General features: G+C 61.1%; 46 protein-coding genes and 1 tRNA gene (1 of these 47 cut by a window edge). 30 read left to right on the top strand and 17 right to left on the bottom strand.

Going from position 1 to position 57,438, the window contains the following annotated elements:
• From HMPREF1022_RS01335 to HMPREF1022_RS01315, 6 genes are all read left to right on the top strand, one after another.
• Positions 1–10 carry the 3' portion of an FmdB family zinc ribbon protein gene (locus HMPREF1022_RS01335; protein WP_009301556.1) on the top strand. 227 nt of this gene lie to the left of the window's left edge, so 10 of the gene's 237 nt are visible here — the last part of the coding sequence; its start codon lies beyond the left edge, outside the window; the stop codon is at positions 8–10.
• 218 nt (positions 11–228) lie between these two features.
• Complete coding sequence (gene hemC / locus HMPREF1022_RS01330; RefSeq protein ID WP_009301555.1) at positions 229–1,161, top strand: hydroxymethylbilane synthase; 933 nt, start codon at positions 229–231, stop codon at positions 1,159–1,161.
• Positions 1,162–1,174: 13 nt separating this feature from the next.
• On the top strand, positions 1,175–3,616 hold the full coding sequence (locus HMPREF1022_RS01325; RefSeq protein ID WP_009301554.1) for a Lon protease family protein: 2,442 nt from the start codon (positions 1,175–1,177) through the stop codon (positions 3,614–3,616).
• Positions 3,617–3,715: 99 nt separating this feature from the next.
• Positions 3,716–4,291, top strand: a complete 576-nt coding sequence (locus HMPREF1022_RS01320; protein ID WP_035060207.1) for a TetR/AcrR family transcriptional regulator — start codon at positions 3,716–3,718, stop codon at positions 4,289–4,291.
• Positions 4,292–4,520: 229 nt separating this feature from the next.
• On the top strand, positions 4,521–4,643 hold the full coding sequence (locus tag HMPREF1022_RS19045; protein ID WP_009301553.1) for a hypothetical protein: 123 nt from the start codon (positions 4,521–4,523) through the stop codon (positions 4,641–4,643).
• Between the two features lie 2 nt (positions 4,644–4,645).
• Positions 4,646–6,091 (top strand): sodium:solute symporter family protein, encoded by a 1,446-nt coding sequence (locus HMPREF1022_RS01315; RefSeq protein WP_009301552.1) that lies wholly within the window; start codon positions 4,646–4,648, stop codon positions 6,089–6,091.
• 173 nt (positions 6,092–6,264) lie between these two features.
• Here the strand turns inward: HMPREF1022_RS01315 and HMPREF1022_RS01310 are convergent, their stop codons facing one another.
• The 3 genes from HMPREF1022_RS01310 to HMPREF1022_RS01300 all read right to left on the bottom strand — a co-directional run bounded on the left by HMPREF1022_RS01310 (position 6,265) and on the right by HMPREF1022_RS01300 (position 10,092).
• The gene (locus HMPREF1022_RS01310) at positions 6,265–8,361 is read right to left on the bottom strand and encodes a TRAP transporter permease (protein WP_009301551.1); all 2,097 of its coding nucleotides are present in this window, start codon (positions 8,359–8,361) and stop codon (positions 6,265–6,267) included.
• A gap of 55 nt (positions 8,362–8,416) precedes the next feature.
• Entirely contained in the window at positions 8,417–8,968 is a 552-nt protein-coding gene (locus HMPREF1022_RS01305) for a DUF1850 domain-containing protein (RefSeq protein WP_009301550.1), read from the bottom strand.
• A gap of 173 nt (positions 8,969–9,141) precedes the next feature.
• Positions 9,142–10,092 carry a TAXI family TRAP transporter solute-binding subunit gene (locus HMPREF1022_RS01300; RefSeq protein ID WP_009301549.1) on the bottom strand — a complete coding sequence of 317 codons (951 nt, stop codon included), beginning with the start codon at positions 10,090–10,092 and terminating at the stop codon, positions 9,142–9,144.
• 271 nt (positions 10,093–10,363) lie between these two features.
• Between HMPREF1022_RS01300 and HMPREF1022_RS01295 the strand changes: the two genes are divergently transcribed.
• The 14 genes from HMPREF1022_RS01295 to HMPREF1022_RS01230 all read left to right on the top strand — a co-directional run bounded on the left by HMPREF1022_RS01295 (position 10,364) and on the right by HMPREF1022_RS01230 (position 30,589).
• The gene (locus HMPREF1022_RS01295) at positions 10,364–11,185 is read left to right on the top strand and encodes a YMGG-like glycine zipper-containing protein (protein ID WP_009301548.1); all 822 of its coding nucleotides are present in this window, start codon (positions 10,364–10,366) and stop codon (positions 11,183–11,185) included.
• Between the two features lie 85 nt (positions 11,186–11,270).
• On the top strand, positions 11,271–12,416 hold the full coding sequence (locus HMPREF1022_RS01290) for a S1C family serine protease (RefSeq protein ID WP_009301547.1): 1,146 nt from the start codon (positions 11,271–11,273) through the stop codon (positions 12,414–12,416).
• On the top strand, positions 12,413–13,735 hold the full coding sequence (locus tag HMPREF1022_RS01285) for an SrfA family protein (protein WP_009301546.1): 1,323 nt from the start codon (positions 12,413–12,415) through the stop codon (positions 13,733–13,735). The genes HMPREF1022_RS01290 and HMPREF1022_RS01285 overlap by 4 nt, the downstream gene beginning before the upstream one ends.
• A gap of 2 nt (positions 13,736–13,737) precedes the next feature.
• A complete protein-coding gene (locus HMPREF1022_RS01280; protein ID WP_008683852.1) occupies positions 13,738–16,845 on the top strand; it encodes a virulence factor SrfB in 3,108 nt (1,035 codons plus the stop codon).
• Positions 16,846–16,857: 12 nt separating this feature from the next.
• On the top strand, positions 16,858–19,485 hold the full coding sequence (locus HMPREF1022_RS01275; protein WP_009301545.1) for a virulence factor SrfC family protein: 2,628 nt from the start codon (positions 16,858–16,860) through the stop codon (positions 19,483–19,485).
• A 3-nt stretch (positions 19,486–19,488) separates the two neighbouring features.
• Positions 19,489–20,493: a sel1 repeat family protein gene (locus HMPREF1022_RS01270; protein ID WP_009301544.1), complete on the top strand. Its 1,005-nt coding sequence runs from the start codon at positions 19,489–19,491 to the stop codon at positions 20,491–20,493.
• A gap of 32 nt (positions 20,494–20,525) precedes the next feature.
• Positions 20,526–22,508, top strand: coding sequence for a vWA domain-containing protein (locus tag HMPREF1022_RS01265; RefSeq protein ID WP_009301543.1), 1,983 nt, complete (start codon positions 20,526–20,528; stop codon positions 22,506–22,508).
• Positions 22,509–22,522: 14 nt separating this feature from the next.
• Positions 22,523–23,296 (top strand): ABC transporter ATP-binding protein, encoded by a 774-nt coding sequence (locus HMPREF1022_RS01260; RefSeq protein ID WP_009301542.1) that lies wholly within the window; start codon positions 22,523–22,525, stop codon positions 23,294–23,296.
• Between the two features lie 4 nt (positions 23,297–23,300).
• Positions 23,301–24,590: an FtsX-like permease family protein gene (locus tag HMPREF1022_RS01255; protein WP_009301541.1), complete on the top strand. Its 1,290-nt coding sequence runs from the start codon at positions 23,301–23,303 to the stop codon at positions 24,588–24,590.
• Positions 24,583–26,271 carry a formylglycine-generating enzyme family protein gene (locus HMPREF1022_RS01250; protein ID WP_009301540.1) on the top strand — a complete coding sequence of 563 codons (1,689 nt, stop codon included), beginning with the start codon at positions 24,583–24,585 and terminating at the stop codon, positions 26,269–26,271. Before HMPREF1022_RS01255 ends, HMPREF1022_RS01250 begins: the two co-directional genes overlap by 8 nt.
• Positions 26,272–26,286: 15 nt before the next feature.
• Positions 26,287–27,189: an NAD(P)-dependent oxidoreductase gene (locus HMPREF1022_RS01245; protein ID WP_009301539.1), complete on the top strand. Its 903-nt coding sequence runs from the start codon at positions 26,287–26,289 to the stop codon at positions 27,187–27,189.
• 125 nt (positions 27,190–27,314) lie between these two features.
• A complete protein-coding gene (locus HMPREF1022_RS01240) occupies positions 27,315–29,375 on the top strand; it encodes an alpha amylase C-terminal domain-containing protein (protein WP_009301538.1) in 2,061 nt (686 codons plus the stop codon).
• Positions 29,376–29,430: 55 nt separating this feature from the next.
• A tRNA-Pro gene (locus HMPREF1022_RS01235) sits at positions 29,431–29,507 on the top strand.
• 614 nt (positions 29,508–30,121) lie between these two features.
• Entirely contained in the window at positions 30,122–30,589 is a 468-nt protein-coding gene (locus HMPREF1022_RS01230; RefSeq protein ID WP_008683829.1) for a hypothetical protein, read from the top strand.
• Positions 30,590–30,856: 267 nt separating this feature from the next.
• Here the strand turns inward: HMPREF1022_RS01230 and HMPREF1022_RS01225 are convergent, their stop codons facing one another.
• From HMPREF1022_RS01225 to HMPREF1022_RS01210, 4 genes are all read right to left on the bottom strand, one after another.
• Positions 30,857–31,030: a helix-turn-helix domain-containing protein gene (locus tag HMPREF1022_RS01225; protein WP_232221520.1), complete on the bottom strand. Its 174-nt coding sequence runs from the start codon at positions 31,028–31,030 to the stop codon at positions 30,857–30,859.
• A 78-nt stretch (positions 31,031–31,108) separates the two neighbouring features.
• Positions 31,109–31,360, bottom strand: coding sequence for a helix-turn-helix domain-containing protein (locus tag HMPREF1022_RS01220; protein ID WP_008683823.1), 252 nt, complete (start codon positions 31,358–31,360; stop codon positions 31,109–31,111).
• A gap of 54 nt (positions 31,361–31,414) precedes the next feature.
• Positions 31,415–31,669, bottom strand: a complete 255-nt coding sequence (locus tag HMPREF1022_RS01215; protein WP_009301537.1) for a helix-turn-helix domain-containing protein — start codon at positions 31,667–31,669, stop codon at positions 31,415–31,417.
• Positions 31,670–31,965: 296 nt separating this feature from the next.
• Positions 31,966–32,292, bottom strand: a complete 327-nt coding sequence (locus HMPREF1022_RS01210) for a helix-turn-helix domain-containing protein (protein ID WP_008683820.1) — start codon at positions 32,290–32,292, stop codon at positions 31,966–31,968.
• A gap of 249 nt (positions 32,293–32,541) precedes the next feature.
• Here HMPREF1022_RS01210 and HMPREF1022_RS01205 point away from each other — a divergent pair, with 249 nt between their 5' ends.
• Complete coding sequence (locus tag HMPREF1022_RS01205; RefSeq protein ID WP_008683819.1) at positions 32,542–32,934, top strand: helix-turn-helix domain-containing protein; 393 nt, start codon at positions 32,542–32,544, stop codon at positions 32,932–32,934.
• Positions 32,935–33,069: 135 nt separating this feature from the next.
• Here HMPREF1022_RS01205 and HMPREF1022_RS01200 read toward each other — a convergent pair whose 3' ends face one another.
• From HMPREF1022_RS01200 to HMPREF1022_RS01185, 4 genes are all read right to left on the bottom strand, one after another.
• On the bottom strand, positions 33,070–33,387 hold the full coding sequence (locus HMPREF1022_RS01200) for a c-type cytochrome (protein WP_008683818.1): 318 nt from the start codon (positions 33,385–33,387) through the stop codon (positions 33,070–33,072).
• Between the two features lie 43 nt (positions 33,388–33,430).
• Entirely contained in the window at positions 33,431–34,882 is a 1,452-nt protein-coding gene (locus HMPREF1022_RS01195; RefSeq protein ID WP_008683817.1) for an amino acid permease, read from the bottom strand.
• A 223-nt stretch (positions 34,883–35,105) separates the two neighbouring features.
• Positions 35,106–35,693, bottom strand: a complete 588-nt coding sequence (locus HMPREF1022_RS01190; RefSeq protein ID WP_008683816.1) for a pyruvoyl-dependent arginine decarboxylase — start codon at positions 35,691–35,693, stop codon at positions 35,106–35,108.
• A gap of 432 nt (positions 35,694–36,125) precedes the next feature.
• Positions 36,126–36,863 carry a M23 family metallopeptidase gene (locus HMPREF1022_RS01185; RefSeq protein WP_009301536.1) on the bottom strand — a complete coding sequence of 246 codons (738 nt, stop codon included), beginning with the start codon at positions 36,861–36,863 and terminating at the stop codon, positions 36,126–36,128.
• 229 nt (positions 36,864–37,092) lie between these two features.
• Between HMPREF1022_RS01185 and HMPREF1022_RS01180 the strand changes: the two genes are divergently transcribed.
• Together HMPREF1022_RS01180 and HMPREF1022_RS01175 are read left to right on the top strand one after the other, a co-directional pair.
• On the top strand, positions 37,093–39,183 hold the full coding sequence (locus tag HMPREF1022_RS01180) for a methyl-accepting chemotaxis protein (RefSeq protein ID WP_008683814.1): 2,091 nt from the start codon (positions 37,093–37,095) through the stop codon (positions 39,181–39,183).
• 294 nt (positions 39,184–39,477) lie between these two features.
• The gene (locus HMPREF1022_RS01175) at positions 39,478–40,344 is read left to right on the top strand and encodes a pirin family protein (RefSeq protein WP_009301535.1); all 867 of its coding nucleotides are present in this window, start codon (positions 39,478–39,480) and stop codon (positions 40,342–40,344) included.
• Between the two features lie 294 nt (positions 40,345–40,638).
• On the opposite strand, the gene HMPREF1022_RS01170 is transcribed toward HMPREF1022_RS01175, so the two are convergent.
• Genes HMPREF1022_RS01170 through HMPREF1022_RS01160 form a run of 3 tightly spaced genes read right to left on the bottom strand, consistent with a single transcriptional unit; the run spans position 40,639 to position 42,949 of the window.
• Positions 40,639–41,262, bottom strand: a complete 624-nt coding sequence (locus HMPREF1022_RS01170; protein ID WP_008683810.1) for a molybdenum cofactor guanylyltransferase — start codon at positions 41,260–41,262, stop codon at positions 40,639–40,641.
• A complete protein-coding gene (locus tag HMPREF1022_RS01165) occupies positions 41,259–42,062 on the bottom strand; it encodes a formate dehydrogenase accessory sulfurtransferase FdhD (RefSeq protein WP_009301534.1) in 804 nt (267 codons plus the stop codon). Before HMPREF1022_RS01165 ends, HMPREF1022_RS01170 begins: the two co-directional genes overlap by 4 nt.
• A complete protein-coding gene (locus HMPREF1022_RS01160) occupies positions 42,062–42,949 on the bottom strand; it encodes a formate dehydrogenase accessory protein FdhE (RefSeq protein ID WP_008683807.1) in 888 nt (295 codons plus the stop codon). The genes HMPREF1022_RS01165 and HMPREF1022_RS01160 overlap by 1 nt, the downstream gene beginning before the upstream one ends.
• 447 nt (positions 42,950–43,396) lie before the next feature.
• Between HMPREF1022_RS01160 and fdnG the strand changes: the two genes are divergently transcribed.
• Both fdnG and HMPREF1022_RS01145 read left to right on the top strand, forming a co-directional pair.
• On the top strand, positions 43,397–46,429 hold the full coding sequence (gene fdnG, locus HMPREF1022_RS01150) for a formate dehydrogenase-N subunit alpha (RefSeq protein WP_083823204.1): 3,033 nt from the start codon (positions 43,397–43,399) through the stop codon (positions 46,427–46,429).
• Positions 46,430–46,431: 2 nt separating this feature from the next.
• Complete coding sequence (locus HMPREF1022_RS01145) at positions 46,432–47,172, top strand: 4Fe-4S dicluster domain-containing protein (RefSeq protein WP_008683802.1); 741 nt, start codon at positions 46,432–46,434, stop codon at positions 47,170–47,172.
• Between the two features lie 213 nt (positions 47,173–47,385).
• Here HMPREF1022_RS01145 and HMPREF1022_RS01140 read toward each other — a convergent pair whose 3' ends face one another.
• Positions 47,386–49,506 carry a methyl-accepting chemotaxis protein gene (locus HMPREF1022_RS01140; RefSeq protein ID WP_009301531.1) on the bottom strand — a complete coding sequence of 707 codons (2,121 nt, stop codon included), beginning with the start codon at positions 49,504–49,506 and terminating at the stop codon, positions 47,386–47,388.
• Between the two features lie 426 nt (positions 49,507–49,932).
• Complete coding sequence (locus HMPREF1022_RS01135; protein WP_009301530.1) at positions 49,933–50,769, bottom strand: aldo/keto reductase; 837 nt, start codon at positions 50,767–50,769, stop codon at positions 49,933–49,935.
• A gap of 251 nt (positions 50,770–51,020) precedes the next feature.
• Between HMPREF1022_RS01135 and HMPREF1022_RS01130 the strand changes: the two genes are divergently transcribed.
• From HMPREF1022_RS01130 to HMPREF1022_RS01115, 4 genes are read left to right on the top strand one after another with little or no spacing between them, the layout of a single operon-like run.
• A complete protein-coding gene (locus HMPREF1022_RS01130; RefSeq protein WP_009301529.1) occupies positions 51,021–52,013 on the top strand; it encodes a metal ABC transporter substrate-binding protein in 993 nt (330 codons plus the stop codon).
• Positions 51,988–52,944 (top strand): metal ABC transporter ATP-binding protein, encoded by a 957-nt coding sequence (locus HMPREF1022_RS01125; RefSeq protein WP_232221519.1) that lies wholly within the window; start codon positions 51,988–51,990, stop codon positions 52,942–52,944. Before HMPREF1022_RS01130 ends, HMPREF1022_RS01125 begins: the two co-directional genes overlap by 26 nt.
• A complete protein-coding gene (locus tag HMPREF1022_RS01120; protein WP_008683796.1) occupies positions 52,937–53,800 on the top strand; it encodes a metal ABC transporter permease in 864 nt (287 codons plus the stop codon). Before HMPREF1022_RS01125 ends, HMPREF1022_RS01120 begins: the two co-directional genes overlap by 8 nt.
• Positions 53,801–53,814: 14 nt before the next feature.
• Complete coding sequence (locus HMPREF1022_RS01115) at positions 53,815–54,816, top strand: DUF1848 domain-containing protein (protein WP_008683795.1); 1,002 nt, start codon at positions 53,815–53,817, stop codon at positions 54,814–54,816.
• Here the strand turns inward: HMPREF1022_RS01115 and HMPREF1022_RS01110 are convergent.
• Entirely contained in the window at positions 54,750–56,171 is a 1,422-nt protein-coding gene (locus HMPREF1022_RS01110; protein ID WP_009301527.1) for an MATE family efflux transporter, read from the bottom strand. The two genes, HMPREF1022_RS01115 and HMPREF1022_RS01110, sit on opposite strands and share 67 nt — an antisense overlap.
• Before the next feature lie 161 nt (positions 56,172–56,332).
• On the opposite strand from HMPREF1022_RS01110, the gene HMPREF1022_RS01105 reads away from it, so the two are divergent.
• Entirely contained in the window at positions 56,333–57,430 is a 1,098-nt protein-coding gene (locus HMPREF1022_RS01105) for an ISAs1 family transposase (RefSeq protein WP_035060191.1), read from the top strand.
• Positions 57,431–57,438 lie beyond the last annotated feature (8 nt).

The following is a 57,438-nucleotide window of genomic DNA, read 5'->3' as shown; positions in this document are numbered from 1 at the left end:
CGGGCATTAAACCACGCGCACCGCGCCGGACAAAACTGACACGGGCATCGCCCTTCACTAGTGTCTAATTTTTCAAGTTAGACACACAAAATCCGAAGGATTTTGCGGCGGCGTAGCCGTGAGTCAGCGAAAAACCACGCTTTTTCGCTGACGATCCTGCAAAAATTGAGAGCACAAATATGTTCGAAATTTTTGTAATCAGACACTAGGAACAAAGAACAGGAAGCTATGCGCAAGCATCTCGTCATCGCCACCCGCGGCAGCCGTCTGGCTCTCTGGCAGGCCGAACATGTCAAAAGCCGCCTGGAAGCCCAGGATCCGGGGCTCACGGTTTCGCTCAACGTCATCAAAACAAAAGGCGACATCATTCTGGACGTGCCCCTCTCCAAAGTGGGCGGCAAGGGGCTGTTCGTGAAAGAAATTGAGGAAGCCCTGCTGGACGGGCGGGCGGATCTTGCCGTGCACAGCATCAAGGATGTGCCCATGGTCCTTCCGGAAGGCCTGATTCTGGGCTGCGTGCCGCAGCGCGAGGCCTGCACCGACTGCTTCCTTTCCGTCCACTATGCCGACCCGGACGCCCTGCCGCAAAAGGCCCATGTGGGCACCAGCAGTCTGCGGCGGCAGGCACAGCTCTTGTCCATACGGCCGGATCTGCGTATTTCCAGCCTGCGCGGCAATGTGGACACGCGCTTGCGCAAACTGCAGAATGGGGAATACGACGCCATCATCCTGGCCTCCGCCGGACTCAATCGTCTGGGGCTCAGTGCGCCGTACATGGCCCCTTTGGACCCCGAACGCTTTCTGCCCGCCGTGGGCCAGGGCGCGCTGGGCATTGAATGCCGCGAAGACAATTATGATCTGCTCGTCCTGCTGGCGAGCCTGGAAGATCGCGCCACCCGCGTCTGCGTGGATGCCGAACGCGGCTTTCTGGCCGGACTGGAAGGCGGCTGCCAGGTGCCCATCGCCGGGCATGCCCGCCTTGTGGACGAGGAAACCGTCAGCCTCAAGGGACTGGTGGCCGAAGTGGACGGCAGCCTGATCCTGCGCGGCGAAAAAAACGGCAATGCCGCGGACGCCCGCGCCCTGGGCCTGGAACTGGCCGGGGAACTCCTGAACAAGGGCGGCCGCGCCATTTTGGAAAAACTTTACCAACAACAGTAAGAACTATATATTTATGCCAAGCATTACACCTCTGCCCACCACCCGGCTGCACGCCACGTTTGATCCGGCCCGCATTCCTTGGGAGGACAGCCGGGCCATTCCGCTGCCGCGCAACGGCAACAGCCGCAAGAATCCCTTCCAGCCACGGGCCATGCAGGCTCTGGACCTGGCCCTGCAAATCCGCACAGCCGGTTACAACATATATCTTTCCGGCGAAGCGGACCTCGGCCGCAGCTATATGCTGCTTTCCTATCTGCGTCCCCAGGCGCGCAAGGCTCCTACGCCGCCGGATCTGGTCTATGTGCAGAACTTCGCGGACCCGGACCGCCCCAGCCTGCTGGCCCTGCCCGCCGGACAGGGTAAAAAGTTCAAGCAATCCCTGAAAGAAACACTGGAAAACGTCGACAAAGAGCTGGCCCGGCGTTTTGAGGCCACAACCTACGTCAAGCAGCGGGCCAAGCTGGTGGACCAGTTCCAGAACGTGCGCATCGGTCTGCTGCACAAGATGAACTCGGTGGCCGTGCATAAGGGTTTCAATCTGGACATGGACGAAAACGGCGGCCTGACCCTCTACCCTCTGGTAGAAGGCAAGCGCCTGAGCGAAGAGGAGTTCGAGCGCCTGGACAATACGGTGCGCCTCAACCTCAAGCGTCGGGGCGACAGTCTGGTGCAGGCCATGGCCGGTTTCATGCGCCAACTGAACAAGGCCGAGGAATCCTTTCACGACGATGAACGCGACCTGGAACGCCAGGCCATGGCCCAGGTGCTGGACGCCCTGCTCACTCCGGCGCAACAGCGCATCCTGAAGGCCTGCCCCGTGCCGGGGCTGGCGGACTATTTCGCGGCCCTGCGCGAAGATATCCTCAAAAACACCGAATCCTTTCTGCCGCGCGACGGCATGCCGGGGCAGCCCGGCGGCGAAGGGCACGCCCTGCCGCCCATGGAAAACATTTTCTACCGCTACGAAGTCAACCTGCTGGTGGACAACAGCGGGCAGAACGGCGCGCCCATTGTAGTGGAGGACCACCCCACGGCGATCAATCTGCTGGGCTGTGTGGAACGCGAGTCGGAAATGGGCGCGCTGGTCACGGATTTCACCCTGATCAAGGCGGGCAGCCTGCACAAGGCCAACGGCGGCTTCCTGGTCCTGCACATTGAGGACCTTCTCCAGCATCCCAACGCCTGGGAAGGCCTGTTGCGCGCGCTGCGCTCCAATCAGGCGCGCATTGAGGACACCGGCGACACGCCGGATACGGCCATCCGCACCAAGGGCATCACGCCTGAACCCTTGGCGCTCGATCTCAAGGTGGTGCTGATCGGCGGCGAAGAACTTTACGAAACCCTGCTGGTCAATGACGACCGCTTCGCCAAACTCTTCCGCATCAAGGCCCACATGGCCGACGTGACTGAGCGCAACGCCGAGAACATCCGTATTTACCTGAGCCATATCGCCAGGATCATCGAGGAAAACAAGCTGCGGCCCTTTGACCGCACTGCTCTGGCCTGGCTGGTGGATCTGGGCTCGCATCTCTGCGAGGACCAGCGCCGCCTTTCGCTCAAATTCCCTCTGCTGCGCGAGCTGATGATCGAAGCGGCGGCCTTGGCCGAGATGCGCCGGTTGCCTCTGGTCAGTGCCGCCATTCTGGAAGAAGCCTATGCCGCGCGCACCTATCGCGCCAATCTGGTGGAAGAAATCTTCATGGAGGAATACGACCGCGAGATGATCAAGGTGCGTACCTCCGGCTCGGCCGTAGGGCAGGTCAACGGGCTTTCGGTCACTTGGCACGGCGACTTTGAATTCGGCCTGCCGCACCGCATTTCCTGCACTGTGGGCGTGGGGCACGAAGGCATCATCGACCTGGAGCGCGAGGCGGAGCTGGGCGGCCCCATCCATACCAAGGCCATGATGATTCTGAAAAGCTATCTCACAGACCTTTTCGCCCGCAAAAAACCGCTGGTGCTTTCCGGCTCGCTCTATTTTGAACAGAGTTACGCCGGCATTGAAGGCGATTCGGCCTCGGGAGCGGAACTGGTGGCCCTGCTTTCTGCCCTGGCCGACGTGCCGGTGCGCCTGGATCTGGCCTTTACCGGCGCGGTGAGCCATTCCGGCCAGATCATGGCCGTGGGCGGAGTAACCCGCAAAATCGAGGGCTTTTACAAGGTTTGCGCCCGGCACGGGCTTACTGGCTCGCAGGGCGTCATCATCCCCCGCGACAATGTGGACCATTTGATGCTTGCGCCGGACGTGCTGACGGCGGTGGAGAAAAAACAGTTTGCCATTTATCCGGTACGCCGCATTGAAGAAGCGCTGACCTTGCTCACCGGCCTGCCCGCCGGACGGCGACGCAAAAGCGGCGGTTTTACGTCGGGCAGTCTGTATGATCTGGCGGACAGACGTCTGGAACGCCTGGGGGGATATGCGCAAAATGCCTTCCGCAGGCCCCGCAAAAGTTGAAAATCGGTTCTTTTATTGACTTTGCCGTTCCCAGGCGGTAATGGTTTTCGGCCCTGACAATACTTCAGCCCGGCCTTGTACCAGCGCCACGAAATGAATATGAACAAAAGCAAAAAAGAAGCATTGCTCCAGGCGGCCAAGGAGCTTTTCGGCGAATGCGGTTATGTGGAAACCACATTCAAGAAAATCTCCGACCGGGCCGGCGTGGCTCTGGGCCTTCTGACCCATCATTACGGAAATAAAGAAAAACTGTTTCTGGCCTCCGGGCTGGATGTGCTGGAGCACTTCCTGACCAAACTGCGCGAGGCCACCGCAGACGCGGATTCCGGCTTTGACGCCGTGATGCACTTCTGTAAAGCCTACCTTGATTTCTCCATTGACAAAAATTCCAACTGGCTGGTTCTGGTGCGCTGTTCGCCCTACAGCGACATGAAGACCAAGACCGACCGCGACCTGATGGACTCCATGTTCTCACAGGTCCATCAGTTGCTGGAAACACTCATCGCGCGCGGCGTCAATGACGGCAGCCTGGCCAGGGTGGACAGCAAGGCCACGGCCCAGGTGATCATTTCGCTGATGGTCGGGGCCAACCGTACCCAAGTGCTGACCCCTTACGCCCTGCCCACCCTGTACAGCGATGTGCTGGACTTTGTGGCCCGTTCCATCAAGGCCTGATCTTTTCCGGCATATTCCACTCCGGGGGCATTGACAGCCCGCCCGGTGGAGGATAAGGGTTGAGGCATGAACGCAGCCATGACGTTTCGATTTTTTCGATATTACGTCGCCAGAGTCAGCCACTGACCCCGGTTCGGTTGCGTCGCCGTTTTTTTCAGACAGCATGCAAAGATGGTATATACCGCCGACCAATGGGGTCGGCGGTTTTTTTATGCCTGAAGGAGGCTCCATGGATACTCTCTCCACGCTTTTGCTGGCCGATACCGCCGTGTGCATAGCCATTCTCTCTCTGGCCGGGTCGTTGCTGCTGGCCCTGGTCGGCCTGGGCCGCCAGGTCCGCCGCCGGAGCTGACCATGCTGCTCGATGCCCTGATATGGATCGCCTACATCGCTGTTTTTGTCTGGCTGGCCCGCAAAGGCCAAGGGCATGACGCCCTGACTTCGGGTCGCGTGGGCTTCGGCATTCAGGCCTTTGCCTACGTGGCGACCTACATTTCTGCAGTGGCTCTGGTGGGCTTCGGCGGTCTGGCCTATGCCTACGGCCTGCAAATGCTCCTGGTGGCCGCAGGCAACGTCTGGCTGGGCACCTGGATCGTATACCGTTTTCTGGCTTGGCCCACCCGGGTCTGCCAGCGCAACCTCCAGGCCCGCACTCCCACCCAGCTCCTGGCAAAAGGGCACAAAAGCCCGTTTCTGGGCAAAGCGCTGGCTCTGCTCTTCGCGGTCTTTCTGGGCGTCTATGCTTCGGCGGTCATCAAGGGCGCGGCCCTGTTGCTGGCCCAGATTCTGCCGCTGCCGCTCTGGTCCCTGATCTGGCTGGTGGCCCTGCTGGTGGGCTTCGCCGTCTTTGTGGGCGGGCTGCGCGGCGTGCTCTACACCGAAGCCATGCAAGGCCTTGTTATGCTGCTGGGCATCTGCATGCTGGTCTGGGCCGTGTTCAGTAAAGTAGGCGGCCCCATCCAGGGCATTGCCGATCTGGCCCAGCTGGCTCCCACGGCCCAGGCCAATGAAGGATTCCTGGCCCTGTCCAGCGGCGAACAAGGCTGGTTCATCATTTCCCTGGTGGTGGTGACCTCCATTGCCGTCTGGGCCCAGCCGCAGATGATCCAGCGCCATTTCGCCCTGAATTCGGCGAAGCAGGTCAATAAAATCACGCCGCTGGCCATGCTGGTGCTTACCGTGCTGGTGGGCGGAGCCTACTTCGTGGCCTCGCTTTCCCGCCTGATCCTGCCGGAAGTGGCCTCACCGGATGACGTAATGCCCACTCTGGTCAAAATGCTGCTGCCCAATGTGGGCCTGCAGATTTTTGTGCTGGCTATTGTCTCGGCCTCGCTTTCCACGGCCACGGCCATCTTTCATATCGCCGTCTCGGCCATTGCCGAGGATCTGCCGGGGCGCAAGGCCTCGCGCTCCATGTGGCTGCTGGGCATCGCCTTCTGCGTGCTGCTGTCCGGGGGCTGCGCCCAGATCAAGGGCCAGCTCATCGCCCTGCTCTGCACCACCAGCTGGAGCATCGTGGGCGCCACTGTTCTGGTGGCCTACGTGGCCCTGGTGCGCTTCGGCAAGCGCAGCTCCCTGGCTGCCTGGATAAGCTGCGTGGCGGGCTTCACCAGCTGCATGCTCTGGTATCTGCTGGCGCATAAAAGTTTCGCGCTGACCCCCCTGCTCTGGGAACAGGCCGCGCTGATTCCGCCTTTCTTTGTGGGTTTCGCCTTCTCCCTGGCCGGCTGGCTACTGGGATGGGCCGTGGACAGAGAAGGCCGCAAGGCCTCCTCTTTCTGGCCCGCGGCAAGCGCCTGAGCACGCACGCCGATAAAACCCGACCTCTCGTTTTGATCAAACAAAGGGCGCGGCATCATCAGTGATGCCGCGCCCTTTGTTTGATCCGTGCCTCGCGATCAGCGAGCAGTTTTGTGCCTACTATCTCAGAACCCGTCCGTCGCCTCGATCAGCCACTCGACGCAAAGCCGGACTTACGCCGCGACCGCTTCCGGATGCCGGGGCCCTTCCTTGAATACCTTCTGCAAGACATAGACCGCCGCCATCAAGCTAAGGCCGATGATATCCGTAACCAGTCCCGGGGTGATCAGCGTAATGGCCGCGGCCACCAGCACCAAGCGTTCCCAGAGATAAAGGTTGCGCAGCCAGTAGCCCACACTCGCGAAGGAAAGTGAGGCAATGCCCACAGCCGCGGTGCAGACGATGAAAACAATCTCCGTATTGCTGGCGCCGATCATCAGCAGGCCCGGATTGTAGCAGAAGATATAGGGAATCAAAAAACCCGCCAGAGCCAGCTTAACGGCCATAAAGCCCGTGGCGTTGGGTTCCGACCGGGCAATGCCCGCTGCCGCATACGCGGCCAAGGCCACCGGCGGAGTCAGGTCGGCCAGGATGCCGAAGTACATGATGAAGAGATGCGCGGCCAGCATGGGCACGCCGAAAGTCTGGATGGCCGGGGCCGCAATGGTGGCCAGCACGATGTACTTGGCAGTGGTGGGCAGGCCCATGCCCAGCACAATGGAGGCCAGCATGGTGAAGAAGAGCGTCAGGGCAAAGCTGCCGGCGGAAAGGGTCAGAATGGCGTTAGCCAGCTTGAGCCCCACGCCGGTGAGCGTCACCACGCCGATGACAAAGCCCGTGCAGGCGCAGGCCGCGGCCACGCCCAAGGCCAGACGACCGCCGTTCTCCATGGCTTGCAGGATGTCCTTTCCGGCCTGGCGGTTACACTGCGCAAGGGCGTGCCCGACCTTCATGCCGCTGGAACCGGCTCCGGCCCAGGCCTTCCAGTTATTGGCCACCAGGGAAATGATCACGGTCGCCAAAATGCAGTAATAAGCCGATTTGAGCGGCGTATAGCCCTGAATAAGCAGATAGATGAGCACGAAAATGGGAATGAGCAGATAGCCGCCCTGGCGCAGTACGAACCATGCGCGCGGCAGGCGTTCCTTGGGAATGCCCTTGAGGCCCAGGCGCTTGGCTTCCATATGGACCATGAAGCCCACGGCCAGATAATACAACAGGGCCGGGATCAGCGCGGCCTTGGCAATTTCCACATAGCCCACGCCCAGAAACTGGGCCATGATGAAGGCAGCCGCGCCCATGATCGGGGGCATGATCTGGCCGCCCGTGGAGGAAGCCGCTTCCACCGCACCGGCAAAAGCTCCCCGGTAGCCCACGCTTTTCATCAGAGGGATGGTGAAGGTGCCCGTGGACACGGTATTCGCCACGGAAGAACCGGAAATGGTGCCGAAAAAGCCGCTCGCCAGCACGGCCACCTTGGCCGGGCCGCCCACAAAGCGTCCGGCGGCTGCCAGGGCCAGGTCAATGAAAAACTTGCCCAGGCCCGTACTGTGCAGAAACGCGCCGAACAGAATAAACAGAAAGACAAAGGAAGCTGAAACGCCCAGCGGCATGCCGAACAGGCCTTCCGTGGTCAGATACATATGGGCCACGATACGCTTCATTGAGAAGCCGGGATGGCCCATCATGCCGGGAATCAGGTTGCCGAACTTGGCGTAGAGCAGAAAGCAGACGGCAACCAGGGTGATGGGCAGCCCCACGATGCGCCGCGTGGCTTCCAACACCAGCAGAATGGAGGCACAGCCGAAAATGAAGTCCATCTCGGTGGGCGGCCCGGCATCCAGCACGATCACGTCGTAATTCCAGACGATATAGCCGCAGACCGCCGCTCCGGCAGCGGCCAGCAACACGTCGTACCAGGCGAGCTTATGCTTGCTGCCTGTGGCCCGCGCCGGATACAGCAGATAGATCAGCACCAGCACAAAGCCCAGGTGCACGGCGCGCTGGATTTGCGGCGGGTACGCGCCGGTGGCCGCTGTAAAAAGATGGAATCCGGAAAGGGCGATACAGAGCACGCGGATAAAAACTTCCAGGCCGCCCCTGAACGTACGATAGGCTGATTCCTTATCATACTTGGCTACGATTTCGGAAACGTCGACGGTGTCCTGAACCTTTTCCACCGTCGCGGAATCCAGCTTTTCGGCCTCTTCCAAGGCAAAACCGCCGGACCCCTCCTGTTCGATAACCTTCATCCGCTCTTTATGGCTCATCCTTACCTGCCTCAAAACTAAACGTTGTCATGCGCCGGGGCGGCGACCGTTCCGCTTACCGGATTGCAGCCCCCGCGCGGACGCGCGGAACCAGCGTAAAGGTAACGGCACTGCCCGGCGGCGCCAGTTCCGCCAAGGGAATCTCGCGCGTCATGCCGCGCGCGGATTTTCCTTCAGCCGCGCCCTCCCGCGGCAACAGCAGCGTATGCCGCGCAATGCGCCCCACGCGCACATCAAAAGAAGGCAGCGCCTTGTGATAACCGCTGATTACAATGTGCCCGTCGCCGGTGGACATGGTCTGCCCCGGCCCCGGAGTGTGCGGCAGGCCCGCCCCGAAATCCTGATAAACCGTTTTTTCCAGAAAAATTGTCTGATGACTGACGCGGAACCAGTCTTCCACCGGGCTTTTGGCCACGGAATGGATGTAACGAATGCCGAAGCTCAGTCCTTCCCGCGCCGGACAGGAAAAGAGCACAACACCGTCAGCATTCTTCAGCACCAGGTCGCCGTCCGTTCCGTCCGGGGAAGCCGCCCGCGCTGCCCCTGCCCAGAGCAGTGTGCAGAGACACAGCAAAGCTGTCGGCATGTACAAAAAAAATTTCGGCATGTCCATTCCGCCCGCAGGCCGCGTCGGGCGGAAGCCCTGCCCCCGCCCGGCCGTCATCGTCTACGGCATTTTTCGTTTGAGCGGGTGTCCACTCGCACAGCCGTCAACGCAATTCCACTTTGAAATAGCTCTGAAACGAAACAGGGCGAGGGAAAGCCCCTCGCCCCAAGGTTTTACTTCAACGCGCCTTTTTCCTTGAGGTACTTGGCCGCGCCGGGGTGGAAGGGAATGGTCACGCCGTCAGCCGCATGCTGCAGAGAGATTTCCGCGCCCTTGTTGTGGGCCTTGGCAACGTCGCCCAGATTTTCAAACAGGGTCTTGGTCAGGGCGTAGGCCACGTCGTCGGGCATATTCTTGTTGGCCACCAGAATGGCCTGCACCGAAAGCGTGGGCACGGCATTTTCCTGGCCTTTGTAGGTCTTGGCCGGGATGGCGTCCTTTACCAGATAGGGGAACTTGGCCACGATTTCATCGGCCTTGGCCCCGTCCAGCGGCACGAAAACCACTTCCTGGGCCGTGGTGATGTCCTGGATGGCCGGATTCGGGGTGCCGATGGTAAAGACGAAGCCGTCCAGCTGGCGGTCCTTGAACTGGTCGGCGGTTTCGCCGTAGGGCAAAAAGATGGGCTCCACGTTCTTGTAGTCCAGGCCGTAGAAGCCGAAGATCTGGCGGCAGTTCACTTCATTGCCGCTGCCGCGCGCGCCCACGGAAACCTTCTTGCCCTTGAAGTCTTCCAGCTTGGTCACGCCGCTGTCCTTACTGGCGACCACGTGCAGGTATTCAGGATAGAGACGGGCAATGGCGCGCACGTCCTCGAGCTTGGTACGGAAAGGGGCCTTGCCGTTGAAGGCGGAGTCAGCCACGTCGTTCTGCACGATGGCGAAATCCACGTCGCCGGCCTCCACCAGGCGCATATTTTCGCCCGAGGCGCCCGTGGCCTGCGCGGTGATGGCCAGAGCCCCGTTGCTTTTGGAGGTGAGCACCTGACCGATGGCACCGCCCAGGGGGAAGTAGACCCCGGAGGTGCCGCCGGTGGCCAGGGTCAGGCGTTTGGCATCGGCAAAAGCCGTGGCGGCGGCCAGAATCAAAGCGCCGGCCAGAACAAGGCTGAAAACTTTTTTCATCTGGGGATACTCCTTGAACAGGGTTGACCCGTCAGACAGGCGGGCCGCGTCCAATGCGACCGCCGTGCGCCACGGGTGGAAAAACGATGGGAACTATGTATGCATACACCAGTGAGGTGCCAAAAGCAAATCAAGAGCGCTCCGACGCGCCTGAACCAGGCTCTGGGTCGGTTGGCGCGACAGAGGATTGCCGCTTGCCGTTTACCATTGCTTTGCAGTAAAATGCAAAAATACGTGGGTATTTCATAACCGCATCCGAGGAGGCCGTCCCATGCAACACCGCGTTTTTCTTCCGGGCTTGGCTCTGCTTCTGGCGGGCAGCCTGCTGCTCACCGGCTGCGCCAGCCAGTACGGCGCGCAAAAAACCAAGGTCAACTATTATCCGCAGTGCTACCAGCCCGTGGCCCAGTTGCGGCAGGATGAGAACAGCACTGGCACCAGCACCGCCGTCGGCGCGGCCGGGGGCGCTTTGCTGGGCGCGCTGATCGGCGGCCTGGCTACCGGCAAAGTGGAAGGCGCGGTGGCCGGTGCGGCCGTGGGCGGCGTGTCCGGCGCGGTGGCCGGCAACATTTACGGCAAATCCCAGGCCCGGGACCGGGACGCAGCCTATCTTCAGGCCTATTCGCGCCAGCTGGGTTCCGAAGCGGCCAGCATGAACCGCGCCACGGCGGCGGCCAAGGTGGCGGCCAAGTGTTATGACGAACAGTTTCAGCTGGCGGCCAATCAGCTCAAGGCCGGACAGATCACCCGGCTGGACTTTCAGGACCGCTACAATGAGATCCGCAGCGGCCTGGAGGAGACGTCCTTCATCCTGAACAGCACGGCCACGACCATGGCCCAGAAGGACAGCGAATATCAGCGGGCTCTGGCCGAACAATACACCGCCGCCGAACCGGCCTCAGCCAAGCGCGCCAGCACGGCCAAAAGCGGCAAGCGCGCGACCGCGCGACCGGCTCCGGCCCCGAGCCAGAGCAACGTCACGGCCCAGGCCGAACAGTGGAAGACCTCCCGCGAAGAGCTGGAAAGCACGCGACAGGATGTGGACTCGCGCCTGAACGCCTATCAGCAGACAGTGGACAATCTCTTGATCTGACCCGCGCCCGCCCCGCACGGCGTTTCTGTTGCGGGGCGGGACGCGTTTTGCCCTGCCGGGCAGCTTGTGAAAGCGGAGCTTGCGCATGACAGACGGCGAAAATAAGACTTCCGGCTCCCCCGCCGGTACGCCCCCCCCTCCGGTGGAAAACGTCGCGCCCCGGACGCCCCCCGTGGCGATTCCCTGGTATCGGCGGCCCTGGTTCTGGGGTCTGCTGCTTTTTCTGTGCCTCCTGCTGCTGGCGACCTGGCTGCTCCGGAAGGAATGGCAGGCCGCGGAAGCCCGACGTGCAGCCCTGGAAAAACAAACAGCGGAAGCCCGGCACAACAACGAGGCGCGCGAGGCTTTTTTGCGGCAACTGCGCTTGCTGCTTGAAAAAGACCCCTGCGATATTCAGCGCGAGCTGAACAGGCTCAGCCCGCCGCCGGGCGTGGTCTGGCCGCCGCTGTCTACTCCCTCCCCTTCTCCGGCCGCCAGGCCTGAAGCTCCTGTGGCAACGCCCGCGTCGCCTCCGGCTGTCCAGCCGCAGGCCTCGACGCCCGCCCCGCCGACCAGCGTGGCTGAACTTCTGGAGCAGGGCACGGTACTGGTGCTGGCCCAGAGAAAGGAAGGGCTCTCCATGGGCTCCGGCTTTTTTGTGGCTCCCGGCTACATTGTAACCAATGCCCATGTGGTGGGCGACGCCACCCAGGCCATTGTCACCAACAAAGCCACCAGGGGCCTGCTGACCGCCAAGGTTCTGCGCACCACCCAGTCCGGCGGGCGCGATTTCGCCGTGCTCCAGGTGCAGGGCGCGCCCTCGATCACGCCGCTCAAGCTGGCCGCCGACATCAAGCGCACCGAACGGGTCAGCGCCTGGGGCTTCCCCGGCGCGGTCACCGTGGATGATCCCAAGTTCGCGGCCCTCTTGCAGGGCAATGCCGCCGCCGCGCCGGAAGTCGTTTATACCGACGGCTCGGTGAGCGTGATCCTGCAACGCGATCCGCCGCTCATCGTGCACACGGCCACGGTTTCCCAAGGCAACAGCGGCGGCCCGCTGGTCAACGACAAAGGCGAGGTGGCGGGCATCAATACTTTCATCAAACTGGACGACGAATCCTACCGCCAGTCCAGCCTGGCTATCGTCAGCGCCAGCCTGGCCGACTACCTGCGTTCCGTGGGGATTCCATTCAGTCTGGCGGCCCCGCCCGCCGCTCCGGCCGCCAAAGCCGCCGGGGGAGGCAAGCCATGAGCGCCCGGATTGCCGTCAGCCTGCGCGGTCAGATGCGGGCCCTTGCCAGCCAGGGTATTTTCGCCACGGATTGCTATGCCCAGATGCGGGCCATCCTGCTTCAGAAACTGGGGCCGGAGCACGCGGCCCTGCTGGCCGAACCCCAGCACGACGCGGAAGGCCGTAATGTGGACTGGTATGCCGCAGGCCAGGGAGAGGCACGGCCCGTCAAAGAACTGCCTGAAGCCGAGGCCCAGGCCCTGCGCGCCGAAGCCGGCGGCCTCGCCAAGGATATCCTGAACCTTTCCCGGTCCCTGACCGCCGAGGCCCAGGCCCGGCAGGCTCTTTCAGGCCAATTGCTGCAACTGGCCCTGCAGCACCCGACAGAAGATGACCTCTGGTCCGTGGGCGGCAAACCGGTCCTGATCAACTGGGGTTTCGCGCCCGGAGCCGTGGGCGCCCAGCCCCAGGATCTTTCCCGCCTGGGGGCCGTACCGCCCCCCGCGCCAATGGCCGCCCCCACGCCTCCGCCGCCCCCGAGCCGAAGCGGCTGCCTGCCCTGGTTGTTGCCCCTGCTTTTGCTCCTGCTTCTGCTCTGGTTGCTGCTGGCGGCTCTGGGCATTCTGCCCTCGCCTCTTCCGGCCTCTTGCTTCAGAACGGACACAGCGGCTCTGGAAACCGAAAAAAGCCGTGCCGCTCAACTGGACGACGAGCTGGCCCGACTCTGGCAGCAATTGCAGGAACGCGCAGCCCTCTGTAAGCCCGTGATCCCGCCGGTGGCGGCGAAGGAACCGGAAAAACCGGTCAAAGAACCTAAAAAGGAACCGGAAGTGGTGGAACCCTTCCTGGGTGAAACCCCGCCGGAGCCGGAAAAACCCAAGGTTGAGAAGCCCAAACAGGAAAAGCCCCAAAAGCAGGAGCCCAAGCCCGAACCTCCTGCCCCCAGGCCAGCGCCCAAAAAGAACGAGGACCTGAACATCCCCAGCGATGCGGCCAAAAAGAACGACCTCACCTTCCTAGAAGGCTGCTGGACCAGTGAGACGGGCTTGTATTCGCATCCTTCCAACGAGCCGATCATTGCCGAATACTGCTTTGACAAGAACGGCAAGGGCCGCCGTTTCGTGCGCGAACGCAATGGACAGGTCTGCAGCGGTTCGGCCAGCGCGCGCTTCCAGGGCAACCGCCTGCTCTTTGATTCCGATCCGGCCCGTTGCCCGCGCGGCGGCACCTATGTGCCCCAGAAAGTGGAGTGCACGGGCAGTGAAAGCAGCACCCAGTGCAAAGGCAATGAACTGGGCGGGGCCCGCCATAAGTGGGACGCCCGTTTCAGAAGGAAATAAGCATGGACGCCATTCCCCGTTATCTCTCGCCCGTCAGCATCATTCCCGGCGGCTGCCCGCAGTTTCTGGATTTCGCCCTCCCGGAGGAAGCCATCCACCGCCTGCGCCGCTATTTCCGCGAGGAAAAAAAGCAGGAGGGCGACGCCGGGGGCCGCTATACCCACTATCTGCGTTGCCTGGTGGAAACGGAAAACGGCTTTGTGGACCAGTTGACCGGCCAGCCCTGCGACTACGACTACGACATGGACGCCCGCCGCGCCCTGGACGTCTGGGAAGGACAGTGGCTGCCCATTCCCTTTCTGCGCACCCTGGACCAGCTTTGGCCCGACGGCGGCAGGCGCTTTGAATGCGGCCCCTCCAACTGGGCGCGGGCCAGAATCATGCGTTCGGAGCAGCATCCCGGCCGGTTGCGCGTCGTACTGGCTTTTGACACCAACGTGGAGCCGCGTCCCGCCGAAGGCGAGGAATATTACGCCCTTTCGCCGCAGGACGTGGCGGCCCACGGACATTTCATGCTGGCCTGTCAGGTGCGCGACAATTCCTGGTTCCTCAACGCTGCCTGGGTGGATGAATGGCTTTCCGGCATTTACAGCGCCTGGCGACAGGGCAAACACCACGGGCGCGGCTCCTGGCAGGAGGAAACGCCCTATGTTCTTGAACACCTGGCCAGCTATCTGACTTGGCTGGAAGTGGTGCGCCTGGCTCTCGACGATTTGGCCGCCCAGGTCATCAATCCGGACCGCGACACACCGGTGGATGTGGACCTGATTCTGGATATCGGCAATTCCCGCACCACGGGCATACTGGTGGAAACCCTGCCCCAGCGCGTCACTAATCTCAATGACAGTTATCTGCTGGAATTGCGTGATCTCAGCCAGCCCGACCGGATCTACGCCGAGCCCTTTGAAACCCGCGTCGAATTTGTGGACGCGGCTTTCGGCAACGACGCCCTTTCCCGGCGTTCGGGCCGCCAGAGCCCGGCCTTTGCCTGGCCTGCGGCCGTGCGTATCGGGCCGGAGGCCGCGCGCCTGGCAACCCAGGCCGTCTGCGCTGAAGGCACCACCGGCATGTCCAGCCCCAAACGCTATCTCTGGGACGAGCGCCCCTGGCAGCAGAGCTGGCGCTACAACACCGGCGGCAAGGCCGAGCCCATGGTCAGCCGCGGGCTGTTCGCCCGCCAGCTCAATCCCCAAGGCACGCCCCTGGCCTGCTTTGACGATCCGCTGTTCAAGAAAAGCCCTGCCCTGCAAAAACAACAGGCCGAACCCATTTTTGAGTCCCTGTTCACCCGTTCGTCACTGATGCTCTTTATGATGGGCGAGATCCTCACCCAGGCCCTGGTGACCATCAATTCCCCGGCCACCCGGGCACGGCGGGAACTGCCCAATCTGCCCCGGCGGCTGCGGCGGCTGATTTTCACCGTACCCACGGCCATGCCCGTGGCGGAAAAACGCATTTTCCGCCGCTGGGTGCTCTGGGCTGTGCGGGTGATCTGGGACGCCCTGGGCTGGGGCCAATGGTATCTGCCCCAGCAACAGAACAAAGGCCAGAGCGGCGATTACCGCCTGAGCCCGCAGGTGCGTTGCGACTGGGACGAAGCCAGTTGTTCGCAGCTGGTCCTGCTCTACAATGAGCTGGCCGTCAAACAGCACGGCGACGCCCACCATCTTTTCCGGCTGATGGGCAAACCGCGCGCCGCCTACGGCAATCATCCCTGCGTACGCATTGCCTCCATCGACATCGGCGGCGGCACCACGGATCTCTCCATTACCACCTATGAGCTGGCCAGCGGCGAGGGCGACACGGCCCGTATCGTGCCGCATACGGAATTCCGCGACGGCTTTAACATCGCGGGTGATGAAGTTTTACGTGAAGTTGCGGCAAATCACGTCATCCCGGCCATCGGCGAAGCTCTGGTCAAGCAGGGCCTGGCGGAACCGCGCGGACTGCTGGGCCAGCTGTTCGGACGCGACGCCATCGGCATGTCCCAGGAGGAACGCAATACCCGCGTACGCCTGGTGCGCCAGATCGCCGTGCCCGTTGCTCTGGGCCTGCTGGCCGCCTGCGAGAATCCGGACATGCGGGACGACAGTTACAGCTGCGTTCTGGGCGACTTTTTTGAGCCGGATCCTTTGGCCGCGGCCACCACCGCTCCTTCCACGGACGACGAAGAAGGCGGCGGCTTCACTCCGGCCGTACGCGCTCCCCGGCCTCAGGCCGCCATTTTGCGTGCCGTGGATCACCTGGTGCGCCGCGCGGCGCCCTTCATCCAAAACTTTAATATTCTCGACGTGCCCATTCAGGTCCGCCCGCGCGCGGTGGACGCCACTATCCGCGCCACCCTGGGTCCCACCCTGTCCGCGCTCTGCGAATTGGTCCATTTGTACGACAGCGATGTGCTTCTGCTCACGGGACGCCCCAGCGCCTGGCAGGGCGTCATCGCGCCGGTGCTCGCCAAGCTGCCCGTGCCGCCGGACAGGATCATTCCCATGCGCCAGTATCATGTGGGCAGCTGGTATCCTTTTGCCGACGCCCTGGGCCGAATCACGGACCCCAAAACCACGGTTGTGGTGGGGGCCATTCTCTGCGCCCTGGCCGACGGCCATTTGGAGGGCTTTTCCTTTGATTCCGGCGCGTTGCGCCTGACATCCACAGCCCGTTATATCGGCGAGATGGACATCAACAGCCAGCTCAAACGTCCCAAGGTCTGGTTTGAGGTGGATGTGGAAAGCAAGGACGGCACGGAACAGAGCCGCCAGGTGGCTTTCAGCGGCCCGCTGTCCATCGGCTACCGCCAGCTGGACGCCGAACGCTGGCCCACCACGCGTTACCACTTGCTGGCTTTTGCCAGCGAGGAGGCCCGCTCCCGCGCTTCCGGGCGGTTGCCCTACACGGTGGAAGTACGCCTGCGCGTGGAGGACGTCTGGGATGACGCCCCGCGCACGGACGACGACAAGGAACGCCGCAGCGAAGGCGAATTCAGCATTGATGCCATTACGGACAACCAGGGCCGCAGCGTGGACCGCCGCGATCTGGAAATCCGTCTGCAAACCCTGAAACTGGACGAAGGCTACTGGCTGGATACCGGCATTGTGACCGACGCCGGCTAAACGAGGATGACCATGCAGCAGCAGGATACCGATCTGGCCCGGCTTTGTCGCGATCTGGCAAAGGAATCCCGCCAGGCCGTGGCTTGGCTTCAGGGCAATTGCGAACTGGTGGGCAACGAATGCGCGGCCCTGCAAAAGGACATGCGTCATGCCGCCCGCTTTTTTCACAAATGCGAGCAGGCCGCGCGCCGCAAAATGTGCGTGGGCGTTTTTGGTCCCAGCCAGTCCGGCAAATCTTATCTTATTTCGGCTCTGGCCCGCGATGCCAAAGGCTCCTTGCTGGCGGACTTCGGGGGCAAGTCCTATGATTTCATCACCCAGATCAATCCCGAGGGCGGCAAGGAATCCACCGGCCTAGTGACCCGCTTCACCACAACGCCGCCCGAAGGTTTGAGCGAAGGTTTTCCCATCCGCCTGCGTCTGCTTACGGAGACGGACGTGGCCCGCGTGCTGGCCAACACCTATTACGCCGATTGCGAACACAAGGAAGCCCCGCAGCCCGAAGCCCTGACAGCGGCCCTGGACGCCCTGGAAGTCCGCGCCGCTCAATCTCCTGTCAGCGCGGGCGCGCTGAGCGGCGATGACCTGGAAGACTTAAGGGATTACATTAACAAAAATTTCAGTTCCCGGCCGCGCGTACAGATGCTGCAAAAAGGATTCTGGCTGCGGGCTGTGGAACTGGCTCCGCGCCTGGGCCTGGAAGACAGGGCGCAACTGCTGGGCCTGATCTGGGACAATGTGCCGCAATTTCAGAGCCTCTATCTGCAACTCTGCGGCGCGCTACGCGATCTGGGCAATCCGGCGGAAGCAGGATGTCCCATTGAGGCCCTGATTCCGCGCAAGACCAGCATCATCGACGTGGCCCTGCTGCACGGACTCAGCGAACCCGCCACGGACATGCTGACGATTTTGGGGGCCGAGGGTCGCAAGGCCTCTCTGCCGCGCGCGGTGGTCACGGCCCTGACCGCTGAAATCACTATCCACATGCGCGAAAAGCCGGACGACTTCTTTGACCACACCGACCTGCTGGACTTCCCCGGCTACCGTTCGCGCCTGAAACTCGAAAATCTCAATCAGGAGCTGGAACGACCAGGCACGCTGGAAAACCTCTTTCTGCGCGGCAAGGTGGCCTACCTTTTCGAGCGTTACTGCGAGGAAAAGGAACTCACCAGCATGCTGCTCTGCATCGGACCCGGCAATCAGGAGGTACAGGACCTGCCCCGCGCCGTGTACGAATGGATCTGCTCCACCCACGGCGAAAACCCGGCCCACCGCGCGGGCAAGGCTCCGGCTCTCTTCTTTGTGCTGACCAAGATGGACATGGAGTTTGAAAAGAAAAAGGGCACGCCCTCCGTGGAAACGCGCTGGACCACGCGCCTGCAATCCTCCCTTCTGGACTTCTTCGGCAAACAGCACGACTGGCCGGAAAACTGGGACGGCAGCCATCCTTTCAATAATGTCTTTCTGCTGCGCAATCCCAATTTCCGCAGCGAAGCCATTTTCAGCTTTGACGGCGACAAGGAGAGCGGCATCCGCCCGGAACAGACACTGTACGTGGAAGAGGTGCGTCAGGCCTTTTTGCAGTCGCCCCTGGTCCAGCGCCATGTGGCCGAGCCGGAAATTGTCTGGCAGGCGGCCATGACCCTCAATGACGGCGGCGTGGCCCTGCTGCGCGAGAGACTGCGTCCGCTCTGCAATCCCGAGCTCAAACGCCGCCAGATCACGGTCAGCCTGGACGAAAAACGCGAGCAGGTCCTGACCAAGCTCACCCCCTTTTATAAAAGCGACGACCGCGAGGAATTGCGCCGTCGGCAGGAACAGCTTTCGCGCACCCTTGTGGCCTTGCTGGCCCGGTTGGCGGAGAAGCAGCTTTTCGGCGAATTTCTGCGCGCCCTGCAGGTGCGGGACTTTGACCTCTATGAAATCTGCTTCCGGGCCGGACAAAGCCCGAAGCAGGGGACGGCTTCCGTCGCGCCCGCGCCGGTGGTAGGCGCGCGGGTTTCCGCCGACGACATTCTGGGCGACATTTTCGGCGACGCCCAGGCAGTACCGGCGGCATCCGCAATACAAGAAGAGGACCGCGCCCGTGACACGGCCGCCGTTTTCGCCAATCTGGCGCTGGAGCACTGGATCGGGCGGCTGCGCGATCTGGCCGGTGATGCGGAGGCCCGCAACTATTTCGGCCTGCCCGCCAAGGAGCTGGACCAGTTCTGCCACGAACTGATCACGGCCGCCGCACGCTGCAAGCTGCGCGAAAACCTGGAAACCGAACTGCGGCGAAGTTCCGCCTACAGCAATATGGCCCGCGAACGTCTGGTCTGGAAGCAGGTCAGCCTGGCAGCCGACGCTATCAACGCCTTTGTGGACTGGCTGGGCTTTGACCCGCGCTTCAAGGATCAGGCGGCGCGTACAGTTTTGTTCGGCGGCAAAAGCGTCAGCCTGTTCAATCCGCCGCCGGTCATCACGGGTGAGCCGCATATCGCGGAAGAAGAATCGCCCTATGACCGCCTCTGGTATACGGACTGGCTGCGGGCCCTGGCCTACAGCGTGACGGCCAATGTGGACTTTGACGGCCGACAGACCGTCAACCCGGAACAAAACAACCGCCTGCGTGATATTTTGCGGGCGTTCAAGGAATAGCGCATGCGCGCCACAATCACAGCGGACCCTTCGCGCGGTCCCGGTTACGGCATTATTGAAATCCGCGACGCGGGCAATGTGTTCGCCCCCGCTTTCGTGCTGCGCCGGGGCTCGGACGGCAAAACCCTTTCCAGCGGCGGCTGGCAGGAAAGCGAAACGGCGCTCACGCCCGACGCCTGGGACAATGACGGCGGCAGCCTGCGCCTGGCCGTGGGCCCGGCCGTGGTCGATGAGATGGACAATCTGGACGCCTACCGCATCAGCCTGACCGGCGCGGGGGCCTGTGTACTGGTGGTTCAGAATCTGGTTTATTCGCATATCAGCGGCGGCCAGGGCGTGGGCGTCTATGCGCCGCCGACCGAGCCTTTGCAGGCCGTGCCGGAAACAGAGCCCGCAGTGGAAGCCCCCGAACCGGAGCCTGTTGTTACGGAGCCTCCCTTGCGGATGGCCCGGGAACCGGGAGAGGGAAAAAGCGGTAAGGGCGGCCTGCTGGTCGGCCTTGCGCTGCTTGTGCTGGTGGCAGGCGTCGCTGTGTGGTGGTTTATGCTGCGCGCGCCGGAAAAACCGCCTCTGCCGTCAGCCCCCACGGCGGCCCAGAACCAGACAGCACCCGCCGCATCCGCAAATCAATCTCCCTTGGCCGCCGCCCGCGAACAATTGCGCGGCGAAGCCCGGCCTGAAATGAGTCTGGCCCTGGCCAAACCCATGCGCAAGGCCGGAGCCGGAGCGGAAGAAAGCGACGCGGCCTTTCTGCTGTTGGAAGACGCGGCCCAGAAGGGCAATGCCGAGGCCATGCTGCTGGTGGGGCAATTTTATGACCCAGTCAGCTCCTTGCCGCGCGGCAGCATTCCCGTGGACATGGGACAGGCCAAACACTGGTATGAACAGGCTAGGCAAAAAGGCCAGGCCGAAGCGGCCAAAGCTCTGGACGCCCTGCGCGTCCATGCGCAGACCGAAGCGGACAAGGGCAATGCCGAGGCCCGAAGTTTGCTGCAAAACTGGAAGTAGAGCGTGCCCACACGGCGCGCCGGGAGAAAATAATGCGTATGTCCGTCCGTCTGTGGTCGGCGCTGCTTGCGGCCTTGTGTCTGAGTCTGGCCGCCATGGCGGTTCAGGCCGAACCGTCTCCGGTTTCCGTCAGCCCGTTGCTGCAACAGGGCAAAAAAAGCCTTTTCCAGCGGGTGGTCAGCCATCCGGGGGCCAAACTGCTGGCAGAGCCCAAGGCCGACGCCAAGGTGCTGCAGGAAGCGGTCGTCCCCTTTACCGTGCTCTATGTCTATGCCCGCAAGGACGCATGGTTGCAGGTGGGTCCCTCCACCACCCAGCCTGCCGGATGGCTGGAGGCGGCCAAAGCCACGGACTGGAACCAGTCCCTGACCCTGCTGTTCACCCCGCGCACGGGACGCGACCCGGTGCTCTTTTTCAAAACCGAGCAGGATCTCAATGCCCTCTGCTCGGCCGCCGACATGGAGAAACGGCTGGGTACACTGCTGTCCGCCGCGACGCAGGCCGCCAAGGGGGGGACGGTTCCCGCCGACCTGCCCATTGTGGCCAGCGAACCTGAGGGAAGTCAGGGGGCCGTTTCGGAAAAGCGTTTTTATCTCATGCCCATTCTGGCCATGCAGGATCCCTTTGACGGAGTAAAATTCCTGCGCGTGGCCTCCATTGACCCCGGCGACTATGCGAAAAACAAGAACGGCGGCAAAAACGGGCCGCCCAAAACCGGCATAGCCCTGGTCATCGACACATCCATTTCCATGAAGCCCTATATTGAGCAGAGCCTCAACGTAGTCCGCCAGATCTACGACAAGATTGAAACGGACAAGATGGCCGACAATGTGGGCTTCGCGGTGGTCGCGTTTCGCAGCAGCACCACAGCCACGCCCGGCCTGGAATATGTGTCCAAAGTGGTCAGCGACTTCGCTACGGCCAAAAACCGCAAGAGTCTGGAGGACAAACTGGCCCAGGTGCGGGAGGCCACGGTTTCCAGCCACGACTTTAACGAAGACTCTCTGGCCGGGGTGTACAAGGCCGTGGAAGCCCTGAACTGGGGCGATTATTCCTCGCGTCTGATCCTCCTGATCACCGACGCGGGCCCCCTGAAAAACGGGGATAAATACGCCTCGGTGACAATGGGCGTTAACGAGCTCAACGACTTTGCACGCCAGAAAGGCATCTGGATTACGGTGCTGCATATCAAAAGCCCCGGCGGAGCCAAAAATCACGGTTACGCCGAGCAGAGCTACCGTGCCCTGAGCAAACTTTCCGGCAACCGCTCCAACTATCAGGCCGTGGCCGCGCCCACCCCGGCGGAGGGCGCGCGCCAGTTCGCGACCGTGGCCAAGGCCCTGGCCACCGGCATGGTGGACATGGTCAAAAATACGGCCGCCGGTAAAATCATGACCCGTCCCAAGGATGAAACGCCGCAGCAGGCCACGCCCGAACAGCGGGCGGAGCAATTGGCCGCCACCCTGGGGTACGCAATGCAACTGGAATATCTGGGCCGCGCGCGCGAGAACCAGGCCCCCAGCGTGGTCAATTCCTGGATCGCGGATATGGACCTCAAGAGGCTGGCCAAACATGAACAGAGCCCCAGCGTGGAAGTAGCCGTACTGCTGACAAAAAATCAGCTCAACGACCTCAGCGCGCAGCTCAAGGCCATTATCGACAATGCCGAACGCACCAAGAAGACCGACTCACGCGATTTTTTCCAGGGCATTCTTTCGGCTTCCACGCGCATGGCCCGCGATCCAAACCTGCCCACACAGGGCAAGAACCTGGCCGAGTTGGGCGTGTTGTCCGAATTCCTGGACGGCCTGCCCTACAAGAGCGACATCATGCTGTTGCGCGAGGAGGACTGGTACCGCATGAGCATCGGCGAGCAGACGGCCTTCATCAACCGCCTCAAGTCCCGCCTGGCCCGTTACGAGGAATATGACCGGGACCGCGCTAACTGGGAGAGCTTCGGCCAGCCCAACGCCGGAGACTGGGTCTACCGCGTGCCCTTGAACATGCTGCCGTAGCCCGGACCACGAATATGGAAGGTACGGGCGATCTGGTCTTTTCGCTGCGCGGCGTGAGCAAACGCCGTCCCGGCCATGAGGGTTTTCATCTGCGCCTCGCGTCCTTTGACGCGCCGCGCGGCAGCCTGCTCGCCCTGGCCGGGCCCAGCGGCTGCGGCAAAAGCACGGCTCTGGATCTGCTGGCCTGCATACTCAGACCGGATATTCCGGCGGCGGACGCGGAACAAGACAACGTCCGCTTTTCCTTCGCCCCCACGCCTGAACGGCGTGAGGATGTACTGGCCGCCTGGCGGCGCGGCGGCACGGATGCCCTGGCGGCCTTGCGCCTGCGCCACCTGGGCTATGTTTTGCAGACCGGCGGCCTGCTGCCCTTCTTGTCCGCCAAGGAAAACATCCTTCTGCACTGCCGCAGTCTGGGCATTGTCAGGCAACGCGGGGAAGCCGTGGATGCCATTGTGGAACGCCTGGGCATCCGCCATCTGCTCGGGCAATATCCGGGCACGCTTTCCGTGGGGGAACGCCAGCGGGTGGCTATCGCCCGTGCTCTGGCCCATGGCCCCGGCGTGGTGCTGGCCGACGAACCCACCGCCGCACTGGACCCCTGGCACGCCCGCAATGTGCTGAATCTGTTCACGGATCTGACGCGGGAACTGGGCATTACCATGATCATGGTTACGCACGCCCCGGACATGGCGGCGGATGTTGGTTTCACCCTGGTCCACTTTGCCGTGGAATCCGGTCCCGACGGCGTTGTGGCCGATGTGCGCCATAAAGCCGGGAGGGGGTAAGCGTATGCGGACAGTCGCCCGCGCCTGCCTGCTGGCGCTCAGAGATTATGCCCATGAAGGCCTGCTGTCGACCTGTTCCGTGCTGGGACTGGCCGCCGTGCTCACGCCGCTGCTGGTGCTTTACGGGGTCAAGTTCGGCGTGGTCCAGACCCTTACGGACCGCCTGTTGGAGGATCCGCGCACGCTGGAAATCTCGCCAGTGACCAGCGGACGTTATACGCCCGACTACCTGGCCCGCCTGGCCGCGCACCCGGATGTGAGCTTCGTGCTGCCGCGTACCCGCTCCATTGCCGCCACTATGGATCTCAGCCACGGCGAGGGGCAGGCGCGTAAAACTCTGCTGGCCTCTCTGGAGCCCACAGCCCCCGGCGACCCCCTTCTGGCCCGCTACCATGCGACCGTCCCGGCCATGCCCACAGCCGTGGGAAAGAATAATGTGGACGGCAATGCAGCGTCTCCGGCCCTCACGCCCATCGGCATGGCGCTTTCAGCCACCGCCGCCGAAAAGCTGGGCGTGCGCCAGGGCGACCCGCTGCTGGGGCGGGTGGAACGCCGCTATCAGGGACAGGTGCAGAGCGCCCGCGTGCCCCTGCGGGTGGTTGCGGTGCTGCCTTTGGCGGCCCAGCAGAAGGATGTGGCCTATGTGCCTCTGCCTCTGCTGGAAGCCACCGAGGACTTCCGCGACGGGCGCGCCGTGCCGGAGCTGGGCGCGGGCAACGGCTGGACTGGCGAGCCCCGGCCCGACGGCCCGCGCGTGTATCCCGGCTTCCGCCTGTACGCCCGCAACCTGGCGGCGGTGAGCGCCTTGCGCCGGGGCTTTGCCCGGCAAAAGCTGGACGTGTATACCCATGCCGAGGAAATTGAGCAGGTCAGTACCCTGGCCCAAGCCCTGAATCTGATCTTCGGCCTGATCTGCGCGGCGGCGGCCGCCGGTTTTCTGGCCTCCACAGCCAGCAGCGCCCTGGCCGGAGTCAAACGCAAGGAACGGATTCTGGGTCTGTTGCGGCTCACGGGCTTTGCCACGGGCGCGCTAATGCTCTTTCCCCTGGTGCAGGCTCTGCTCACCGCCCTGCTGGGCACGACCCTGGCTGCGGGCATCTACGCCGTGGCCGCTGCGGTCATCAACCATCTTTTCGCCGCCAGCCTCAACGGCATGGAGCAGGTCTGCCGCCTGCTGCCAGAGCATTTTCTGCTGGCCTTCGCCCCGGTGGCCGGGCTTTCCCTGCTGGCAGCCCTGGGGCCAGCCCTGCGCGCCGCGCGCGTGGAACCTTCGGAGGTGATCCGCGATGTCTGATGTAAAGCGCCGTCTTCGGCCGCTCTGCCTTTGCCTTCTGGCGCTGGGCCTGATCCTCGGCGGCGTCCGTCCCGCCGATGCGGCCCTGGCCCGTAAAGGCAGCGTCAACCTGACCGACGCCTATAATCCGCAGCCTGCTGGCGATGATATCGTACTGCCCATGCCCTGCGGCTTGAGCATGGTGTTCAAGCTGGTGGCCGTACCGGCCAAGGGCTTTCTCTGGGACATGCCCGTGCGCCCCGGCCTGGACGACAGCGCCAATGCCGAGCGGGCGTTTTACGACCGGCGCTACAACGCCGCTCTTTCCGGCCCCTTCGCCCTGGAGGATCTGCCCGCCGCCTGGCGCAAGCCGGCCCCGCAGGGGCAGAATTACTACTATCTTATCGCCAAATACGAAGTCACCAATCTGCAATGGCAAGCCGTCATGGATGCCTCCTGCCCGGACAGCCAGAATCTTCCGGCGGACGCGGCCCGGCCCGTGACCGACGTGAGCTGGTACGACGCCGTGGACTTCACCCGCCGCTACACGGCCTGGCTGCTGAAAAACGCGCCGGACGCCCTGCCCCGCTTCGCCGGGGACAGCCGCAATGTGGGTTTTGTGCGTCTGCCCACGGAAACCGAATGGGAATACGCGGCGCGCGGCGGCCAGACAGCGGGCAGCCAACAACTCTTGCAGGAGGATTTCTTCCCGCTGCCGCAAGGGGACGGCAAAGGGGATTACGCTGTGTACCGCCCCGAAGGCGCGGCCCATATTCCCGAAAGCACGGCCCGCATCGGCTCGCGCAAGCCCAACCCCCTGGGCCTTTACGATACGGCGGGCAATGCGGCGGAAATGGTGCTGGACAGCTTCCGCTTTTCTCTGGCCGGACGCCTGCACGGTTCCGCCGGGGGCTTTGTGCGCAAGGGCGGCTCCTTTCTCTCCGGCGATGCGGAAATTCTGCCGGGCCGCCGCGAGGAAACGCCCTTCTTTCTGGCCGACGGACCGGCTCACGCCCGCGATCTGGGCTTCAGGCCGGTAATTTCAGGCATCAACACGCCGGGCGGCAACCGCCCCGAGGAACTGCTGGCCGAATGGAACAAGGCCGGTGAAAGCATGACTCCCGGCATGCAGGCGGCCCGCAATCCCCTGGAGGAACTGGACCGCATGCTGGCCCTGGCCCAGGATCCGGCGGTCAAAAACAATCTGCAGAAGCTGCGCGACACCATCAAGGAAAACAACATCATGCTGGAGCGGCAAAAGCAGTTGGAGGCCCAATCCCTGCTGCGCACCGGCGTCTATATGATTGAAACCATCCGCAATTACGCCAGCCGCCGCAACAGCCTGCAAAGCCAGTTGCAGAGCATGGAACGCGACAGCAAGACCGCTAAAGGGCAGACCCTTGAAAAACTGCGTCAGATCATGGATACTGCCGGTAGGGGCCTTGCCATGCTGGACACCAGTCTGGACAAGTCCCTGACCTTTTACCGCAGCAAGGTGGAAGACGGCACGCAGCTTGCGCCGGACGCCCTGGCCGCCGCCGAGGAATCGCTCGGCAAGGATTTCAGCGGCAACGATCCCTTTAATGAAAATATGCGCCGCAATCTGGCCTTGTTCCGCAAGCACGTGGATTTGTTCCGCAAGAACAAACCGCTCTCGCGTGAGGCCATGCTAAAGGAAATTCTGGAACGCCGTTTCCAGTAGCAAAGGAGCACAACAATGGCGGAAAAATTGCGTATCGGCTGGATCGGCACCGGCGTCATGGGTTCGTCCATGGCCGGCCATCTGCTGGCGGCCGGCTGGCCGCTGACCATTTACAGCCGCACTAAAGCCAAGGCCGACAGCCTGCTCGCCCAGGGCGCGCAATGGGCCGAAAGTCCGCGCGCCGTGGCCGCCGCCTCGGACATTGTTTTTTCCATTGTGGGTTTTCCCAAGGATGTGGAAGAAGTCATGTTGGGCGAAAACGGTGCGTTGCGCGGCCTGAACAAGGGCGGCATCGTCTGCGACATGACCACCTCCAGCCCGGCTCTGGCCCAGCGCATTGCCGAAGCGGCCGCCGCCCAAGGCTGCGCAGCTCTGGACGCGCCCGTGACCGGCGGCGACGTGGGCGCGCGTGAAGCCCGGCTCTCCATTTTCGTGGGCGGCGACAAAGCGGCCTTTGAGCGCGTTGAACCCTGCTTTTCCAAGATGGGCCAGCGCCTGATGCACTGCGGCCCGGCCGGTTCCGGCCAGAAGGCCAAACTGGCCAATCAGGTGGCTGTGGCCGGGGTGATGTTCAGCGTTTGCGAATCCCTGCTCTTTGCCCAGGAAGCGGGTCTGGATGTGGCCCAATGGCTGGAATTGGTGGTGCCCGGCGCGGCAGGCAGCACGGCCATGGGCACGCTGGGCCGCCGCCTGCTCAAGACCGATTATGCCCCCGGCTTCTTCATCGACCATTTCATCAAGGATCTGGGCCTCTGCCTGGAGGAATGCCGCCGCATGCGTCTGGTGCTGCCGGGCGTGACCCTGGCCGAGGAGTTCTACCGCATGATGCAGGCCCAGGGCCACGGCCGCCTGGGCACACAGGCTCTGATCCAGTGTCTGGCCACGCTTTCCGGCAAGGAATGGCGCAAGCACGAATAATCTTTGCCCATCCCGGCTGACGTCCCGGCATGATGCGGACGTCGGCCGGGGCCGCCGCATGCCGCGCCTGAGCCCCGCTGCTGTCGGGCTGCAACCACGCTGACAGACGTCTTTGTGAGGCCGCCATGCCTATTCTCCCGCCTCAGAATCCCCTGGAAGACCCGGCCCTGGAACCGTACCGGGCTTTTCTGCTGCGCCGCAGCCGCCGTTTCACGGACGAGCTGCTGCGCATCACCACGCAATACGGCTCATTGCGCGCCTATGCCAATCTGCACACCAGCCTGGGCCTGCACCGCGTCAACAATGCCAAGGGCGAAACCCGCTGGCGCTGGCGCGAATATATGCCCCAGGCCGAAGCCGTCTGGCTGACCACGGACAAACTGAATTTTCAGCGCCATGCCAGCCATCGTTTCCAGCGCAAGCAGAACGGCATCTTTGAGCTGACCCTGCCGCTTGAGGCGCTCGCGCACGGCGACTACCTGGAACTGCGCGTGCTGCCCCTCGCGGCGTGGAATCAGCCGGACCAGCCGGGCCTGCCCGCAGTTAAGTCCGGCACGCCGCCGTTGCGCCGCGTGCCCGCCTTTGCCCACTGGGTGGAGCAGGACAAAGTTGTGCCCACCCAATGGTGCGCGCGGCTCTGGACGCCCGGGCAGCCTTACCGCTTCCGCCACCGCCGCCCCGGTGCGCCGGTCTTTCCCCGTATCTATGAGGCCCATGTGGGCATGGCCCAGTCCTCCCTGACCCATCACGGCGAAAGCGTGGGCAGCTACGACGAGTTCAGCGGTTCCGTTCTGCCCCGGATCAAGGCCGACGGCTATACCGCCGTGCAGCTTATGGGCATTCTGGAGCATCCCCTGTACCGCTCTTTCGGCTATCAGGTCAGCAGCTATTTCGCGCCCAGCTCGCGCTACGGCACGCCGGACCAGTTCAAGGCCCTGGTGGATACGGCGCACGGCTTGGGCCTGGCCGTGATTCTGGATATCACCCACGGCCATGCCTGCCCAAATACGGAGCAGGGCCTGGCCCGCTATGACGGCAGCCGGTATTTTTTCAGCGAAAAATTCAATCAGTGGGGCACGCCCTCCTTTGATTACAGCCGGGAGATGACGCGGCGCTTTCTGCTCTCCAACTGCCGTTACTGGCTGGAGGAATTCCGCGTGGACGGTTTCCGCTTTGACGCGGTGGGCAATATGCTCTACCGCGACCACGGCGTGGACGATGATTTTTCGCATGTGGGGCGCTGCTTTTACGGCAAGGACGGCGAGCCGCGCGCGGATGAGGACGGCGAGCTCTATCTCTGCCTTGCCAACGCCCTGACCCACGAACTGCGGCCCCAGGCCGTGACCATTGCCGAGGAATTTTCCGGCATGCCCGGCCTGACCTGCCCGCCGCAGGAAGGCGGCCTGGGCTTTGACTACCGCTTTGCCATGGGCATTCCCGACTACTGGGAAAAGTGCATTGAGGCCCCGCGCGACATGGGCAGCCTGTGGTACGAGATGACCAATCACCGCCCCTATGACCGCACCATCAGCTATGTGGAATGCCACGACCAGTGCATCAACGGCGATGACGCCATGATCTGGCGGCTGCTGGGCGACGATATGTACCACTATATGTCCGTGGGCACGGAGAGCTGGAATGTTTCGCGCGGGCTGGCCTTTTACCGCCTGATGCGGCTGATCACCCTGGCCACGGCGGACGCGGGCTATCTCAACTTCATGGGCAATGAGTTCGGGCATCCGGAATGGCTGGACGCCGAGGCCCACGCCCACCGCCAGTGGTATCTGGCGGACCGGCCCGACCTCAAATATGCGGGCCTGGCGGCCTGGGACAAGGCCCAGTTGTGGGATCTGGCGGCCGCGCACATGGAGGATTTCCAGCAGGCTCCGCTGTTCCGCTTCATCCATGAGGAAGAACGCCTGCTGGCCTTTGAACGCGGGCGGCTGCTCTTCGCCTTCAACTTCCATGAGCTGGAGGCCAGGCAGGACCTGACCTTTGCCGTGACGCCGGGCAAGTATGTGGAGCTGCTCTCCTCCGACGAAGCACGCTTTGCCGGTCACGGCAACCTGAGCGTGACGCGCCCGCCGGTGGAACATTTCACCACGCCCCTGCCCGACCGCCGTGAACAGGACGTGACCCTATACCTGCCGCCGTTGGTGGCTCTGGTGCTGCGGCGCGAAGATTAAAAAACAAAAAATTCTTGACAGAAAGGGCCTTGCCGCGTAGTTACTTCTCTTGCGTCGGGATGTAGCGCAGTCTGGGAGCGCACTTGAATGGGGTTCAAGGGGTCGAAGGTTCAAATCCTTTCATCCCGACCAAAATTTAGGACTTACGGTGTATGCCGTAAGTCTTTTTTTTATTAGAGGCCGTTCAGCCCGCATTGGTTAATCTGTCCCCTGCCGCGACGAGAAATCGTGGATATTATGGAAATAATAAATGCAATTCTAGCTCTAGTTGCCGCTATAAGCGCTTGGAAAAGCTATTGCAATTTCAAATTTGTTTTCTGAAAATGTACAAAACTATGTTTCAGGAATATACTCTTTATTTAGAAGTGTGGTTGAACATCCAGTGAGCCTGACTGGACTTTCACAAAAAATTAAAGATCTCCAAGACCTTTATGACAATGGAATTATAACTAACTAGCTAAATATCATGCTATAAAGCCGCACCTTGACTTTCCTAGACATCCTAGACTAATCTCCTGGCACTACTTTCATTGGCAGCGTCCACACCGCTGGATAAATTCGGTGTGCTCTGCCCGGCGTTGTGCTGGGTTTCTTTTTGGTTTTTGTCCAAACAGCATATATTGCCGGGTCAATAGCTCCTAATACAATACCCGTGAGGGAAATAAGAGCAGCGCTTCCAATGAGCGTAGTTGAGTCCCGGCATTTCTCATTTCCAAATGCCCCACTACTAGATCATTGGAGTTCTTATGTCCGATGCAACCAATTTCAGCCGTTGCGAGTTCCCTTTTGATGCATTTTTAGTCCTGGCGGGCAAACTACAAGAAACGGCGGAAGCAATGCTGGCCTTTTGCCGTTCCACGAGCGCTGAAAAGGATTCATCAAAAACGGAAGACGACGCGGAGCTCGTCGAGCACGGATGTAAGCCGGGAGAATACCGGCAATACCACTTGCCGCCGTATGCCCTCACGGAAGAAGGCGAGCTTCTTGACCGATATAAGGCCGAGAATATCGCCGCCGCCCTGGACGCCATTTACAACGACCTTTTCGCCACGGTCTTTCTTATGAAGGGCTATGACGCCGACACCAGGATAACCAACTTCACTCTTTACCAGATTGGAGAGCTGTTGTCGCGCTCGCTGGGAATGTTGAGCAAAACCGGTTCCGTCCTGGCTGATTATAACTTGATGCATGTAAAGCGGATTCCAACTGCGTAGCATGAAGGCGGTCCCGGAAAATTTTCGGGGCCGCCTTTTGCTCTTTATCCCTTTAGAGCATTTCAACTTTGAAAATGTTGAAATGCTCTGGCGGCCGCGTGAGCGGACGCCCGCGCCTGAAGCCAAGGCGGGACCATGTTCCCGCCGCAGGTTGAGGGCAGCGTCAGCTTTGAAATTGTGCCAATTTCAAAGCAAATCCGCTCTAGACAGACACAAAAAATGGGGCAGCGTGGCGTAAGATTAAAGTAATCCGGTCTTTTTCAGCAACTAAACAGGATCTTTTTGCAAAGCCTCGGCAATAGCAAAAAACTCCAGGATATCCAGCCGCCGTTCACCGTTTTCATATTTCGACACGAACGATTGCGGCTTGCCCAAGCGATCCGCAACATATTGTTGGCTGAATCCTTGGCTTTTTCTTGCTTGGATCAGCACATCCAGCATTACGGCATATTCTTTGGTAAAAACTGACTTCACACTCATTTTTGTAAATCTCGTTAACCTCACATACCATCACGAGAATCACATTTTTTTCATACAGTCGCAGTCAATAAAAAATTCCTCGGGATTTACGCCAAGGGCCGTGGCAATCTTTACAATATTCAGAAGGCTCAGATTCCTGCGTCCTTGCTCGACACCTCCAATATATGTTCGATGGAGGCCCGCCCTCTCCGCCAACTTTTCTTGCGAAATATGCAATGCCTCTCGTTTGGCTCCAAGAGCCGCGCCAAACTGTTTCAAAATCTCAGCGTCAGCTTTGCAGTATTCCGGCATGGTTACCTATCTCCCGTCGTTGCATACTCCCCATGCCGATATACCCATGTCACGCTAATTTTTTTCAGCCTCATCAACCAGTGCATCCAACAGCTCGCCGGGGCGCACTTCCAGCGACCGCGCGATCTTGATAAGCAGATTGAGATTAGGCGCGCGGTATCCGAGCTCCAAAGAAGAGACATAGCTCTTGGTTATGCCCACTCTGTCGGCGAGCTGCCGCTGGGAAAGTCCGGCCGCATCCCGATACCGTCTGAGCACCGCAGGCATGAAGGTTTTTGCCAGGTTATCTTCGTCGAATTTGGGTTTCATACCTCCCACATACAATGCCTATTTACAAACTCGACCGACTATAGTAGGTCGATTGGCTAGCAATAGTTGGTCGCCCCTCTGACTAATAGTTATCTAGGCGCGCGCCGCTCTGCGTGGTCAACGCCCAAAAGCATGAGCACCATCCCGGCGGAGTGCCGCCGGTGTCGGTCGCCATGCCAGAAACGAAGCTAGGAAAGGAACGAGGGAAACCGTGCGGGAGCTGACGCCCTCTTTGGGGCAGTCGCGGGGGTGGATGATAATAGGTTCCGCCTATTGAGATGCGGCACAATACGGAGTCAGCCGTCAGACAGCTCTCGCAGCAACTTGTAGGCCAATTGCAGATTGGGACGCGAAAACCCGACAAGCATTCGACACAATTCGTCACGGATTGCCTCGTCATCCGCATGGTGTTCAAAGTCAAAAAATTCTTTCATTGAGACGCCAAGGGCGAAAGTGAGCTGTTCCATGACCTGAAAACTCGGATTCGATTCTCCCCGTTCCATTTCACTGATATGGCGAGAGCTGATGCCGGACAGTTCGGAAAGTTTTTCCTGCGACAATCCGTGTTTTACTCGCAATTCCCTGATTCGTTTTCCAAGCAAAATTAAGCTATTATCGTTCATGCCGCCCTCCGGAGAGGAAGGGTAACTTTCTTTTGTAGGGCACAACATGAACCATATATCTTTACCAAGCCAAGATTTTGATTTATAAATCAAAACATAGCTTATCTTATTCTCTAATAGATCATCGATACAACGAAGGCGCTTTTCAGACCCGCAATAAGGTAAGCCAGGTCAGAAAATAATTTTTGACCGGTAGATGTAAAGGCACAATTATCAAAATAAATTAATCAGTTATCTGGTAGTGAAGTAATGATATACGCAGAAAATTCCTCCCAATTTACCGAACAACTTAAACGTATCCACCAGATTAGCGGCACGCACAACCAGAGCGGGCTTGCCGCTTATCTGGGCGTGCGCCGTTCCGCCGTAACCAATGCCAAGCGCACGGGCATGATCCCGGCGGAATGGCTGTTGACCTTGCTGCGTGTGGCAAACGTCAATCCGGAATGGATTCTGAGCGGGGCCGGTCCCTGCCGGTTCCGGCGACAGACGGAGGATGTTTACGAGGACGGAGAAACGGCGTGGGAACGCCAAAAAGACTATGAGGCCCTGCAACGGCTGTCCTCACGCGCGCTGGCGGACGAGCTGGTCCGGCGCATCGCCGTGGTGGAAGCGGAACGGTTTCTGTCTCCATCCGCGTAGGCGCAACCGCAATCGCGGCGCGGATGTCGTCATAAGCACGCAACAACCACGTTCCGCAGCAAACAAAAGCAGCCCGGAAAATCGCGATTGACGCTGTTTTCCGGGCTGCTCTCTATGAGTTATTTCGTCAAACGGCTATTTCAGGCCGTTCAGATACACGGCGATATCCTTGAGATCCTGATCGGAGAGCGGCTTCAGCGCTTCCTGCATCTGCTCCACCTTCTCATTGGGCGGCGGAGTCAGACTTTTCACCTTGTTCATCTTGGCGACCAGGCCATCCACGGGCTGGCCCATCATCTTGGCGGGTTTTTCCGTATGGCAGATGGCGCAGAGGTCGTCGTACAGCTTTTGGCCTTCCGCCGCCCTGTCTTCCTGGGCGGCCTGGGACTGCACGGCCACGAACAGAAAGGCCGCTATGGCGAATCCGCCGATTTGTTTCCATTTTATTGACATATATGGCACTCCTTCTGGGAACGTCTCCGTTCCAGGCAAGAGGTTACAACGTGATGATGCCGCGCGCGAACAGATAGATCGCGACCAGCGCCGCCAGTACCAGCAGCACCAGAATGACCTTTTCATAGTTCTTGAACAGCGGCGTCTGATCCGGATGCTGCTTGCGGCTCCAGATGTATACGGGAATGCCCAGGGCGATCAGCACCATGGCCATCAGCATATAGTGCAGACCGGCGGCGTAGATCAGCCAGAAGCCGTACAGCGTGCCCAGCGCGGCGCAGGCCAGGGCCGCGGCGCGCCCGGTGGGGGCCTTCTGGGGGTATTGCCCATCCTCGCAGGTCTTCCAGAGGAAGAGCATGGAAATCAGGTAAGCGGGCAGCACCATCACGCCGGTGATGCTCAGCATCATGCTCCAGGCGTTGTTGGAGAAATAAACCAGCAGAAGCGCCAGCTGCATCAGCAGGCTGGTGACCCACAGGGACACGGACGGCGCCCCGGCCGCGTTTTCCTTGCTGAACTGGCGGGGGAAGGTGCCGTTCTTGGACGCGGCATATGGCATTTCAGCGGTGATCAGGGTCCAGGCCAGCCAACTGGCCAGCACGGCGATGATCAGGCCCACGTTCATCAGCCAGCTGCCCCACGGGCCCACGGCGCGCTCCAGCACACCGGCGGTGGACGGCGTAGGCACGGCGGAAAGTTCCGCCTGGGTCATGAAGCCGTACGGCAGCACGGACAGCAGAACGTAGACCACCAGGCAGCCCAGAAAGCCCATAACCGTGGCCTTGCCCACGTCATTCGGGGTCCTGGCCTTGTCGGACAGCACTACCGCGCCCTCAATGCCGATAAAGGCCCAAAGGGTCACCAGCATGGTGCTCTTGACCTGCGCGCCCAGGCCGCCGAGGTGGTGGCCGTTGTCCACGGCCAGCTTGCCGAAGAAGTCGAAATCAAACTTGTCGATATTGAACATGAACACCATCACGATAATAAAGATAAACAGCGGGATCAGCTTGCCGATGGTGCCGATGGTGTTGATGATGGCGGCCTGATGCGTGCCGCGCAGCACGACGAAGTTGAACATCCAGATCAGAATGGAACCGCCGATAATGGACTGGATGGTATTGCCGCCCTGGAAATACGGCGGGAAAAAGTAATTCAGGGCGTCCATGGTAATGACGGCGTAGCCCACATTGCCGAAGATCTGGCAAAGCCAGTAACCCCAGGCGATGAGGAAGCCCACAAAGGGGCCGAAACCTTCGCGCCCGTACATATAAATGCCCGCTTTGAGGTCCGGGCGGATATCCGAAAGAATACGGAAGGAATTGGCCAGAAAATACATGCCCAGGCCTGTGATCACCCAGGCAATGAGTACCGCGCCCACGGAAGCGGCGGCGGCCATATTCTGCGGCAGGCTGTAAATGCCCCCGCCGACCATGGAGCTGACCACCACGCTGGCCAGCGCCACGACCCCGAGTTTTTTGGTTGTGCTTTGCGCCATTGCTCTATCCTCTATATGTTAAACCTCGCCCTTGTGCCGGCGTGGCTTCATGGAAATAATTTACTTAAAGGCCGACCGGGCGGAACAAAGTCCGGATCGGGTCTGCGTCGGAACCGTGCCGCCCGGCAGCGGCAAAAATTCCTAAAACAAACGCCCGGCCCACGCTAACAATCCGTCGCGGGCCGGGCGCACAAAGGCTCACGGACAGGCCGGAGCGGTTTTCCTAGTTTTTCACCACAACGGGATCGGCAAATTCAAAGTTGAGGAAGCCCATGACCGTCAGGCAGTAGCCGTAGGGCTTGGTGATGTTCAGATAGTTGTGCCAGAACTGGAATTCGCTGTGCTTTTCCACGCCGCGCAGGGTCAGTTCATGGTTGAGGGATTTATTCAGCCACATTTCGGCGTGGGATTTGGCGATGTCGTCGTCGATCCAGGTGGGGAAGTATTCCACGTATTCAGCGGCCCAGCCGCCGATGAGCTTGCCGTCCTTTTTGCCCCAGCAGATGCCGAGACCGGTGGCGATGGCGCGGTGATCCTCAATGCGGGCGCCGTTGGCGGCCATGATCACTTCCAGCACGGCGCCGTGCTTGAAGTTCTTTTCCACTTTGTCCACGGGCAGGATGTTGCCGTAGAGTTCCTTGGGGAGAACAGAGGTATAGGGGATGACGTTGAAATTTTCAATTTTCGCCTGCAACAGGGCGGAATCATAGCAGAAGGTTTCAAAGGGCTGCGGCGGGATGCCGTCTTCCGCTTCGCCAACGCCGCCGGAAATGAACGCCAAAGTGGGGTATCTCGTACCAAGAGTGGTCATGTTTGTATCCTTATTGTTTGGTCTATACAGGCGGCTGTAAAAATTATTGCCACCTGTATAACAATTATACAGAACAACAGGTTGCGCAAAACGGTCCATATGGCCTGCGTGAAGCGGTCCGCGGCGGCCCACAACGCCATTTTCCAAGAATGTGGGCGCGAACCGCCTTGTTCAACCTGTCCAACAAAAGCCCTTTGTCCGGCATAGCCGGCCAAACGTTAAGTAGATATGCAATGTCCGGGCCAGAAAGAGATTTTACGAAGTCCGGCGCTCAGGGCAAATGGTAAATGCTCTATGGCTGACGCCTGTGTTGCGGCGCGCGGAAACAACAGAAACGCCGCCCCGCGCACGGGAACGGCGAGGGACGGCAAAACAGGCGTAAAGAAAAAGGAGACTAAATTTCAGGCAGGCGGCCGGATGCGCCGGATGCCGCTACCGCCCTTCGTCCCAGGCGGGGAGGGGTGGCGGGCTGTAATTCTCCAGGGCCTTAAGGTCGCCCATGCGCGCGGGTCGTCCGTTACGGCCCCGGATCACCGGGCCGCACTGCTGCGGCGTGAGTTCAGCGGGAACCTGCTCGGGCACGGGCCGCAACAACTGCTCGGCGCTGCGCAGATACGGCAGGGGGTCCACCAGCTCCCCCTTGGCGTTTTGCAGGCCGAAATGCAGATGCGCGCCCGTGGTTCTGCCGGTACAGCCCACCAAGCCCACGGCTTCGCCGCGCCGTACCCGTTGTCCCGCAGGGACCAGGACCTTTTGCAGATGGGCATAGCGCGCGGTCATGCCGTCATCCTGCCGGATTTCCACCACTATGCCGGAAAGGCCGTGTGGCCCGGCATGGCTGACCATGCCGCCGTCAAAAGCCACCACAGGCCAGCCCAGCCGGGCACGGATATCCAGGCCGGAATGCTCGCGCATCACCATGCCGCGCCGACTCAGCCAACCGGGCATACGCCGCCGCCCGAAGGGCGAGGTGATCATTTCCGCCAAGGGCGGCAGTTTGCCCGCTTCCCGCTCAACGGACAAGGGCGGCGCAGCCGTTGTCGCGCTGCCGTCATCAGCGGCCGGAGGCAAGGCCGGGGTTTGCGGCACGCCGCTCTCCTCCGCCGCCAGGCAAGGCAAGGCGACCGACAGAGCTAGGAACAAAGCCGCAACGGCGGCATGGTGCAGCATGGTTTTCAAACTCGGCCTCCCATGATGAATATACTACGCCTTTTTGTCCGCCTGGGGCTTGCGCGTCAAGTCCCGCCATGGCAAGGAAACACGAAGCTCTTTTTTCCCGTAATCATTAAAAATCGCCGATTGACAAGGATTTTGCCCTAAAACTTTTCTGATTTCTGGCGATTAATCAGGCAAACACGAACGTTCGTGATAAAAACTACCTCTGCCTCAGGAGCACTGCATGAGCATCAGCAAGGCCTCATCCGCCATAAACGCTGGGATTATTATCCTGACATGCCTTGTGGGTTATTTTGTCTTCCAGCTGTATTACGCCATTCAAAATAATCTGGATCTCGCGCGCAACAAGGAAATCGCCGTTCAGCTTGCCGGTGAACTGATGGAGTCCTCCAAGCAGCTCACCAGCAATGTCCGCCAATACGCCGCCACCGGGGACAGCAGGTATGAAAAAATCTATTTCGGCATTGTGGACGAGCGGGCGGGCAAAACGCCCCGCGCGGCCAGCCGCGACGTGGCCCCGGGCCAGAAAATCGCGCTTACCGACCTGATGAAGCAGTACGGAGTCACCGCCGGTGAATTCGCTCTGGTGGAAAAAGGCAACCAGCTTTCCGACGCGCTGATCGCCCTGGAAACCGAAGCCATGAACGCCGTCAAAGGCATCTACAAAGACGCCAAGGGCGACTACACGATCAAGGGCGAACCCAATATGGAACGGGCCCGTGAACTGGTCTTTGGTCCGGCCTATAATGCGGAAACCGAAAAAATCATGGCCCCGCTCAATGAGTTTTTCGCCGCATTGGAAAAGCGCACCAGCGCCCAGGTGGACAGCAGCGTCGAGCGTGTCGATCGTAACGGCCTCTTCCTCTGTTTCGCTCTGGTCCTGACCCTGCTGCTCAGTCTGATCTCAGCCGTCTACGCCCGCAGGGGCATCTGCCGGCCACTGGAGCGCCTTTCCGATTTTGCCCAAAAAGTCATGGCCGGCGACTACGCGTCGCGTATTGAAACACATTCGAACAATGAAATCGGTACGTTGTCCGAAGCCCTCAATGGCATGCTGGACAAGCTCGAAGGCCAACTCGCCTTTTCGCGCGGCGTACTGGACACCCTGCCCGTGCCCTGCGCCGTGTTCGACACGGAAAACAAACTGGCTTTCGCCAATGCCCCCATGCTGAGCACCTTTGGCCATCCGGGAAAGATGGAAGGCTTCATCGGCATGACGTCCGGCAAATTTTACTACAATGACGAGGCACGCGCCACTTCCATCACTCGTTGCCTGGAAAGCGGAGAAGCGGCCAGCATGGACTTCGTTGTCGAGCGGAAAACAGGCAAACCCATGCATGCGGACGTTTTCACCAAGCCCATGCGCGACGACAAGGGCCGCTTGTCGCATGCCATTCTGATCCTGCTGGACACCACTACAACTTTTGAGCAGCAGGAAGCCATCAAGCGCAACAGCGAAACCATGCGCGGCGTGGCCGCCTCGGTGCTGGATCTGCTGCAAGCGGCCAATGCGGCCTGCGAGCAACTGGTCAGCGTGCTGGTGAAAACCGACAAGGCCACCGCCGAAACAACGGAACGCATGCACGATACGCTCACGGCCATGGAACAAATGAATATGGCCGTGCTGGACATTTCCAAAAACGCCAGCGACGCGGCCGCCAGCTCCGACAACATGCGCACTACGGCCACGGACGGCCAGAACATCGTGGGACAGGTGGTTTCCTCCATCAACCTGGTGCAGAAAAACTCTCTGGCTCTGCGCGCGGACATGGAAAAGCTGAGCGACGAAGCCCAGAGCATCAACCAGATCATGACCGTGATCTCGGATATCGCCGACCAGACCAACCTGCTGGCGCTCAATGCGGCCATTGAAGCCGCCCGCGCCGGTGATGCCGGGCGCGGTTTTGCCGTGGTAGCCGACGAGGTGCGCAAGCTGGCTGAAAAAACCATGAACGCTACGACGGAAGTGGGCAGCGCCATTGAAAACATCCAGCAGGGCACCCGCCGCAATATGGAACATGTGGACCGCGCCGTGGTCAGCATTGAGGAAGTGACCGGCCTTGCCAACACCTCGGGCGACCGGCTCAAGGACATTGTGGAAATCACGGCCCTGTCCGCCGACATGGTGCGGGCCATTGCCACAGCTTCGGAACAGCAGTCCGCTTCGTCGGCGCAGATCAACGAAGCCGTGGAAGCGGTGGACAGCACCCTCAAGGATGTGGCCGTGGTCATTGCCGACGCCAACAACGCCGCCCAGCAGCTCAACGGCCAGATGGCCGAAATCCGACAGTTGATGGACAAGCTCAAGCCCTGAGCGCGACCAGCCCGGACAGTCTTCATATTCTCCCCGGTTACCGCCGGGGAGTTTTTTATGCTCGCCGCTCCACCACTGGACAGTCTGTTTTTCGGAATTATATGCAATCCGTTAGGATTGCTTGGCGGCAGCCGCGCTGCCGCTGCCGGGCAAGCGTTACGTCCGCTCCTCCGGCTCCGAAGCGCAATCCTTTTTTGCCGGGGACGTTGCCCCAGGGCCGCGTGATCCGGTTACATATATATTTCCTTTCCGCCGCCATGCGGCGCATGGAGCGGCCGGGAAAAGGAGCGCACCATGAAATACCGCACTATTAAAAGCGATGTTACCGGCCATCCCGCCATTGACGGCGCGGGTGTGCATCTGGTCCGCGTTTTGGGTTCCCCCACTGTAAGAAGTTTTGATCCTTTTCTGATGCTGGACGCTTTCGACTCCCGCAATCCCGCTGACTACATCAAGGGCTTTCCCATGCACCCACATCGGGGCATTGAAACCTTCACCTACCTTATCCAGGGCGAGATCGACCACAAGGACAGCCTGGGCAATTCGGGCAAGATTCTGGACGGCTGCTGCCAGTGGATGACTGCGGGCAGCGGCATTCTGCACCAGGAAATGCCGCAGGCCAGCGACAGGATTCTGGGCCTGCAGCTCTGGATCAACCTGCCCCGCAAGGACAAGATGGTAGAGCCCAAATACCGCGACATCACCGTGGACATGGTGCCCAAGGTGGAAGAAGAGGCGGGCACCGTGGCTGTGGTGGCCGGGCGGTATAAGAATGTGGAAGGCGCAACCAAGGGCGACTATGTGGATGTGCGTTTTCTGGATATGACCCTCAAGCCGGGCTACACCTGGACCGTGGAGACCAAGCCCTCGCATACGGTCTTCGCCTATCTGGTGGAAGGCACCTGCGCGCTTACGGAAAACAACGCCATGCTGTCGGCCAAGCATGCCTATCTCTTTACGGAAGGCGACGCCGTGGCTTTGACCGGCGGCCCGGAGGGCGCGCGCCTGGTACTGGTATCCGGCAAGCCCCTGCACGAAGCCGTGGCCTGGGGCGGCCCCATCGTTATGAACAGCGAGGATGAACTGCGCGAAGCCTTCCAGGAACTGGAGGACGGCACCTTTATCAAGCACGCCAAAAAGACCGCGGGAGCCCGAGCGTAATCGTATACGCCTACCAATATTCCTGAGACCGGGCCGATGAAAGGATGGCGTGACCTTCTTTCATCGGCTCCTTTCGTATCTGGCGGCCTCAGAGCATTTCAACTTTGAAATGCTCTGAGGCCGAACACGGTGAGGCGCGCCGCGAAGACCGACCCGACGGGCGGCCCCTAGGGCCGTGCCTGTAGCCCAAAGGGCATACAGCATCAAGAGCAGCGCGGAGCGGATTCAGCCGAAGGCCGCGTTCTTCGGCTGAATGAACCTTTGAAACGCAAAGCGTTTCAAAGGTAATCCGGTCTAGACTGCGGCCAGCAGGCGGCGCACCAGCTCCAGGTCAGCGGGATAATTGATGTTGAAAAATGGCAGGGCTTCGCCCTGGCTGTAGGCGATGCGCTCCTGCCGTTCCAAGGGAATGATGCGGCTCAACTTGCGCTCGCCTTGGGCCAGGGCCTTGTCGAACAAGGGCAGCGCCGCCACTTCATAGATGGCCGTGAGCGCCTCGATAAAACCCGTTTCGGTCTGGCAGAATGTTGTGAGCAGGCGGTCGGAGGACGCGGCGTCGCGCGCGGCCAGCAGGCGGCGCAAGGTGGCGTCGTCCATGAAAGGCAGATCGCAGGACAAGGCCAGTACGGCGGCATACCCCTGTTGCGCTGCCCCGCGCAGGGCCGCATGCACGCCGCTGAACGGGCCCAGGCCCGCCACCTGATCATAAAGACAGTCATAGCCCGGACGCGGGCGTCCCGGACGGCAGGCCACCCAGCATTGGGGCAAAAGCGCGGTCAAAAGGTTGTGCGTGCGGCACAGCAGATCCGGCTGTTCCCGGCCGTGCACCCTCAAGAGGGCCTTTTCCTGTCCCAGGCGGGAAGAAAGTCCTCCGGCCAGCACCACACCGGCCACATCGCCCCTGGTGGTTTTGGTCATGCCGTCACCCGCCCGGCACTGTCACAGAACACGGTCAACCGTTCCTCCGCAGGGCGGCAAAAGCCCACCAGAGTTATGTCCTGGGCCATGGCCGCTGTCAGGGCCGCGCCGGTCACCGCGCCCCGGCTGACCAGCAACGCGAAGCCCGCCCGCCGGGCCTTGGCATACAGGCTGCCGGTGATCCGGGCGGAGATAAACAACGCATGCGCAGCGGGTTCAAGGTTCTGTCGGGCGCAGAATCCGGCCAGGCGGTCCAGACAATTGTGGCGTCCGATATCTTCGGCCACCCGTACCAGCCCTTTTTCGGGGTGGAACAAGCCCGCGCGGTGGAACGAACCTGTGCCGTCCCAGAGACCCGGTTCGGCAAAAAAATCATTCATCCGCGCCAGCAGAGCGGTGGCGCCGAGGCGCGGCGTCGTGGCAGGGGCAGCGGGATCAGCCGAAGAAAGCTCCAAGCACACCCGCAGGCAATGCCGTCCCTCTGACGTGTCCAGACGCTCCACCCGCCCGGCTCGCAGGGGCACGGGCCTGTCCCCCAAGATATTCCCCTGCCCTCGGTCAGAGCGGGATACCGCCGTTCCGCATGGGGAGCAGTCCAGCAGCACATGCCCCAAGGCCAGATCCTCCAGCTCATGCGGCCAAGCCCAGAGGTCGGCGCTTCCGCCGGGATGAAGCACGCGTACGGCTTCTTCACGGGCGGCCACCTCAGGCAGATCCTCCCAGCGGCCGCGCCGGAAGCGCCGGGCCCGCACATCCAGAGGGGCCGGGCCGGACGGCCATCCGCCGCGGGCGCTATGCATCAGAAACCCCAGGCCGACGGCGTCGGGCGACTGTAGCCCTCCTGCCGGGCCAGCATGTCCAGCGGCAGCGAAGCCAGATCACTCAGGGCCGCCGGCAGGGCTTCGGCCTGTTCACGCAGATCGGCCAGCTTTATGTAGTTGTTACAGGTCTTGCAGACATGCACTTCAAAGAACGGCAGGCTGTCGGTGGTAAACATGCGTAACTTGTCCTCTCCACGCTCCAGGCAGAAGGGGCATTGCAACCTGGCCGCTCTGTAGCTCGCGCCGCAGAATGAACAGGTATGCCGGCGCAGGCCTTCCTTGCCGTGCAGTTCGCCCATGAAGGGCGGACGGCCGCAGTGCGGGCAATGCCCGTGTTCCCAGACGCGCCGGTCGTCGCGCGCGGTGGCCAGAGCATCGGTCACGGCGGCCAGTTGCGGAGTCAGGGTGGCCTGGGCCAGAAAATGAATCAGGGCCGGGGCCTGCGGCAGGCGGCCGGCCCAGGCGGAGAAAAAGGCTTCATCGTTTTGCATGAAGGCCGCGAAGGCTTTGGCGGGCAGCATCTCATCCGCCGCAGTTTCCCGGCGCAGGGTTTGCACGGCCTCGGCCGGGCTGCCCCGGAGCGAGGCCAGCAGGACGCAGAGTTCGTCCCAGAGCGGACGGGCCGGAGCAGGATCATAGGGAAAGTCAGCGGCGGCCAGCAAGGGCGCGCTCTGGGCCCGGGCCCCGGGTCCGGCTACAGCAAGACGCGCCGCATCCGGCGGGTTCAGGCTGCTGCGAGCCGCCCGTTGCAGACGCAGCGTGCCGCCCACAATTTCCAGCAGGGCTCCGGGCAGCCAGGCCAGGGAGGCAAGACGCTCCAGGCGGCGGCTCAGGGCGGCGTCATCAAGGGAAAAGAGAGTGACCATATATTTCTTCCATAGGCGCTGAGGGTGCCGGGTAAAAGTAGCAGGACCACGGAGGATGCGGGACAATCCCCCGCTCGTGCTATACGACAGAAGCCGGAACCGTGCAACCGCGCGAAAAATTTTACGCGTCGCCTTGGCCGCCTCCGAGGCCCTTTGTCCCGCCCGTATCTGACAATACGGCGGAATTTATAACAGCGGAAGTTGAGAGGCAATCATGAATTTTTTTTCACTATATTGACATGGCAGCAAGGCACATATACCGTTACCATAACGCAGCATACCCCATGATGACTGTCATTTTCATCGCTTAAGGAAGAAGTATATGAGGATGGCGAGAATATTCTGATGGCATGAGCGCGTTATACACAAATTTTTTATTATGTTTTTTAAAGCATAATAAAATAAAGAATGCCGGACAGCGCATTCCTCTACCAAGGAGAAGAGCATATGCAATTTTCGCGCAGAGGCTTTCTGAAGCTGGGCGCGGGCGCCACCGCCAGTGTGGCCTTCGGCGGTCTGGGCATCAGCCTGACTCCGGTGGCCGCGGCGGCGCAGGACGCCAAGCTGAAATGGACCAGGCAGACCACCTCGGTCTGCTGCTATTGCGCCGTGGGCTGCGGGTTGCTGGTCAGCACCAGCGCCGAAGGGCACCCCGACGGGCCGGGCAAGGCCATCAACGTGGAAGGCAACCCAGACCATCCCATCAATGAAGGCAGCCTGTGCGCCAAAGGCGCGTCCACCTTCCAGTTGGCGTCCAATAAAGACCGGCCCCAAAAGCCGCTGTATCGCGCGCCCGGCGCCACGGAATGGAAGGAAGTGGAATGGAGCTGGGCCCTGCCGGAGATCGCCAAACGCGTCAAAGCCACCCGCGACGCCACCTTTACGGAGAAAAACGCGGCCGGTCAGGTGGTCAACCGCACCGAGGCCATTGCCTCCCTGGGTTCCGCCGCTCTGGACAATGAAGAATGCTGGGCCCTTCAGGCCATGCAGCGCGCCCTGGGCCTGGTGTATATCGAGCACCAGGCGCGTCTCTGACACAGCTCCACAGTCAAGGCTCTGGCAGAGTCTTTCGGACGCGGTGCGATGACGAATCACTGGAACGATATCGCCAACAGTGATTGTGTGTTGATCATGGGCAGCAATGCTGCCGAAAACCATCCCATTTCCTTTAAGTGGGTGCTGCGCGCCAAAGATAAGGGCGCCACGCTCATCCATGTGGACCCGCGCTTCACGCGTACCTCGGGCCTGTGCCACCATCATGTGGGCCTGCGCCCCGGCTCGGACATCGCCTTTCTGGGCGGGATGATCAAATACATCCTCGACAATAAGCTCTATTTCGAGGAATACGTGCGCGAATACACCAACGCCCCTCTGGTGGTGAACAAGAAGTACGGCTTTAAAAACGGCCTGTTCGCGGGCTTTGACGCCAAGAAAGCCGCGTACGACAAAAAGGCCTGGGCCTTTGAGCTGGACGACAAGGGCGTGCCCGTGCGTGACGCGAGCTTCAAGAACCCGCGTTGCGTGCTCAACCTGCTGCGCGGCCATTACAAGCGCTACAGCATCGCCGCCGTGGCCAAGGCCACGGGCACTCCGGCCAAGGATCTGGAAACCGTCTACAAGGCCTTTGCCGCCACCGGCAGGCCGGACAAGGCGGGCACCATTCTGTACGCCATGGGTTGGACCCAGCACACCTACGGCGTGCAGAATATCCGCACCATGTCCATGGTCCAGCTGCTGCTGGGCAACATCGGCGTAGCCGGGGGCGGCGTCAACGCCCTGCGCGGCGAATCCAACGTGCAGGGCTCCACGGACCACGGCCTGCTTTCGTCCAGCTTCCCCGGCTATCTGGCCGGTCCCACCAGCGCCCATGCGACCCTGGCGGACTACAACGCGACCACGCCCAAGTCCGCCGACCCCATGAGCGTGAACTGGTGGCAGCACCGGCCCAAGTACATGGCCAGCCTGATCAAATCCTTCTTCCCGGCGCTTTCGCCCGAGGAGGGCTATAGCCTGCTGCCACGCGTGGACGCGGGCAAATCCCTGCTGGACTACTACTGGCAGTCCGTATTCCACAAGATGGGCCAAGGAGAGATCAAGGGCCTGTTCGCCTGGGGTATGAACCCGGCCTGCTCCGGTCCCAACTCCAACAAACACCGCCAGGCCATGACCAAGCTGGACTGGCTGGTCAACGTCAATCTCTTTGATAATGAAACCGGCTCATTCTGGCGCGGTCCCGGCATGGACCCCGCCCAGATAAAGACCGAGGTCTTCCTGTTGCCCTGCGCCGTCTCCATTGAAAAAGAAGGCTCGGTGAGCAACTCCGGACGCTGGATCCAGTGGCGCTATGCCGGGCCCACCCCATGGGGCGAAACCAAGCCCGACGGCGACATCATGCTGGAGCTGATGGAGGAAATCCGCAAGCTCTACCAGCAGGGCGGCGCGTTTCCGGAACCGGTGCTGCAGCTGGGCATCGACGGCTGGAAGGAAGGCCATGCCTTCAGCCCGGCCAAGGTGGCCAAGATCATGAACGGTTACTTCACCCGCGACGTGAAGATCGGCGACAAGGAATACAAAGCCGGAGAGCAGGTGCCCAACTTTGTGGTGCTCCAGGCCGACGGCTCCACGGCCAGCGGCAACTGGCTGCATTCCGGCGCGTGGACTGAAAAGGGCAACCTGATGGCCCGGCAGGAGCACAGCCAGACAGAGGACCAGGCGCGCATCGGCCTGTTCCCCAACTGGTCCTTCTCCTGGCCCGCCAACCGCCGGATCATCTACAACCGTGCCTCGGTGGACAAGAACGGCAAGCCCTGGAATCCGGACAAGGCGGTCATCGCCTGGGACGGCAATGCCTGGGTAGGCGACATCGTGGACGGCGGAGGCGGTCCGGGGGCCAAGCATCCCTTCATTATGCAGAAGGACGGCTTCGGGGCCATTTACGGGCCGGGCTGCGCCGACGGGCCCTTCCCCGAATATTACGAACCCGCCGAATCTCCCTTCGCCAAGCACGACTTCTCGTCCCAGGCGCGCAGTCCGGTCTATTACAAGGCTCCGGGCGAGCGACTGGCCGTGAATGACAAAAAATACCCCTACATCGGCACCACCTACCGGGTGACCGAGCACTGGCAGACCGGCCTGATGACCCGTCGCGTGCCCTGGCTCACCGAGGCCGAGCCCCAGAATTTCGCGGAGCTGGACCCGGTACTGGCCAAGGCCAAGGGCATCAAAAACGGCGACAAGGTCGTGCTGACCAGCCCCCGCGGCAAGATAGAATGCGTGGCCATGGTCACCCCGCGCCTGAAGCCTTACACCGCCAACGGCAAGACAGTGCACGTCATCGGCACGTCCTGGCACTTTGGCTGGCTGGTTCCGGAAGACGGCGGCGACGCCGCCAACCTGCTCACCGCCATGGTGGGCGACCCGAACACGGGTATTCCGGAAAGCAAGGCCTTTATGGTCAACATTGAAAAGAAGGCGGGCTAGTCATGGGCAAGATGTTCTTTGTGGATTTGACGCGCTGTACAGCCTGCCGTGGCTGTCAGATCGCCTGTAAGCAATGGAAAAACCTGCCCGCTGAAAAAACCCGCAACAGCGGTTCGCACCAGAACCCGCCCGATCTCTCGGGGCAGACCATCAGGGTGGTGCGTTTCAAGGAAGCAGCGGACAAGAACGGCAAGGTCAGCTGGAACTTCTTCCCCGAGCAGTGCCGCCACTGTGTGGATGCCCCCTGCAAAGCACAGGCGGATATGGAATCGGAAAGCGCCTTTTTGCACGATGAAGCCACCGGGGCCGTGGTGCCCATGCCGGATTCGGCCAAAGTGGACTTTGAAGGCGTGCGCTCGGCCTGTCCCTATGACATTCCCCGCAAAGACGAGGAAAGCGGCCGGATCACCAAGTGCGACATGTGCTTTGACCGCATTACGCAGGGCATGGTTCCGGCCTGCGTGGCCTCATGCCCCACGGGCTGCATGAACTTCGGCGACGAGGAAGAAATGCAGGCCCTCGCCGGGAAGCGCCTGGAGGAAGTCAAAAAAGACTGGCCCGAGGCCAGCCTGGGGGATGCGGACAGCGTGCGCGTCATCTATCTCTTCAAAGAAGCCCCGGCCGCCTACTTTGAGCATGCCGTGGCCGACGCCTCACGGACCATGCTGGCCAGCACCGAAAAAACGCAGCCCGCCCGGAACATCTCCCGCCGGGACCTGTTCCAGCGCGTGCTGCGCGGCTAGGAGCTGTCTCTAAATTGTCCTTTCGCTCTCTGCCGGCGTCAGGCTCGCCCGTGCGAAGGTCGAATATGTTTGAATATGCTCCCTCCGCCCAGGATACGCCTTTCTTGGCAGAGAACGAAAAGCCTAATTTAGAAACAGCTCCCAGAGCATCAGCGAATCATTATCGAAAACCGGAGGCCGGGAGCGTTGACAATCAACGCTCCCGGCCTTTCCTTATCCCTGCTTCAGTTCCATGATCAATTGCCGCAGCACTTCTTCCTGCGCCGCAAGGCTTTCCAAAGCCCGCGAAGCCTCGCGCATGGCTTCGGCCACATCGCCGGAAATACCGTTCACCCGGCCCACGGCCCTGGTGATCTCTTCCGAAGCCGAAGACTGCTCCTCAGCGGCCGTGGCTATGGTGCGCACCTTGTCCGAAGCCTCAACGGCCATGGAGACGATCTCTTCCAGAGCCGCGCCGGAGCTGTCCGCCAGGGTCGAGGTGCTGACGATCATTGCGACGGTCTGTTCCACATGCCGGATATTGTTGCCTGTGGCCTTTTGAATGTCGCCGATGGCGCTGCCCACTTCCGTGGTGGCGCTCATGGTTTTTTCCGCCAGCTTGCGCACTTCGTCGGCCACCACGGCAAAACCGCGTCCCGCGTCCCCGGCCCGCGCCGCCTCAATGGCGGCGTTCAGAGCCAAAAGATTGGTCTGGTCGGCAATGTCCGAGATAGTGGTCATAATCCGGCTGATGCCCTCGGCCTGCTCGCCGAGCGCTTCCATGGCTTCTTTGAGCACCGAGGCCTGATTACGGGCTTTTTCAATGCCGTTCACGGCGTCACGCACCACACCCGCGCCTTCGTGGGCGCGGCTGCGCATCCTGTCGCTGAACGAAGCCGTTTCAGAAGCATTGCGCGCCACCTCTGAGACCGTGGCGTTCATCTCATCCATGGCGGTAGAGGTTTCGCCCATGCCCGCCGCGGCATCTTCCGCTCCGGCCCCGGCTCCGGCAATGCGGCTGCTCAGAATCTCCGATGCCTCGGACACGGCGCGCACAATGTCCTCCATCCGCGCGGCCGCAGACTGGATGCCTTCCCTGCGGGCGCTGTCGGCAGCCTTGCGCGCGGCATGGGCTTCCTCCAAGGCCAGCCGGGCTTCCTCGCCCTTGCGGCGCGCCTGTTCCGACTGTTCGGTCACTTCCGCCAGACGCTGCCGCAGGCTGCCCACCATGCTGCGCAAGGCATCGGCCAGACGGCCGGTCTCATCCCGTGCGTGCAGAGCCAGTTCCTGGTCCAGATTTCCGGCAGCCACTCCCTGAGCGAAGTCCACGGTCGCGCGCAGGGGTTTGGTGATCATACGCGTAATGCCCACAGCCAGCGCGGCGCCCAAAAGCAATACCGCCGCCAGAATAATCAGGCTGTTGCGAACGGTGGATTTCAGATCCTCGTAATTGCTGTTGACAATGCCTTCGGCAATGCGCAAGCCCGTTACCCCGATGTCGTGCGTCAGACGGCTTGTGGCCGCGGCATAGTCTGCCAGCCGCGTCGAAATCTCAGCCTCTTTGCCTTTGGCCGCGAACATTTCGCGCGCGCCGGTCATATATTCGCTCATGCTTTTTTCCGCCCGCGCAAAGGCTTCCTGGCAGGCGGGCTTGACCAGCCTTCCCTTTACTGTCGCGGCAAGAGCGTTCATACGCGTGAAAATTTCTTCCGCCGCGGCAAAAGCCGCCGCATCGTTGTTGTATATAACGCCTTTCATCAACAGGCGGATTTCCTGGGTCATGGCGTAAAGACGCGCCGCGTCACGCTGATTGTCGGCATATTGCAGGCTCATGGCCGTATTGCCGGCCTCGACAAACTCGCGTGTGGTTTCCCGGACCAGATCTTCCAGAGCCGTCAGGGATTCCAGAGCCGCCGCGCCGAGCCCCTCCATACGCGCTATGACGGCGCGCGTGTGTTCCCCGGTTTCAATAGTTTCCCGGGTGGATGCTACCAGAGCTTCAAACGGCGCCGGGAAATCGCGCACGAATTCCACCAAGGGCACATGCGAGGGGTATTTTATGGAATGCTCACGCATTTTTTCAAAGTCGGCCCGCACTTTTTCCAGAGCCTGTAACGCCTCCTGTCCGGCCTGTTCGCTTCCGGGGGCCTCATTGATGCGGGTCAACGCGTCGTTGAGGCTCCAGCCCAGGTTAAGGGCGAATTTGACCTTGGGAATATATTCGGCGGCCACGCGCCGGGAATCATCGGCCGCCCGCCGCATTTCCGCCGAAGAAAGATAGCCCGCCAGACAGGCGAGCAGAAGAAGCAGCGCGAAACCGCTGCCGATTTTTTTGCCTATACTGCTCGTAAACATAAGAACGCCTCGTTATGTGGAGAAACCCGCTTTATTGCGGTATATAGACGCACGGCCGCAACGTCCGCGGCTGTGCGCTGAAGTCCTTCGCAACGGGCCGACCTGAACCACGGGCCCATGAATGCCTCCGGCCCGGAACAGGCAAACGCCTTGCCTTCATATGATCATATTTATTTAAAAATATATATGGGAGATTGCTGGTCGACCCCGGTTATTTTGTCTGTCGGCAATCGTTCCCGGCGGAACATCACAAGGGTCATCCCAAGTGTTTGATGCGGCTTATTGAACGGGCCGAAACCCCGGTATCCGGGCCGCCCCTGGGGGGGCCAGGATACCGGGAAAAGAAGATTATATGAGGAGGGCCGGGAGAAAAGGCAAACAGACAAGAGGCCGGACAGTGGATCAGTGGGGGACAGCGGGGATAGGTCAACGGGGATAGGTCAGCGGGTCCGGTCCCATACGTCCCTGCCCGTCCGGTAGTTCCAGGTTATCCAAGGCCGCCACCTGCTCCGAGGTCAGTCGGAAATCAAAAACCTCGCTGTTTTCCCTGATCCGTTCCCGATGGACGGATTTGGGAATGGGCAAAAGACCTTTTTCCAGATGCCAGCGCAGCAGTATCTGAGCCGGTGTTTTGTTGAGCGTGGCGGCCAGTTCCCGCACAACAGGCTGCTCCATGTCCCGTCCCCGGCCCAACGGGCTCCAGGAAACGACCTGGATGCCGCATTGGGTGCAGAAACGGCAGAGCCCCGCCTGGCTGAACAAAGGGTGGACTTCAATCTGGTTGAGCGCAGGCCAGAAACCGAAGGTGTCGCGCATTTCGCTGAGATGCTCGGCCAGAAAATTGGAAACGCCCAGGACGCGGATCTTGCCCTGCTCTTTCTGGCGCAACAACTGCTCAAAAGCGCGCAGCCGCCGGGCGTCGTCCAGGCCCGGCCAGTGCAACAGACAGCCGTCCAGATAATCCAGGCCCAACAGCTTGAGGCTCTGATCCAGAGCGCGTACCGGCTCGGCAAAGTCCGTGGGCCAGATTTTGGAAAGCACGAACAGCGTCTCGCGCGGTTGGCCGCTTCGCCGCAGGGCTTCGCCCACCGTGCCTTCATTGTGGTAATACGCGGCCGTGTCAATATAGCGATAGCCGCAGGCCACGGCTTCCCGCACGGCCAGAGCCAGTTCAGGCCCTGAAGCCTTATAACAGCCGAAGCCGAAACCGGGCATCTCCATGCCGTCATTAAGACGCAACAAAGCGGAAATATTTCCAATCATATAAAACTCCCGCCGTACCGGATTGTTCCGGCACAGCCTGTTGTCATTAAGAATATTTTAGGGTTGAAATGTGACACAGTTCAAACTCTAGACCACCCGCGTGCCGGGCATGCACGTTCTTTCAGAGTACTGTGGGCGAGGCGGCCCGGCAAGCCCCGGCAACGTCGCAGGGCCGTCCGCCGCCTTGACAGCGCCCATTTCGGGTCTTATGAAAGGTAGTCTTGTTACTATCTTAACCGTGGAATACCGCCATGTCCGCACATTCCGCCGCGCCGGGCCGTCCGCCTGTCCGTCTGACCCATATTCTGCTTGTCCTGGCTGTTCTGGCCGGGCTTTTTTTCAGCATACGGCCCCAGCCCGTGCAGGCCGCGCCGCCCCAAGCCTCCGGCCAACCCGCTGAACTGCGCGTGCTGGCGACCACGTTTCCGGTATATCTGTTCACCCGTAATGTGGCCCACAGCCGCCCCTATGTGCGGGTGGAGCTGCTGATTCCGGCTCAGGCCGGTTGCCCCCATGACTACGCCCCCACGCCCCTCGATCTGCAAAAATTGGCGCAGGCCCAGGTGGTGGTAATGAACGGCCTGGGGCTGGAAGAGTTCCTGGCCGCCCCCCTGAAAAAAATCAACGCCAAGGTCAAGGTCATTGACAGCAGCAAAGGCATTGATCCTCTGCCCCTGCCGCGCGGCATGTCGCCTTCTCCGCATGCCGGACACGACCACGGCAATGTCAATCCGCACATTTTTGCCGGACCGCGGCAAGCCGCCGCCATGGTCTATAATATCGCCGCAGGCCTGGCCCGCGTTGATCCTCAAGGGGCGGCGGCCTATCGTGCCGCCGCCGAGGACTATGCCGCGCGCCTGCTTTCCGTGGGCCGCCGTCTTGCCGAGGTGGGGGCCTGCGCCCCGCGCAAGGGCATTGTGCTGCAACACGACGCGCTGGCCTATCTGGTCCATGACGCGGGCCTGGAGGTTATGGACGTGATTCAGGAAAGCGAGGACGTTCAACCCTCGGCGGCCCGGCTCATGGAACTGGTGCGGCGCATCCGCGAAGAAAAGCCCGTGCTCATTGCCGGCGAGCCGCAGTATTCGGACAAACCCGCCCAGACCCTGGCGCGCGAAACCGGCGTGCCCGCGGCGCAGCTTGATCCCGTGGCCTCGGGTCCCGCCGATGCGCCCCTGAGCTACTATGAGACCGTCATGACCGCCAATTGCAAAACCCTTGAGCATTATTTTGACCCGCGTTGAAGACTCCGCCCCGGCCATCGCCTTTGAGCATCTGAGCGTACGCCGGGGAAACAATCAGATTCTTGAGGACATCTGCGCCGGCGTGCCGCGCGGCGGCAATACCGTGCTGGTGGGCCCCAACGGCGCGGGCAAGACCACCCTGCTGCTCTGCCTCATCGGCGAAGCGCCCTATACCGGGCGCATCCTTCCCGACGGCAGGCGCGACGCGGCCTGGCCGCGCCTGGCTTATGTGCCCCAGCAATTGCAGATGGACGGCGGCCTGCCGTTGCTGGTCAGCGAATTTCTGTCTCTGGAGCGCCAGCGCAGGCCGCTCTGGCTGGGGCTGAAAGCCGGGGCGCGCGCACGGGCTCGCCGCCTGCTGGCTCTGGTACGGGCCGAACATCTGGAAAACCGCCGCCTGGGCGACCTCTCCGGCGGCGAACTGCGCCGTGTGCTGCTGGCAGCGGCTCTGGGCCATGAGCCGGAGCTGCTGGTGCTGGACGAACCGGAAGCGGGCGTGGATTTTCAGGGCGAACGCCTGTTCTGGGAAGTCTTGGACACGGCCCGGCGCGAATACGGCTTTACCCAGCTCATGGTCAGCCACAATCTGCCCCTGGCGGCCCATTACGCCACGCATGTGATCTGCCTGAACAAATATGTGCGCGCCGAGGGTCCGCCGCGCACCACCCTGACCGCCGCCACCTTGCTGAATCTCTTCGGTGTGCCCATCCACCTCTATCCGGACCAGTGCGACGGCGCGGACCCGGCCTGCCCCCAGTGCGGGGCGCTGCACGGGCCGGATCATCTGCCGTCCGATCCGGGACAGCGGCTGAACGTCCTGGCCCCCCTTCCCTGCCGGGGCTGCGCTCTGCACGTGCCCCCGGCGGCCACGGCAGCGCCGGACAATCCGGCCGAAGCGGGCAATACCGCCGGGGGAAATCCTCATGCCTGATTTCTCGCCGGTTTACACGCTGATCGGCCTGTTGCCCCTGGACTGCCTGCAGGCCCGCTTCATGCAACAGGCCCTGCTGGGTCTGTTGCTGCTCACGCCCATGGCAGCCGTGCTGGGCGTGGAGGTCATCAATTTCCGCATGGCCTTCTTTTCCGACGCCATCGGGCACTCGGCCTTCGCCGGAGTGGCCCTGGGCCTGATTCTGGCTGTGAACCCCCGGCTGTCCATGCCGCTTTTCGGCGTGCTGGTGGGGCTGGCGGTCATGGTCGTGCGCCGCAAAAGCAATCTCTCCGCCGATACGGCCATCGGCATCGTGTTTTCAGCGGTGGTGGCCTTCGGCCTGGCCGTGGTCAGCCGGGCCAGCGGCGTGGCCCGCGACATGCAGCAATTCCTCTACGGCGACATCCTGACTATCAGCGAAGGCGAAATCGCCTTTCTGGGCCTGCTCTTCCTGGGCATGTTGCTCTTTCAGGCCGTGGGCTACAACCGCCTCCTGGCTATAGCCCTCAATCCGGTCATGGCCAGGGTGCACGGCATACGCGTGGCTCTCTGGCAATATCTTTTCGCGGGCCTGCTGGCCTTGGTGGTCATGTTTTCGGTCTGGGCCGTGGGCGTGCTGCTGGTCACGGCCATGCTCATCGTACCGGCGGCCACAGCCCGCAATCTGGCCCGCACCGCAGGCGGCATGTTCTGGTGGGCCTTGCTGGTGGGCATCAGTTCCGGCTTCGCCGGGCTGACTCTGTCCGCCCAGGATTGGCTGGCCACGTCCAGTGGAGCCACCATAATTCTGGTTTCCTGCTGCTGGTTCGCGGCAAGCTGCGTCTGGGCCGCCCTGCGCGGGCACCGGCGGGCCTGAACCCGCGCGCTGCCATGTCCCCCTGGCCCACTCTTCAGATCACCACAGCCCACGGCCCGAGCCGGGCCGTGGCCCCGTATGTCATTTCAGCCAGCCGGGCCACGGACATTCCGGCTTTTCACGTCCGCTGGCTGCTGGAACGCCTGCGCGCCGGATATTGCCTCTGGCGCAATCCCTTTAACGCCGGACAAGGACAATACGTCTCCTTCGAGCGTTGCAGGCTGCTGATCTTCTGGAGCAAAAATCCCCTGCCCCTGCTGCCGCATCTGTCGGAAATCGAGGATTACGGCTTCAAGTATTACTTTCAGTTCACGCTCAACAATTATGAAGCCGAGGGCCTGGAGCCGGGCCTGCCCCCGCTGGAGCAGCGCCTGGAAACCTTCTGGCGCCTGTCGGAACGGCTCGGCAGGCAGCGGGTGATCTGGCGCTGGGACCCGCTGCTGCTGGCCGCGCAACTGCCTCCGGAAGCCCTGCTGGAACGCCTGGATGCCCTGGGCCGCAGGATCAGCCCGTATACGGACAAGCTGGTAATCAGCTTTCTGGATATGTACCTGAAGATCAGAAGCCGTCTGGCCGCCCATGCCGCAGTGCCGCGCGCGCCTTCGGAAGCGGAAATGCTGGCCCTGGCTCAAGGCCTGGCCCGCCGCAACGCCGCGTGGCCGCATCCCTTGGCGCTGTGCACCTGCGCCGAAGCTCTGAATCTTTCCGCCCTGGGCATCGCGCCCAATGCCTGCGTGGATCCGGCATTGATCAGTCGCCTCTGCCCGGACGACGCGGAGATCCAGCGGTTCTGCGGCCTGGACCCGACACGCGCGTCCTTACTGCCTGGAAGCAGACCCGGCAAGGCCGCCAAAGATCCCAGCCGCCGCAAGCACTGCCAATGCCTGCCCGCCAAGGATATCGGCGCGTACAGCACCTGCGCCCACGCCTGCGTCTATTGTTATGCCAATCAATCCCAGGCTGTGGTCCGGGCCCGGCTGTTGTCGCGGCGGCCCGGCGCGGAGAGCCTGATCTGAATCCTCGGGCACAGTGTGTTCAGGCCCTCACGCTTCAGACGGCGCATACTCGCGTAATAAGCGATGCCCAAGGGCAACGCGGCCCCCAGCCAGGCCAGAGGATTGGCCAGGCAAACCCCGTTGAAGCCCCACCAGACAGCCAGCACCACGGCGGCCAGCGCGCGCATGAGCAGCTCCATGACCCCGGCCAGTGTGGGGATCAGACTTTGTCCGAGACCCTGGAGGGTATTACGGTAAATAAAGAGCAGTGCCAGCACCCAGTACATGCAACCGCTGATCTCCAGATAAGTCTGCCCCATCTCGATGACTCGCTCCTGCCCCTCACCCACGAAAAGCGCGATAAGATGGTGTCCGCCCGTAATATTGACCACGGCAATAGCGATACTGAAACCCACGGACATGAAACAGCACTGGCGCACGCCCTGCCGGATGCGCTCCAGATTGCGCGCGCCGTAGTTCTGTCCCGTGTAGGTGGCCATGGCCAGACCAAAGGACATCATGGGCAGCACGGCCACCATGTCGATTTTCTGCGCGGCGGTGTAGGCGGCCACGGCCAGGGGGCCCAGGCTGTTCAGGGCCGCCTGCAGAATGATCGCGCCCACAGCGATGACCGACATCTGGAAGCCCATGGGCAAGCCGATGCGCATGGGTTTCCAGATATCCTTGAAGCCGAGTTTCCAGTCCTTGGCGTGCGGCCGCAGCAGGGGCTGCTTGTTGAGGATGTAGCCCACGCAGAGCAGGCCCGATACCACTTGGGCCAGCACCGTGGCCCAGGCCGCGCCCGCCACGCCCATCTTAAAGTAAAGGATGAAGATGAAATCCAGAACAATATTCAGGAGGCAGGCGATGATCAGAAAAAACAGCGGGGTCTTGCTGTCGCCCAGGGCCATGATCATGTTGGAAAGCAGATTGAAAAGCACGGCCGCGCCGATGCCCCAGGAAATGACGATGATATAACTGTGGGCGTCCTCCATGATCTCTGGCGGCGTGAGCATGAGTACAAGCACCGTGCGTGAAAGCAACACGCCGGAGATCGTCAGAACGACCGCCACAACCGCGCTGAGCAGAATACCGGCGCAAAAACTGCGCCGCACGCCCACCTTGTTGCAGGCGCCGAAAAACTGGGCCGTGACAATGGAAAACCCCGAAGTCATGCCCATGACAAAGCCCAGGACCAGAAACAGCAGGCTGCCGGTGCTGCCCACGCCCGCCAGGGCCGTGACCCCGATGGTCCTCCCCACGATCAGGGTATCGGCCATATTGTAGATCTGCTGGAAAAGATTGCCGATAAAGAGCGGCAGCGCGAAGAAAAAAATCAGCTTCGCCGGGCTGCCCTGAGTCAGATTTTTAGCCATATCTCCATCACAACTAAATACGTTCGATGCATCCAGCCGGCCGAAAAGACGCCGCCTGAATGCAACATTTCAAATTACCACCTGAACCATGCCGCCCGCAAGCATTGCGGCACCACGGCCCAGGGCAGACGCATCTAAAAAAGATCTATAGACTGGGGGCTATGGAAGACCCTATTGAAATCACATTGGCTATTTTCCGTGACCTGACTGACCCACGAGTAGAGCGCACAAAGATACATAGTCTTGAGACTATTATGTTTATTGCTTTATGTTCGTATTTGTCAGGCGGTGACGGCTTTTATGACATGGAAGATTATGCCCATGCCAGACAGGATTGGCTCAGCAGCCATATAGGCATGCAAAGCATTCCCAGTCATGATACCTTCAACCGCGTATTTCAGGCAATTTCCCCGAGTTGCTTTGGCGAATGTCTCCTTGAATTATCCCGACGTCTTCGGGAGAAAGTGACCGGCGACATAGTGGCCTTTGACGGAAAAACACACCGGCGCACTACCAGGAAGAATGGGACAGCTTTACATATGCTCAACGCTTGGTCCGTGGAAAATCGTTTGGTTCTCGGACAACTGGCCGTAGAAGAAAAGAGTAATGAAATTACAGCCATTTCCCAATTAATGGATATGCTGGACTTGAAAGGGTGTGTAGTAACGGCCGATACGCTCAACTGCCAAAAAGTTGTAGCGGCTAAAGCCATCGAGAAACAGACTGCTTACCTTTTGGCATTGAAGAGCAATCATCCTATGTTTTACGAGGAAGTACGTATGCATATGGATGCTCTATCCTGTGACGTTCCACCGGGATTTGAACAAATTGAGAAAGAACATGGCCGTATTGAAACCCGGCGGTGTTGGCAATCACCTTCAATAGACTGGTATAGCGATAAGGAGCAGTGGGCTGGCTTGCAAAGCTTTGTACTTATTGAGTCAGTGCGTGAAAGTAGAGGAAAAATCGAGACAAACCGTCGTTACTACATAAGTAGTTTAGCTCAGGATGAAGTGCGTGCCGCTAAAAGCGTGAGAGCTCATTGGCAGATAGAAAACGCCTTGCACTGGTGTCTTGATGTAGTTTTTGATGAAGATCAAAGTCGAGCACGGGTTCGTAATGCGGGCAAAAATCTTGGAATTTTGCGAAGTATCTGCCTCAATTTACTTCGGCGCATGCCAGGGAAATCGAGCTTGAAGGGCAAGAGGTTCAAGATTGCGCTGAGTGAAGATTTTCTCCTTCAGGCTCTCAGAATTTAGATGCGTCT

The sequence above is a fragment of the Desulfovibrio sp. 6_1_46AFAA genome, from assembly GCF_000224635.1.
GTDB classification, from domain to species: domain Bacteria; phylum Desulfobacterota; class Desulfovibrionia; order Desulfovibrionales; family Desulfovibrionaceae; genus Desulfovibrio; species Desulfovibrio fairfieldensis.
Note: the sequence above shows the minus strand (reverse complement) of the source record. Positions and strands in the feature narration are given on the sequence as shown.

Excerpts from the sequence above, each read along its gene's own strand:
- HMPREF1022_RS01320 (WP_035060207.1), top strand. The coding sequence starts at position 3,716 with ATGAACAAAAGCAAAAAAGAAGCATTGCTCCAGGCGGCCAAGGAGCTT.
- HMPREF1022_RS01265 (WP_009301543.1), top strand. The coding sequence starts at position 20,526 with ATGCGTATGTCCGTCCGTCTGTGGTCGGCGCTGCTTGCGGCCTTGTGT.
- HMPREF1022_RS01230 (WP_008683829.1), top strand. The coding sequence starts at position 30,122 with ATGTCCGATGCAACCAATTTCAGCCGTTGCGAGTTCCCTTTTGATGCA.
- HMPREF1022_RS01260 (WP_009301542.1), top strand. The coding sequence starts at position 22,523 with ATGGAAGGTACGGGCGATCTGGTCTTTTCGCTGCGCGGCGTGAGCAAA.
- HMPREF1022_RS01115 (WP_008683795.1), top strand. The coding sequence starts at position 53,815 with ATGTCCCCCTGGCCCACTCTTCAGATCACCACAGCCCACGGCCCGAGC.
- HMPREF1022_RS01190 (WP_008683816.1), bottom strand. The coding sequence starts at position 35,693 with ATGACCACTCTTGGTACGAGATACCCCACTTTGGCGTTCATTTCCGGC.
- HMPREF1022_RS01310 (WP_009301551.1), bottom strand. The coding sequence starts at position 8,361 with ATGAGCCATAAAGAGCGGATGAAGGTTATCGAACAGGAGGGGTCCGGC.
- HMPREF1022_RS01245 (WP_009301539.1), top strand. The coding sequence starts at position 26,287 with ATGGCGGAAAAATTGCGTATCGGCTGGATCGGCACCGGCGTCATGGGT.
- HMPREF1022_RS01290 (WP_009301547.1), top strand. The coding sequence starts at position 11,271 with ATGACAGACGGCGAAAATAAGACTTCCGGCTCCCCCGCCGGTACGCCC.
- HMPREF1022_RS01195 (WP_008683817.1), bottom strand. The coding sequence starts at position 34,882 with ATGGCGCAAAGCACAACCAAAAAACTCGGGGTCGTGGCGCTGGCCAGC.
- HMPREF1022_RS01225 (WP_232221520.1), bottom strand. The coding sequence starts at position 31,030 with ATGCTGGATGTGCTGATCCAAGCAAGAAAAAGCCAAGGATTCAGCCAA.
- HMPREF1022_RS01305 (WP_009301550.1), bottom strand. The coding sequence starts at position 8,968 with ATGCCGAAATTTTTTTTGTACATGCCGACAGCTTTGCTGTGTCTCTGC.
- HMPREF1022_RS01140 (WP_009301531.1), bottom strand. The coding sequence starts at position 49,506 with ATGTTTACGAGCAGTATAGGCAAAAAAATCGGCAGCGGTTTCGCGCTG.
- HMPREF1022_RS01270 (WP_009301544.1), top strand. The coding sequence starts at position 19,489 with ATGCGCGCCACAATCACAGCGGACCCTTCGCGCGGTCCCGGTTACGGC.
- HMPREF1022_RS01240 (WP_009301538.1), top strand. The coding sequence starts at position 27,315 with ATGCCTATTCTCCCGCCTCAGAATCCCCTGGAAGACCCGGCCCTGGAA.
- HMPREF1022_RS19045 (WP_009301553.1), top strand. The coding sequence starts at position 4,521 with ATGGATACTCTCTCCACGCTTTTGCTGGCCGATACCGCCGTGTGCATA.
- HMPREF1022_RS01105 (WP_035060191.1), top strand. The coding sequence starts at position 56,333 with ATGGAAGACCCTATTGAAATCACATTGGCTATTTTCCGTGACCTGACT.
- HMPREF1022_RS01170 (WP_008683810.1), bottom strand. The coding sequence starts at position 41,262 with ATGACCAAAACCACCAGGGGCGATGTGGCCGGTGTGGTGCTGGCCGGA.
- HMPREF1022_RS01200 (WP_008683818.1), bottom strand. The coding sequence starts at position 33,387 with ATGTCAATAAAATGGAAACAAATCGGCGGATTCGCCATAGCGGCCTTT.
- HMPREF1022_RS01185 (WP_009301536.1), bottom strand. The coding sequence starts at position 36,863 with ATGCTGCACCATGCCGCCGTTGCGGCTTTGTTCCTAGCTCTGTCGGTC.
- HMPREF1022_RS01210 (WP_008683820.1), bottom strand. The coding sequence starts at position 32,292 with ATGAACGATAATAGCTTAATTTTGCTTGGAAAACGAATCAGGGAATTG.
- HMPREF1022_RS01285 (WP_009301546.1), top strand. The coding sequence starts at position 12,413 with ATGAGCGCCCGGATTGCCGTCAGCCTGCGCGGTCAGATGCGGGCCCTT.
- hemC (WP_009301555.1), top strand. The coding sequence starts at position 229 with ATGCGCAAGCATCTCGTCATCGCCACCCGCGGCAGCCGTCTGGCTCTC.
- HMPREF1022_RS01315 (WP_009301552.1), top strand. The coding sequence starts at position 4,646 with ATGCTGCTCGATGCCCTGATATGGATCGCCTACATCGCTGTTTTTGTC.
- HMPREF1022_RS01280 (WP_008683852.1), top strand. The coding sequence starts at position 13,738 with ATGGACGCCATTCCCCGTTATCTCTCGCCCGTCAGCATCATTCCCGGC.
- HMPREF1022_RS01160 (WP_008683807.1), bottom strand. The coding sequence starts at position 42,949 with ATGGTCACTCTCTTTTCCCTTGATGACGCCGCCCTGAGCCGCCGCCTG.
- HMPREF1022_RS01120 (WP_008683796.1), top strand. The coding sequence starts at position 52,937 with ATGCCTGATTTCTCGCCGGTTTACACGCTGATCGGCCTGTTGCCCCTG.
- HMPREF1022_RS01145 (WP_008683802.1), top strand. The coding sequence starts at position 46,432 with ATGGGCAAGATGTTCTTTGTGGATTTGACGCGCTGTACAGCCTGCCGT.
- HMPREF1022_RS01295 (WP_009301548.1), top strand. The coding sequence starts at position 10,364 with ATGCAACACCGCGTTTTTCTTCCGGGCTTGGCTCTGCTTCTGGCGGGC.
- HMPREF1022_RS01135 (WP_009301530.1), bottom strand. The coding sequence starts at position 50,769 with ATGATTGGAAATATTTCCGCTTTGTTGCGTCTTAATGACGGCATGGAG.
- HMPREF1022_RS01180 (WP_008683814.1), top strand. The coding sequence starts at position 37,093 with ATGAGCATCAGCAAGGCCTCATCCGCCATAAACGCTGGGATTATTATC.
- HMPREF1022_RS01220 (WP_008683823.1), bottom strand. The coding sequence starts at position 31,360 with ATGCCGGAATACTGCAAAGCTGACGCTGAGATTTTGAAACAGTTTGGC.
- HMPREF1022_RS01130 (WP_009301529.1), top strand. The coding sequence starts at position 51,021 with ATGTCCGCACATTCCGCCGCGCCGGGCCGTCCGCCTGTCCGTCTGACC.
- HMPREF1022_RS01250 (WP_009301540.1), top strand. The coding sequence starts at position 24,583 with ATGTCTGATGTAAAGCGCCGTCTTCGGCCGCTCTGCCTTTGCCTTCTG.
- HMPREF1022_RS01215 (WP_009301537.1), bottom strand. The coding sequence starts at position 31,669 with ATGAAACCCAAATTCGACGAAGATAACCTGGCAAAAACCTTCATGCCT.
- HMPREF1022_RS01110 (WP_009301527.1), bottom strand. The coding sequence starts at position 56,171 with ATGGCTAAAAATCTGACTCAGGGCAGCCCGGCGAAGCTGATTTTTTTC.
- HMPREF1022_RS01165 (WP_009301534.1), bottom strand. The coding sequence starts at position 42,062 with ATGCATAGCGCCCGCGGCGGATGGCCGTCCGGCCCGGCCCCTCTGGAT.
- HMPREF1022_RS01325 (WP_009301554.1), top strand. The coding sequence starts at position 1,175 with ATGCCAAGCATTACACCTCTGCCCACCACCCGGCTGCACGCCACGTTT.
- HMPREF1022_RS01275 (WP_009301545.1), top strand. The coding sequence starts at position 16,858 with ATGCAGCAGCAGGATACCGATCTGGCCCGGCTTTGTCGCGATCTGGCA.
- HMPREF1022_RS01175 (WP_009301535.1), top strand. The coding sequence starts at position 39,478 with ATGAAATACCGCACTATTAAAAGCGATGTTACCGGCCATCCCGCCATT.
- HMPREF1022_RS01205 (WP_008683819.1), top strand. The coding sequence starts at position 32,542 with ATGATATACGCAGAAAATTCCTCCCAATTTACCGAACAACTTAAACGT.
- HMPREF1022_RS01300 (WP_009301549.1), bottom strand. The coding sequence starts at position 10,092 with ATGAAAAAAGTTTTCAGCCTTGTTCTGGCCGGCGCTTTGATTCTGGCC.
- HMPREF1022_RS01255 (WP_009301541.1), top strand. The coding sequence starts at position 23,301 with ATGCGGACAGTCGCCCGCGCCTGCCTGCTGGCGCTCAGAGATTATGCC.